Below are 57,671 nucleotides of genomic sequence, written 5' to 3'. Positions count from 1 at the left end.
CCCTGCATTTCAAAAGAATTTCCTTCAGCTCCTGGGAAGAGAGATTCAGTTTCCGCAGATAATCATATGCCCCCAGCTTCATAGCCTCTTTTACCATCTCAAATTCTTCATTACAGCTTATAACAATAACTTTACAGTCCAGATTATTTTTATTTAAATATTCCAGAATCTGCAGTCCGTTCACTTTCGGTATATTCAGGTCAAGAAGCAGAATGTCCGGATGATTATTTTCTATGGATTGGATTGCTTCCTGTCCATCCTTTGCATCCTCCAGCAGAATAAATCCAAGAGCCTCCCAATCAAGGAGCTGATGCAGGCCGACTCTGGCCAATATCTCATCTTCTATGATCAATACCTTATTCTTCATACCCTTTCCTTTCTGCCCGTGAATGTGCCTGAAATTCCGTTTTCTTTGGAATCCGAATCCATATTTCAAATCCCGCTTTTACCTGTTCATTGAATATCAGCCCATAATTGTCCCCGTACAGCATTTTTAAACGGGAGTTCACATTGTAAAGCCCCATACCGGTAAATGTCCTTTGATTCCTGTGCGGACTTTTCAGCATCTCCTCCACCATATCCTTATCTGCAGAATTTCCGTTGTTAAATATGGAAATCAGAAAATCATGCTCATATTCCACTGCTGAGACAATGATCTGCCCCGCCGTCACATCTTTTACGCCGTGCAGAATAGCATTTTCCACAATAGGCTGCATGGTAAATGCAGGGATTTCGTAGAAATATAAATCCGTGGGGATCACATTATAATACTGAAAAGAATTTCCGAATCTGAATTTCATAATATCCACATAGGCCTCTAAAAGCGCTGTCTCCTGTCCCACTGTTGTCATGCCGTTTCTGTTGTCATAGACACCGTGCAGGATCTCCCCCAGGGATTCCAATGCACGGGAGGTCCTCACATCCTGCTCCTCCCTGGCCATGATTCGGATAGAATTCACGGTGTTGAATATAAAATGCGGAGAGATCTGCGACATCAACATCTCATAATGAGCCTTCTCTTTCAGATGGCTTTCTGTCTTCACCTTTTCAATCAGTTCCTCTATCCTCAGTCCCGCCCTGTTGTAGCTTGCAATAAATTTATGTATTTCCAGAAATGACTGTTCCGGCTCCTGAATCTTCAGGATTCCGTTCTCAGAGTTTTCCAGATTCTCCACCAGATTCGTAAGTGGCCTTGACAGTTTCCTGGAAAAATAAATCATGGTGATTATGGTGGCGGCAATTAAAAGCAGAACCATTCCGAGAATATTTCTGGAAATCCTAAGATTTCCCTCCAGATAGACCCTGGCCGGAACGGCGTACACCAAAGTATTCCCGCCGTGCTCCATAGAAACTGCCATGTACTTATAACCATTTTTCAAAACTCCCTGGATAATGGTATCAGCTTCTTTCCTCCACACAGGTTCCTCTTTTATGAGTAACTGCACCAGCCTATCTTTTTCCCCATTATATTCCATCTGCATTTCCCTGCTGCCGTCAAAAATATAAAAAGTCCCCTCGTCCAGGGGCACCATGGCCTGCGTGAATTTCCCCCATATCTTTGTACCGGAGAGCTGAATGAGAAGAACCCCCAGCTTCTCGCCGGAATAATCCAGCACACTTCTGCCGATGTAGAGATAGCGGTATTCCCGTATAGGATATGTGGTCATCTCTGCAAAAAAATCCTGCAGTTCTGTGCAGAAAGTGGTTTTTCGTCCATTGGATACAATCTGCTGATACCAGTCCTGTCCTTCATAATCTACGGAAGTACGGCTCAGATTGTGTGCACCGATCAGATATCCGGAGTTTGTCAAAATGGCAATTTTGCCCCCCACTGCATTCAGAACTGAGCTTTCCATCTCAGACAGCCTTGCTGACAGCTCTGTCTTAGCCCGATACAGATCATAACTGTCCCCGGAACGAGCCATCGTGTGCAGATTCTCCAATACACTTTTGCTGGTCATCATCATACTGGTAGAGTAGTTGGTCACTTCAATCATCTGATCTCCGTTTGCCTTGATCTGAGACAGAAGTGTTGAATCATAACTGGTCATGTTTTCTGTTGTAACCCTCTGTAAATAAATGTTCAGAAACATAAGTGCCAGACACAACGGCAGGACCACAAAACACCCCATGTACACAATGAGCTGTGTCCTGATACTTTTGTTTTTCAGACTGAAATGTCTGCTTCTTTCCCTCTCCATACGGTATCCGCCCTCTTTTATCCTTCATTCTAATATCTTAAATCTTTTTGTCAACTTTTCGCCTTGTATTCCCATTACTTTCCAGTTCGGCCCATCGCGAAGCTTGTCTGAGCTATATGGCTTTCTCCGCAATTCCTGCTCAGCAAAACAGGGCTGCCGCACATTTTGTGCGCCAACCCTTAAATCTACCCCTTCACAGCTCCGGCAGACAGTCCTTCCACAAGGTTCTTCTGCACTAATGCGAAGAACAGCAATATGGGAACAAGGCTGATAACCACTGCTGACATCAATAATCCCCAGTCCACAGAGTATTGTCCGATAAAATCCTGCATTCCCACCTGAATGGTCTTTTTTAGTGTTGTGTTGATGAAAATAGATGCATACATATATTCATCCCAGGATGACATGAAACAGAAAAGCGCTGTCACAAACAGTCCCGGTTTTGCCACGTAAAAGATAACGGAGAAAAAGGAACGTAATCTGCTGCATCCGTCGATCATGGCTGATTCCTCCAGTTCCCACGGAATCGTGGTAAAAAATGCACAGGTATTCCAGATGGCAAAAGGAAGGGTAAAGGAACAGTACATCAGTATCAGCCCCACATAACTGTCAATGAGCTGAAAATGTTTCATGATAATATAATACGGTATACACAGCAGGATTCCCGGAAACATTCTCGTCATCAGCACTGCCATCTTGATTTTCCCGGCGCCCAAAATGTAGTATCTTGTCAGCCCATATGCAGCCATGACAGACAATACCATACAGATAACCGTTGTCACTGCCGTAATAAATATACTGTTCATAAAATATCTGACAAAATTTGATTCAAAAATCACATGGCGGAAATTTTCAAATGTCACATATGTAGGAATGATCTGCTTTGGATCATATATCTGTTCCTGTGTTTTCAGCGCTGTCAGCACAACGTACACAAACGGCGCCACAGCAATAAATACCATCAGAACTGTAAAGATATAAGCACCTGCCATTCTGATATTCTTTTTCTGTTTTTTATTCAGCATTTGCCCCTCCTCTACTCTTTCTCACTTACCATGCGCAGATATATCCCGGAAAATACTGCCATGAAAATAAATAAAATCACAGACGCCGCCGCTGCCGTACCGAAGTTATGGTTAATAAAGGCTTCACGGTAGGCAAAGGTGTAAAGTATCTCCGTACTGTACAGGGGGCCGCCGCCGGTCATCAGCCAGATGGTGTTAAAGCAGGACACAATACCTATAAGATTCAAAATCGTGGCTATTGCCAGCGGCTCCTTGATGATAGGCAGCGTGATTCTCCAAAAGCATTGGAAACGGCTGGCCCCGTCAATTTCAGCGCTCTCATATACATCACCGGGAATGCCCTGCAGCGCAGCCAGAATAAATATCATCTGGAACGGAATCCCCTTCCAGATTGCCACAAGAACCACGCACCAGAAGGCAGAGCCGATATTCCCAAGCCAGGAGATGGATTCCGTGATAGCTCCTAACTTTACGGCAAGTATGTTGATGATTCCCACATTTGCATTATATAAAAAGGTAAATGTCATTGCCGCGATCGCGTGCGGAACAGCCCAGGGCACCAGAATCAAAGTGCGGTATACAGACCTTCCTTTCAGTTTCATATTCAGTGCCAGCGCCAGCAGCATGGCTGCCACAAGCTGTATAACAAGATTCACCAGTGTCCATTTTACTGTATTTCCGATAGACTGCAGAAAAATCTTGTTGGCAAATATATTCTTATAATTTTCCAGTCCTGCAAAGGTATTGAAGATACTGTCCTTTGGACGAACCAGATTGTAATTGACAAAACTAAGATAAATACCGCGGAACAGCGGATAGATCGAGAGGGCCAGGACTGCCGTGACCGCCGGTGCCAGAAGCAGATATCCAGGCCAGTTTTTCTTCAGTTCCAGTCCCGCCCTTTTTTGTTTTCTTCCCATAATCCCACCTCAGGACGGGCAGCTCTCCCCGGCTGCGCCGGAGAGACGATAACCCGCTTTCTTGTCTACTTATAGTTGGATGCAATATTCTCGTTCAGTTTCTGCGTCAGGGACTTAAGCGCTTCCTCTGCCGTTGCCTTTCCGTAATCCACCTCCAGGATCGCATTGGTAATCAGTTCGTCGATGGCCTTTTCATTGATAACGGCCGGACGGGCACAGGTATATGGGAACTCATCTGTAAATACCTTCAGGCGTTCTTTTCCCTCCAGCGCTTTTGCATAATCAAAATCCTTACGTGCGGAAATCTTTCCCTGGACAGCCAGAATCGGATCTCCTTTTTCAGAATTGATGTACTGGATCAAATCATATGCCAGTTCCGGATTCTTGCTGTTAGCGTTGATATTCCAGGTCCAGCCTCCCAGTACGGTTGCCTGTGTCTTTCCTTCCACCATGGTGGTGATCCCATAATCCAGATCAGGATTGATACCGTCAACACCGCTTGCACACCAGTCCCCGCCCAGAAGGAAGGTGGCCTCTCCATTGGCAAAGCTTTCATAAACCTTATCCCATGTTGTAGCCTCTTTAAATGATTCTACCAGTCCTCCGTTTTCAATCATGCCGCAGATATAGTCCCAGGCTTCTTTCCCCTGTTCATTATCAATCACCACAGATGGTGTCTCACTGCTGGTATCAATGACCGGACATTCATTCTGATAGAAGAAGGAATAAAACGCATATGCACTCTGATAGGTGATGATTCCGCCGTATCCGGCCTCCTTCACTTTTTCAAGGGCACCGGAAAGCTCTTCCCAGTTTGTGGGAACTGAAAGTCCCAGTTCATCCAGACGTTCCTTGTTATAGTACAAACCGCAGCAGTCCATGTACCAGGGAACAGAGTAATATTCTCCCTGGAACTTACCGGAATTCAGCGGCCCTTCCTGATACTGGGAAACCAGATCCTCCGGCGTGGCCAGTTCACTCAAAGGATATAGAAGACCCATTGCCGCCAAATCAATGGCATGTCCTGAATTATCCATAATCACAATATCTGCACCGCCGCCTGCCAGGGCCGCTGTCTGAAAAGATTCCTTAATATCCTGCTGGGAAGCTCCCTGCAGCGTAATTTTTGTACCGGGATGTTCCTCCTCATACTGCCTGATAGTCTTTGTAAACTCCCCGCCAAGGTCCGTGGATTCATCAACCCAGTCATTTGTCATAAGAAGTGTAATCTCTGCAGAATCTCCCTTATCACTGTTCTCCCGGCTGTCTTCCTTTTTTTCATTCTCGGTGTTTTCTTCTTTCTTGTTCTCCTGACCGCTGTCGGAACTACCGCACGCTGTGGTCCCTAATATCATTGCTGCCGCCATCAGTACGGCTGTCACTTTTTTTCTTTTCATACCTTCATACCTTCTTTTCCTTACAATTTTTTAACGGTTTACTGTACCCTTCTCTGCATTTTCAAAACGCCGGCTGTTTCGGAATTGCTATAAACACATTAAACCATATCCCTGTTATTTTTAGAATAAATATATTATTTGACTTTTTACCGTTCCTTCTTAAAAAATTTTCAAATTCCTTATCTTTTTTCCACCTGTTGTATTTTTAAGTTTTTTACGGCTTAAAAATAAAATATGTACTGATCCGCAAAAAAACCTGTCTGTTTTTTCGATTATTTCGCTCTGATTCAAAAGTTATCTTCATTCCCTGATACGTGTATCTGGACTAAAATCTTATGTACAGAAGAAAAGGAGGACTTTGAATATGAAAAAATTAAATGTAGCCCTGGTTGGACTGAGCTTTGGCCTGGAATTCGTTGCCATCTACTGCAGGCATCCCGATGTGGATAAGGTCTATGTTGTAGACAAAAATCAAAAACTTCTGGACATTGCCAGAGAACGGTACAGCATCCCCCAAAGCCAGTGCTTCACTGACTTGCAGAATGTTCTGGATATACCCGAGATTGATGCCGTCCATCTGGTGACGCCGCCTTCCACACACGCACCGTTTTCTGTACGGGTGCTGAATGCAGGAAAACACTGCGGCTGCACAATCCCCATGGGCATGAGCCTGGAGGAATTAAAACAGGTTATTGCCGCAAGAAAGGCCGCAGACAAGAATTATATGTTCATGGAAACCACCATCTTCCAGAGGGAATTTCTCTATCTGAAAGAACTGTATGAGAAAGGAGAACTTGGCCGTCTGCAGTACATGACATGCGCCCACTATCAGGATATGGAAGGCTGGCCTGATTACTGGAAAGGTTTTCCTCCCCTTATGCATCCCACCCATGCGGTTGCACCATGTCTGATGCTTGCGGGACATCTGCCGGAAAAAGTATACGCCAGAGGTTCAGGTAAAGTCCGTCGCGAACTGGAAGAACCGTATGGATGTCCTTACGCTTTTGAAGCAGCTTTTATCACCCTTCAGGACAGTGATATCACAATTGAGATGGAGCGCTTTTTATACGGAGTTGCCAGAAGTTATTCTGAGTGTTTCCGTGTATATGGGGAGAATAAAAGCTTTGAGTGGCAGCAGCTTGCAGAGGAAGATCCTGTCATCTACACCAGAACAGGAGCACTGCAGAAAGTGGATATCCTGAATGAAGAAAAAGAAGAATCCAGCAGAGGCGGAGAAATTCTGGAGGAACGGGTCAGGATACCTGATTATGCTCACCTTCTGCCTGATGAGATTGCATCCTTCACCACCAATACGGTTTACAACAATGAAAATACACACCTCTCTTTTAAGCAAGGCGGCGGACACGGTGGTTCTCACCCCCACCTGGTACATGAATTCGTCCGCTCCATCCTGGAAGACCGAAAACCCGCCATCGATGATATCATGGGCGCCTACTGGACCGGCACCGGAATCTGTGCACATGAATCCGCCATGAAAGGCGGGGAAGTGATCACCATTCCCCGGTTTGAACAGCTTTAACCATAACCCAAACCCCTTGTTTTCCAAACAATTTTGTTGAAAACAAGGGGTTTTTATATCTGTTTTTCTGAATTGTCAAGGGCTAAAACTTTATTAAATTTTCCAGGTTGTCGTATATTGTCCGCACCAGGTGAGAATCATTTTACTAGACATTAAAATTTCCAGGAGGATTCTTGCAATGGCACTTAATAAAGTTGAAATATGCGGTGTGAACACTTCCAAACTCCCTGTACTTACCAATGAAGAGAAAGACATTCTGTTCGAGCGGATCAAAAAGGGAGATACGGAAGCCAGAGAATTATATATCAAGGGAAATTTGAGGCTGGTGCTCAGTATCATCAAACGTTTCTCCGCCAGCAACGAAAATGTAGATGATCTCTTCCAGATTGGCTGCATTGGGCTGATGAAGGCCATTGACAATTTCGACACGACACTGAACGTGAAATTTTCTACTTATGCGGTTCCCATGATCATCGGTGAGATCCGCAGGTATCTGCGCGACAACAACTCTATCCGGGTCAGCCGTTCTCTCCGGGATACAGCGTACAAAGCCATCTATGCCAAAGAAAATTACGTCAAGAAAAATCTAAAAGAGCCCACCATCAATGAGATTGCCGAGGAGATCGGCATTGAAAAAGAAGACATTGTCTATGCCCTGGATGCCATCCAAAGCCCGGTCAGCCTCTACGAACCTGTATACACAGAGGGCGGGGATACCCTGTATGTTATGGATCAGATCAGTGATAAAAAGAACAGAGAGGAAAACTGGATTGAGGATCTGTCCCTGAAGGAGGCCATGAAACGCCTGGATGACAGGGAAAAACACATTATCGAAATGCGTTTCTACGAAGGAAAAACCCAGATGGAGGTTGCCCGGGAAATCGGCATCTCCCAGGCTCAGGTCAGCCGTCTGGAAAAGCACGCGCTGAAAAACATGAAAAACTATCTCCGTCCCTGAAAATCCTCACGCTCCTGACTTGACATTCACGCCCATAGATGATATGCTAAACACCAATTCAGAATGTATCCGCAGCCTTTCAACAGGTCTGCCGCTGCATTCTGCCATATGATCCAACGCGTAGACAGGAAGAGTAAAATGTCTATCCATGCAGAGAGGAATGCATACGGTGTGAGCATTCTATGGGGAAACATTTGAAGACCACCCTGGAGCGGCTTTAATAAAGTCCGGCCGACACCGTTATCGTCTGAATGAGTGGTATTTGCAAAAAGGGTGGAACCGCGGTATCTTGTTTATCGTCCCTGAACAGTCTTAGGATTGTTCAGGTTTTTTTTATTTAATCAATTACTCATGGAGGAAAAAAGAATGAAGATCACATTAAAAGACGGCTCCGTAAAAGAATATACGGAATCCAAATCAGTCATTGACATTGCCTTTGACATAAGCGAAGGACTGGCACGGGCTGCCTGCGCAGGCCAGGTGGACGGTCAGATCGTGGATTTAAGAACTGTCATCCACAAGGACTGCAGCCTGAACATTCTCACAGCCAGAGATCCGGAAGGACTTCGTGTTGTCCGCCATACCTGCTCCCATGTACTGGCTGAAGCTGTCAGACATCTGTTTCCCAATGCCAAACTGGCAATCGGGCCGGCAATCGACACCGGCTTCTACTATGACTTTGAGGCAGAACCATTTTCCAGAGAGGACCTTGACCAACTGGAAAAAGAGATGAAACGGATCATCAAGAAAGGAAACAAACTCGAACGCTTCACTCTCCCAAGAGAGGAGGCCATCCGCCTCATGACAGAAAAAGAAGAACCCTACAAAGTGGAACTGATCACAGACCTTCCCGCAGATGCTGAGATTTCCTTCTACTCCCAGGGAGATTTCGTTGATCTGTGCGCAGGACCTCATCTTATGAACACAAAAGGCATCAAAGCGTTTAAACTGACCTCCTCCTCAGGTGCTTACTGGAGAGGGGATTCCAGCAAACCCATGCTGCAGAGAATATACGGCAGCGCCTTTTCCACAAAGGATGAGCTGAACGAATATCTCCAGCACTTGGAAGAGATCAAAAAACGTGACCACAACAAGCTTGGACGTGAAATGGAATTATTCACCACCGTTGATGTGATCGGACAGGGCCTTCCCCTGCTGATGCCAAAAGGCGCTAAGATCATCCAGACACTCCAGAGATGGATCGAGGATGAGGAGGACAACAATTGGGGCTATATCCGTACCAAAACACCCCTCATGGCCAAAAGTGACTTATACAAGATATCCGGTCACTGGGACCACTACAAGGACGGCATGTTTGTTCTGGGAGATGAGGAGACAGACAAAGAAGTGTTTGCTCTGCGCCCCATGACCTGCCCCTTCCAGTATTATGTATATAAATCCAGACAGCGCTCCTACCGCGACCTGCCTCTTCGCTACAGCGAGACCTCCACACTGTTCAGAAACGAGGATTCCGGCGAAATGCACGGCCTGACACGTGTCCGCCAGTTCACCATCTCGGAGGGCCACCTGATCGTCCGCCCGGATCAGATGGTGGAAGAATTCAAAGGCTGTCTGGCGCTTGCCAAGAAATGCCTGACCACACTGGGCCTTCAGGATGATGTGACTTATCATTTATCCAAATGGGACCCGGAAAATACAGAAAAGTATATCGGCGATGCCAAGGTATGGGAACAGACGGAACAGCATATCCGCAGCATTTTAGTGGAACTGGATGTTCCATTTGTGGAGGATGTGGGAGAAGCCGCCTTCTACGGCCCCAAGGTAGATATCAATGCCAAAAATGTATACGGCAAAGAGGATACCATGATCACCATACAGTGGGATGCACTGCTGGCTGAACAGTTTGACATGTACTATATTGACCAGAACGGAGAAAAAGTCCGCCCGTACATTATCCACAGAACCTCCATCGGCTGCTATGAGAGGACTCTGGCATGGCTCATTGAAAAATATGCCGGCATGTTCCCCACCTGGCTCTGCCCGGAACAGGTCCGCATCCTTCCCATCTCTGAAAAATACCAGGATTACGCGGTCAGAGTAGAAAGCGAGTTAAAGAAAAACGGTATCCTCTGCACCATAGACGAGCGTTCCGAAAAGATTGGCTACAAGATCCGTGAGGCAAGGCTCGCAAAAGTTCCTTACATGATCGTTGTGGGCGAAAAGGAAGAAGCAGAAGGAAAAGTGGCAGTCAGAAGCCGTTTCCTTGGTGATGAAGGCCAGAAATCCCTGGATGATTTCATTAATGCTCTCTGCAAGGAAATCCGCACAAAGGAAATCCGCCGCATCGAAACACCAAACAACCAGTAATCTCACGACTCACGACGGGCATCACAGAAAGGAAAAGTATTCATGGATTTTATTGAAATCTTAAAGGCGGTCATTCTCGGTATCATTCAGGGTATCACAGAATGGCTGCCCATCAGCAGCACAGGGCATTTGATCTTGTTTGACAATATCTGGCCCATGACCTCCACACCGGAATTTTTTGAAGTCTTCAAAGTGGTGATCCAGTTCGGCTCCATACTGGCTGTTCTGGTCCTGTTTTTCCACAAGCTGAACCCCCTTTCTCCAAAGAAAAGCGCCGCCGAAAAACAGGAGACCTACACACTGTGGAAAAAGGTGGCTGTGGGATGTATTCCCATCGTGATCGCGGGACTGCCCCTTGATGTGGTTCTGGAGGACTATCTGTCCAGTGTATACATAATCGCTGCAACCCTGATCCTGTACGGTATTGCCTTTCTTGTCATTGAGAGCAGAAAAAAACAGCCGACAATGGATTCTCTGGAGGCACTTACCTATCAGGCAGCCTTTTTCATCGGCTGTTTCCAGGTGCTGGCGGCAATTCCCGGAACCTCCAGAAGCGGCGCAACCATCCTGGGCGCTGTCATTCTGGGCTGCTCCCGTTATGTAGCCAGTGAATTTTCCTTCTTTCTTGCCATACCGGTCATGGCCGGCGCCAGCGGTCTGAAGCTGCTGAAATATTTCCTGAAAACAGGCATGTTTTCCGGTGAAGAATGGATTCTCCTGATAATCGGAACCTTTGTCCCCTTTATCGTATCCATTTTTGCCATCCGCATGCTTCTGGGCTACATCAGAAAACATGACTTTAAAATATTCGGTGTCTACCGTATCATACTCGGCATGATCGTCATCCTCTATTTTGCCTTCCTTGGATGACGCAGACAGGGCGCTTTCCCCATGGAAAACGCCCTGTTTTTCTCTTATTTTACTGCCAGATGCAGCACGCTGCACGCAGGTATGGTAAACGCAATTCCTTTGTCCGTGATCTTCACATCTCTAAACTCTTTCACCTTAACAGTTTCCGGCTCCTCAAAAGTATTCATGGCATGCATCTCTTCCGCCAGGATCTCTCCTCTAACCTCTGTCACAGGTTTTTCCAGGATCAGTGCATCCACATCGTAATCCTCATCCAGGGAAAGGTTTGTGATTGTTATATGCATCACTCCCTCCGCATCCACTGATACGGACTCTGTCAGGTTCGGCACCTGATACTCCGCCTCCGCTCCTATGGTCTTTGTGTCGATACGGCTTTCCAGAAGATCCGCATCCTGATGGTATTTATACATGTGAAATACATGGTAGGTCGGTGTCAGCAGCATCTTCTCCCCTTCTGTCAGGATCACAGACTGGAGAACATTCACAAGCTGGGCCAGATTTGCCATATGGACACGGTCACTGTGTTTGTTGAAAATATTCAGATTGATGCCTGCCACCAGTGCATCCCTCATGGTGTTCTGCTGGTAAAGAAATCCCGGATTTGTGCCGGGCTCCACGGTAAACCAGGTCCCCCACTCATCCACGATCATTCCGATCTTCTTCTCCGGGTCATACTTGTCCATAATGGCACCGTGACGGTTGATCAGCTCTTCCATATAAAGTGTTTTGCTCAGAGTTTTGTACCAGACCTTATCATCAAAATCCGTGGCACTTCCCTTAATGTCCCATCCCTCCGGGTGCGTGTAATAATGCAGGGAAAGGCCATCCATAAATCCGTGCTGGAAAGGCTGGCTGTGGCGGAAACAGGTATGCATCACACCCTCTGTCCACTCATAATCATCCACATTTGCTCCGCAGGCAATTTTGTATATCTTTTTATCCGCCTTATAATCTCTCACATAGGTCTGATAACGGCGGTATTCATTGCCGTAATACTCCGGCGTCATATTTCCGCCGCAGCCCCAGTTTTCATTTCCCACACCGAAGAACGCCACGTCCCAGGACTCCTCATGTCCGTTTTCTTTTCTCAGGTCTGCCATGGGAGAAACACCGTCAAAGGTCATATACTCCACCCACTCTGACATTTCCTGCACAGTTCCGCTCCCCACATTTCCGTTTACATAGGCCTCACAGCCAAGCTGGCGGCACAGTTCAAAAAACTCATGGGTTCCTAAGCTGTTGTCCTCCACAACACCACCCCAGTGGGTATTGATAATTTTCTTCCTGCTCTCTTTCGGCCCGATTCCGTCCTTCCAGTGATACTCATCCGCAAAACATCCCCCCGGCCAGCGCAGCACCGGAATCTTCATTTTCTTCAGGGCTTCCACTACATCCGTCCGCATACCGTTCACATTTGGAATCGGGGAATCCTCTCCCACATACAGCCCCTCATAGATACATCTTCCCAGATGTTCAGAGAAATGTCCGTAAATCTCCTTATGTATTTTACTCTTCTTTACCTTTGGGTTAATCACCAGTTTTGTCATCCTGAATGCTCCTTTTCCTCATAAAGTTCTTACCTATAGAGTATCACTTGTATGCACTTCAATACAATTTGTTTTTTATTCATTTCCGAAAAAAATGACCGCAGTGCGTTTGTTCTTCACACTGCGGTCATCCGCATTATTCTGTCACTACATTATTTACACTGTACCATTTTTCCGTGGGCTGTGAGAATTTTACAATGATCATATCATCCACTTCCCGGATACTGCCCTCCTGCGGCCATGAGGTCATGGATTCCGCCTCCGCTGCGGCTCTTCCGATCATCTCTGCAGATGCCGCTGTCACTGCGTACCCCTGTGTTCGGAGAAAGTCCTTCATTCTGGATACATTTCCCTCATCCCAGGCGAAAATGGAGCCGCCCAGTGTATCCGACTTCTGAACAGGCAGCTCGTCCGGCTGTACCATCCCCACAAAAGCTATGGGCTTTGTATGGTAGTCCATGCCTGCTCTCTGGATGTCATACATGAGCTGGGACGCTGTGGTCACATCCCTCTGATAGGCAATACTTCCATAATAATAGATCATATTCATATTCCTCGCGTTCAGAAACAGCAGATAAGACACAAGCACGATCATGGCCTTCTTTACCACATTTCTCCTGATCGCACTGAATATAAGATAAATCTGCACAGCACCCGCCAGGGGAATTGCCAGAAGCATCCTGCCATGGGTCTTGTAGGTTGCCAAAAGCAGATACATAACAAAGGGTGCAATACAAAGAGCAGCCGTATAGAAAAATACCCCAAGCTTATCCTTTGCCCCTCTGCGCCTAAAAAACAGCCAGACAGCATAGATTACAAAGAGCACTGTCACACAGCGGATCACCTCTCCGCCGTAAATATATTCTCCCTCATAGGGAATGGAAAAAGAGACCCTGCCCACATTGAGAACGGAAGCCGCGAACATTGCCTTCCAGTTCTCACTGAACCAGCCGATATAATTCTCCTCCAGATACCCGGCAGTCCCTGAAAAATGCCAGATGATCATATCAATCCCATAATATACCGCAGCAGCCGCAGCGCAGAGCACCGCACAGGTCACAATAAACCGCAGCAGCCCCTTCTCTTCCCTCTTCACAAATTTCAGAAGACAATAAGCCACCACCCCTGTCACATACACACAGATCAATGCCTGATAAATAGCAAAACTGTACAGCAGCAGCAAAAATGCAAGACCTGCATCCTTTTTCCCCCTGCCCTCCACAAACCGGATACTGTACACAAACCCAAAAGCGACAGCCACCATTGCTGTACACACCTGCAGATTGAACATGGAAAAAGAAAGAATCTCTCCCACCACAAACGGCAGTGACGCATAATAGGCCGTAAAGAAAAACATCTGCCACTCTTTGACCTTTTCCTTACCCAGCAGCGCATAGGCAAATACAACCCCTGAAAAATGCCAGCACACCACCGAAAGGAAATCCCAGAGAAACGGAGCAAAATTCCCTTCCCTTGTAAAAACCAGATCAAACAGCCAGACTGAAAATCTCCCCTGCAAAAGCCACAAAAGCGACGGCTGATTTGCCAGAATCCAAGTTTCCTCATCGATCGTTATGGTAAAATGCGTCAGCATAAACCCAAAACAAACAAGAGAAAACACCAGTGAGAACAGAAACGCTCTCTTATACTTCACCAAAAATCCCTTCATTGGTTCCCCTCCTTATTACTGCCCTCTATCATACTTCAACAGAAAAAGCGTGTCAAGGAACCACCTCCGCGTAAATTCTTATTCTTTCTTTAGAAACTTATCCTCCTTGATCTCCACCAGAATGATATCCTCCCCAATCTGCTTAATACACTGCCATGGAATCACATACTCACTGGCCGGCCCAAACAGTCCGCAAAGCTTCCCCGGCACCGGCACAATGATCGCCGTCAGACACCCCGTCTTAGGATCAAACTCCACATCCAAAGGACACCCCAGACTCTTACAAGTACAGATATTAATAACTTCCTTCTGCCTCAAATCACAAACCCGCATAATCCCACCAAAATTCACCCTTATTACCTATCCTATGCCCCCCACCCCGTCCAATTTCCACTTTTTTCTCCCGAATAACGGTCTCTCTTTTCCTTCCGAACGACGCTCTCTCTTTTCCTTCCAAGTGACGGTCTCTCTTTTCCTCCCAAGCGACGTTCTCTCTTTTCCTCCCGAACGACGCTCTCAGGCCAAAGGGGAAGACCGGCAGGGGCAGCAGGCCCGCAGGGGGTTTTCCGGCTGGTGTTCCGTAGGAGGCGTAGACTTGCTTAGGAAAAAATGAAGCCCCGGACAAGGAGAAATTTCGGTTACCATCCGAAATTTCAGGGCAGTTGAGCAGTTCAGCCATAAAGGCTGGACTGCGGTTCTGCCCGGTGCCTTGTCCGGGGCTTCATTTTTTTCTTAGCAAGACTAGCCGACGAAGGCATCAGCCGGAGAACCCCCTGCGGGCCTGCTGCCCCTGCCGGTCTTCCCCTTTGGGCGTCCCCCTTCGACCATCCTTCGTTTTGTGTCTCCTTTTATGCGTCCCTACATCATCGATCCATTTCCACCTGCGCCCCCATACCCATATGATTCCGAATAATCCGATCAATCTCCTTCAAATCACAAGAAGGCAGATCCCCCGGAATCGTATTCTTCACCGAACTGGTCGCATTCCCATACTGAAGCGCCTTCTGACAGTCAAACTCATGTGCCAGCAGCCCATAAAGCGCTCCGGAAATATAAGCATCCCCACTCCCAATCCTGTCCACAACCTCAATATCCCGATACGGCTCCTCCTCATAGTACCTGTCTTCCTCCGCATTATAGATCACAGACCCAAACGTATGCACCTTAGGACTATGCACAATCCTCTGCGTAGAAGCCACAATAGAAATCGGATATTCCTCCGTAAAACTCTTCATCATAGACTTCACGTCCCCATCTTTCAAAAACGTCAGCCTTGCCGTATCCTCAGAACAGAAGAAAACATCCACATAGGGCAGAATCTTCTCAATACATTCTTTCGCCTCCGCCCCGGTCCAGAGATTTCCCCTAAAATTCACATCAAAAGAAATAATCGCCCCATTCTCCTTAAACTTCCTGATCATCTCCACCGCTGTATTCCTGGTATTCTCCGACAACGCCAGTGTGATCCCGCTGGTATGGAAACACCTGGTGTTTGCAAACATCTCCTGCGGCAGCTCCTCCATCCTGATCTTACAGAAAGACGCATGCCGCCTGTCATAAACCACACTTGGTTTCCTGGGATATGCTCCGTTTTCATAATAATAGATACCCAGCCTTGCATCCGGCTCCTCGTCATACACCAGATAGTCATCACTGACTCCGCAGAAACGAACCCTGTTCTTGGCATAAACACCCAGAGCATTATCCGGCAGCTTGGATATGATTCCTGTCCTGAGGCCCAGAAGAGACGCACCTGACACCACATTTAACTCAGCGCCGCCCACCTGCTTCTGAAATGTCTCACCGCGCACGATTCTCTCATTATCCGGCGGTGACAGCCTCAGTAAAATCTCTCCTAATGAAAGCAAATCAAAATCTTTTTTCATCTTAAAACCCTCCCTGATTCTCTTAATCTATCACTAACCATAAATCTGCTGTCCCATCCAATCTGTTTCAGCAGAGAATACTTTCCAAATGATCTGCTGTTATAAACAATGGGATGCTGTTTTCACAACATCCCATTTTTATTTAAATGTTCACCCATGGCAAAAGGGCTATCATTTATAACTATTTATTCTGTCCTTATCTCTGCACACGTCCTGAACCGTCTCCGCCTGCAAGTTTGGAAACCTCATCCATGGAAACCATGTTGAAGTCACCTTCGATCGAGTGCTTCAGGCAGGAAGCTGCCACTGCGAACTCGATGGTGGCCTGTGCGTCATAGCCGTTTAAGCATGCGCAGATCAATCCGCCGCCAAAGCTGTCGCCGCCGCCTACACGGTCAACGATATGCATTTTATATTTTTTGCTGAAGAAGTAATCATTTCCGTCATATAACATAGCGGACCAGTTATTGTCATTTGCAGACAGGGACTCTCTCAGTGTAATGGCAACCTTTGAGAAACCAAAACGGTCAGCAAGCTGTTTTGCAACATCTTTGTATCCCTCGTGGTTTACAGTACCTGCAGTAACATCTGTGTTGGCTGCTTTGATGCCGAATACATCGGCAGCATCCTCTTCGTTTGCGATGCAGACATCTACATATTTGCAGATCTCACCCATAACCTGTCCTGCTTTTTCCTTGGACCACAGTTTATTTCTGTAGTTTAAGTCACAGGAGATGGTCAGGCCTGCGTCTTTGGCTGCTTTGCAGGCTTCCAGACAGATAGCTGCTACTTCATCATTTAAGGCCGGTGTGATTCCCGTAAAATGGAACCAGTCAGCGCCGTCGAAAATGTGCTTCCAATCGAAGTCAGAGGATTTTGCTGTAGCGATAGAGGAGCCAGCACGGTCATAAATAACCTTAGAGGGTCTCTGGGATGCACCTTTTTCAAGGAAATAAATTCCCACACGGTCGCCGCCGCGTGCGATTTCCGTTGTATCTACACCATATTTTCTTAAAGAATTGATAGCAGCCTGTCCGATTTCATGTTTTGGCAGCTTTGTAACAAATGCTGCGTCGAATCCGTAGTTAGCAAGGGAAACAGCTACGTTAGCCTCTCCTCCGCCGTATGTTGCGCCGAAAGTATCTGCCTGTACAAAACGATAGTATCCTTCCGGAGCCAGTCTTAACATGATTTCACCAAATGTGATCACTCTTTTTGCCATTTTTTTAATTCTCCTTTGAAATAATATATTTCCGTAACTGTCAGGGTAATGGACAGTTACATATCTCCTGTATTTATCTTACTTCCTTTACCAGGGCAACGGCTTCCTCGGTCAGGGATTTAATCTTGTCAAACTCTCCTGCTGCGATCAGATCACCTTTTACCATCCAGCTTCCGCCGCATGCGAAGATTTTGTCGCAGGTCAGGTAATCTTTTACATTCTTAGGGTTGATGCCGCCAGTAGGCATAAATTTGATTCCCACATAGGCTGCTGCCATAGCTTTGATCGTGGATACTCCGCCGTACTGCTCAGCCGGGAAGAATTTCAGAACTTTCAGGCCGCGTTTCACGCCCTGTGCCACTTCAGAAGGAGTTACGCATCCGGGCAGAACCAGAATATCTTTATTCAGGCAGTAGTCCACGATCTCCGGATCAAATCCCGGGCTTACAATGAATTTGGCGCCTGCTGCAACTGCGCGGTCCACCTGCTCTGTGGTCAGGACTGTACCGGCACCTACCAGCATCTCCGGGAATTTCTCTGTCATGGTGCGGATAGATTCCTCGGCTGCTGCGGTACGGAATGTTACCTCTGCACAGGGAAGTCCTCCCTCACATAATGCTTTTGCCAGCGGCTCTGCATCTTTGACCTCGTTTAATACGACTACCGGTACAACACCGAATTTTGAAAGCTGTTCTAAGATTGCGTTCATAACTTCCTCCTTGAAATGAATGATTGATTTTTCGTTTTATGGGCCTTGCTGTGTTTGCCTATTCGTGTTTATTCTTTCCACATTATGAAACTCCGTTTCGTATTGTGGTATCTTTATCTTGAATTATACTCTTCTCGCTCAGATTGTCAAGAGTAAAATGATAAAAAATTCCGGTTGTTTCCTGAATGAGAAAGTGTTACAATAACGCCAAAGCCTATTCGTGAAAAATAACCAAAGGCAGGAATATATTATGGAAGAAAAGAATCCCATCCAGGTGGCTGACAGGCTGTTTCTCGTCCTGGAAACCCTGGCATCTGACGGCCCCATTGCGCTGGCAGACTTAAGCCGGCAGCTTGCGCTCAACAAAAGCACAGTGCACCGTCTGCTCTGCTCCCTTATCTATATGGGATATGTAAAACAGGATACGGACACACAGAAATATGACTTGTCCCTGAAATTATTAAGCCTCTCCAACCGTCTGTTAAGCCGTATGGACATTTTGGAGGTTGTGCGCCCTCATCTGAAAAAGCTCTCCGAAAAGACAGGGGAAACCGTGCATTTTGTCCAGCTTGACGGTGCGGAAGCTGTATATATCTATAAAGAAGAATCCTACCAGAACTCTGTCCGCATGGTATCCAAGGTAGGCAATCGGATCCCCCTCTACTGTTCCGGCGTTGGAAAAGCCATGGCTGCTGATATGGAGGAGGAACAGATACGCCGTTTCTGGGATGCAAGCAGTATTGAGCGCCTGACCCCCCATACAATTACGGAGTATTCCCGTTTTCAGGAAAAAATAGAGGAAGTAAGAAAAAAAGGCTATGCCCTGGACGATGAGGAAAATGAGCTTGGCGTGCGCTGTATCGCGGTGAGTCTCCCTGATTATAAAGGACGTGCCCGCTACGCCTTTTCCATCTCCGCCCCGGCTGCCAGAATGTCCGATGAACGGATTGCCCAGCTCGCAGAGATCATTTTGAAAGAAAAACAGGAGATACAGCAGAATATGTAATTCAGCAGAATCGTTAAATATATGATTTTGATGAACAGCAGTATATATGATTGCAGAAAAACGCATTAAAAATGAACGCAAATAAAACAGCCGTCCCATAACCGGAAGCTGCAGATCCCATTGGATATGCCTCCCCGTGTTACCAGACGGCTGTTTTATATTTTAAAATTTACCCGCTAAATATTTTCCCTCACGGCCTGCCCGCTGCCCGTGACAGTTATAGATTCCCACGTAAGCGCACACTGCTTTTTGTCATGTGCAATGCCTACACACAGGACTTCTCCTGTCAGACCGCTGTAATACTGCTTTTTTAGTATTTGTTTCAATGCAGATTTTTTCAGTGTCTCCACATCACTTCCCTGCTTAAATTCCAAAATGATATGCGGACGTCCCGGTTCCAGAGCCTTCAGCGTAATATCACTGCGTCCATGCCCCTGTTCCAGATTACTGCTCACCTCGTAGATTCCTCTTACACTGATACACATTCCCAGAAACAGCATATGATAGGCATTCTCCCTGGCATCAAAATAGCTGGTACAGGATATGACAATATCCCGATAAATTTTCAGGAATCCCTCCATATCTTTTTCCAGCAGGCAGCGGAACATTCCCTGCAGGTCCATATCGGAAATATTCGCCTGCTCCGCCAGGATTTTACGAAACTCAGCGCACACCTCCTCATTCGGAATGCGGACTTTCATAAAACTTTCGTCCTCCACATCCTCCACGGTCACATATCCTGCGTTTACCAGCAGGCCCCACAGACTGTAATTATCCTGCAGTTCTATAAATGAAGTCTCCAAATTAATTCCAACCCGTACGGTTTTCTTTTCGATCAGCTCATCAAATTCCCTGCGAAACCGTTCATCTGCCTTTTTCACAGCCTCTTTTACCAGATAATTGGTGGAGGTATTCACCCAGAAATTCTCAGCCCTGCCCTTCCTGATATAGCATAACAGGGACCACAGATTATAAATGTCATATCTCCCAAACCGATATCCATCATACTTTTCTTTCACCACTGCAGACAGTTCCATGCCAAAATCACAGAGCAGTTTTTCTGCCTCTCTTTTTGTGATGCCGAATTTGTCAGAATAACATTCATCTATCACTGTATAGATGCTGATATTATTCAGTTTGGAAAATATACTCTCTTTTGCCACTCTCTGGATTCCTGTAAGCAGCGCCTGGTCCATGTACTCATTTCCCTTCAGGGCAGACCCGTAAAAGCTGGAAAAGAAATCTCCCAGTTCCTTTCTGTATCCATTTTCATAGCTGGATAAAACCGGCTGGTCATATTCATCGATCAGCAAAATCGGAGCAGCTCCATAATGATCATGTACCACCCTGATAAGTTCTTCCACATAGGCAGACAACTCTGCAAATGACATGGAACATGAAATTAGTTTTTCAAGATTGTTGTAGAATATCCTTACGTATACATCTCTTTTATCCTGGCTGCCGCTTTCAAAAATGACTGCATACCTCTGATATTCTTTTAGGATTTCCTTCGAGAGACGCACCTTCAGCTCATCCTGTGTCTTACCGCTACAGTCTTTAAAGGAAAAATAAATGACAGGTTTCGTATTTATAAGGGATGCGTATTTTGTATCCATAATGGCAAGCCCCTTAAAAATCTCTCTGCTGTCTCTTGTGATATCAAAAAATTCCCGGAGCATGGTCATATTTAGTGTTTTCCCGAATCTTCTTGGTCTTGTGATCAGGGAAGCCGTATCTCTCAGCTCTAAAAATTCTTTTATAAGAAGTGTTTTGTCAATATAATAATAATCTTTTTCTCTTACTATACGAAACTGGTCATTTCCGATTGGCAGAGTCTTCTGCATCCTCATCACCTCATTATCAACTCTTCGTGTTGTCACTAGTAAGTATAGCCTTAATGAGGTTCCCCAGTCAACCCGGTAATGTGTTATTCGTATCTTACGATCTCTTTTTTCAGTCTCTTCATGATCCGCTTTTCCAGCCTGGATATGTAGGACTGGGAGATTCCAAGAAGGTCAGCGACTTCCTTCTGTGTCTTTTCCCTGCCATCCGGCATATTGATGCCGAACCGCAGCCGCACAATGGTCTGTTCCCTTTTGGTCAGCTTGCCGATCGCCTTCCCCAGAAGGGACCGCTCTACTTCACTTTCGATTCCCCTATAGATCACATCCTCATCCGTCCCCAGAATATCGGATAAAAGCAGTTCATTTCCATCCCAGTCCACGTTCAGCGGCTCGTCAATGGAAACCTCCATCTTAGTCTTGCTGTTGCGCCTGAGATACATAAGAATCTCATTTTCAATACATCTGGATGCGTAGGTTGCCAGCTTGATCTTCTTTGTAGGGTTGAATGTATTGATGGCTTTGATCAGGCCAATGGTTCCAATGGAGATCAAATCCTCCACCCCCACTCCGGTGTTGTCAAATTTCTTGGCAATGTAAACGACCAGGCGCAGGTTATGTTCGATCAGACGTGATTTTGCATCTGCATTGTCCTCTGTCTGTAATTTTCCTATCATTTCCGCCTCTGCTTCTGCGTCCAAAGGCGCCGGAAGGACCTCTGCTCCTCCGATATAATGAATTTCTTCCCCTCTTCTGAATATAATATTGGAAAACCCCGAAAAAACAGGCATCTGTACTTTTCTCTCTGCTGCTGCTTCCATATTCATTTATGCTCCTCCCTAAAACTGTCAAAGCAAATCCTGACTTTTGCTCTGCTGTGTGCCCGGAAATGCAGAATACCATTCTATTCTGCGTTCACAATGCACGGATTGACGATTATCTGAAAGTTTCCGGCAGTGGAAAGCTGGTTCCCTGCAAGCCCTAAAACTGCATGTTTTACCACACTGCCTTCTTCTCCTGCTGATACATATAGTTCATCTACAGTGACGGCAAGCATTAGTCCATTATCCTGCCCCACGCTGCGATAGGAAATATAATGAGGATGAAACTTAAGCACTGATTGGGCACAAATGTCCTCCGTACTCCCGGTTCCGCTTAGAAGTCTCTCAAAAGAAGCCTTTTGGTCCTCGCCAAGAAGCTCCTCAAACCTCCCGTATTCCACAACGCTCACCGGTTTTCTGGTGAGTGTGTCACGCAGCCTGTTGCCAGTATCATACAGTCCTTTGACTTTCACTGATTTGCCGCCCGCGCGAATGATAACTTCGCAAATGGCGGAGCTTTTTCCTTTTAAGTATTCCAAGAGTCGCATTCCTAAGATGAGAATCCAGTAAGTGGCTGTGGTGATGAAACAAAACGTAAGTAAGCCTTCCTTTGTGCCGCCCGGCAGGGCCGTAAGTATCCCTCCTGTGAGAAAGGAAAAACCGTACAGAAGTAAAATCCCTGTAAACAGTTTTCTCCATGACCTGCAGCAGCAGCTCACCCACACCATGAGGATGCCCAGGACGCCGTGTGAAAGCAATACCCTTATGTAGGGGGACGATAAAGGCAGCAGTGTGATCACACAGATACCGACAGCTCCCAGCGCTGCACCTGCCAGAGAACGAAGAGGAGTGGCAGTCCCCTTCAGCACCCGGTTCACCAGACGCAGCAGCAAAAAATCCATTACCAGATTGACTACGAAAAAAACGTCAATGTAAAATTCGTAGTACACAAAACACCCCCTAAACCTTGTATGACTCATTCATGTCAGCAGAAAATCCGCTAAGTGCGTTTTCTGCTGCATACTTATCTGGAATAAGTAATGTTCATTATAGGTGATAGGGGGTGTTTATTTTGTCAAAACCGCTTGGACGAATCAAAAATCTTTTCGACAGTTTTGGTCCCGTTTTTTCTTGTTATGTTATCCTCTTTATGTAAAGCTTTCATGGAGAAGCTGCAGGGTTCTGCGCATCCTTTCCGCTGGGATCTGGCCCGGTGCAGAGGCCTTGATGCCCGCCGCAAATGTGACGGCTGAGCCTGACGCCTCTCCGCAAAGACGGCTCAAAACTCCTGTTTTTCCCATGGACATAGTGATGACCGGTTTCTCTGTTCTGCGCTTCATCATGACGGTTGCTGTCAAAAGAGACATGAGGTCCTCGTCACTTTTTGGCATGACAGCCAGTTTCAGAATATCGGCCCCGAAACGGTCCATGGTCTCCATCCGTTTTACCATCTCTTCTATAGAAGGTGTCCTGTCAAAATGATGGTTGGAAGCAGCCACATAAACGCCGCATTCTTTCAATCTTTTCATCAGAGATTCTGTCCTGTCCGTATCAAAAAAAGCTTCCACGTCAATCAGGTCCACAAAGCCGGTTTTGGCGGCATTTTCCAGAAGATTTACATAATCCTCACAGGTAATGGACTGACTGCCTCCTTCTTTGTCGGTTCTGAAGGTAAAAAGAAGGGGAATCTTGTCTAAAACGCAGTGAATGGTTTTCAACATTTCCAAACTATTTTCGCTGTTCTTTCCCTCCTCATAACAATCTGCGCGCCATTCGACGAAATCCGGTTCCATGTTTTTCACTGTTTCTGCTTCTTTTATGATTTCTTCTCTTGTTTTTCCTGTGAGGGGAATACATATTTTCGGAATTCCCTCCCCGATCTTTATGCCTTTTATCTCTACGGTTTTCATGTTCCTTTTTCCTCCTGGTAAATGTTACTGTTCACTGCGTGCCCAGCAACACGCTTCGTGATGCACGGATATGAAGCATTCTGCTCCATATCGCGCTGGCTGCCTCGGGGTTTTCATGCCTTTGGCCTGAAAACACCCGGCGGGACAGTGGTGTATGAACAGTAACTGATAAATTACTGCCGCTATTATAACACACTTTTTCTCTTGACACCACGAAAGTTTCCTTTTACACTTTAAATTAATGCAGGTGCAGGTTATGGTTCGGTTTTATTGAATCATTACGAGTGGCGGCCTGCGAAAAAAGGCGGCGGACTGCATGGATTCATGTGACAGGCAGAAGACTGTTCAGATTCATGTAACAGAAAGATGGCCGCCAGGTTTCAGAAAGGATGAAAAATCATGATACCAATTACGGGACAAACACAGCTTACCGGACTGCTTGGAAGCCCGGTGAAACACAGTATTTCACCTATGATGCATAATACAGGCTTTCAGGCTCTGGGGCTTGATTTCGTTTATCTTTGTTTCGATGTAAATGAAGGGACTTTAAAAGACGCCGTAAAAGGACTGCGCGCACTGGGTGTAAAGGGATTTAATCTGACTATGCCCAATAAAAATAAGATATTGGACTATCTGGATGACTTGTCCCCCGCTGCAGGTCTGATCGGAGCTGTAAATACTGTGGAGAACAGGGATGGGAAACTGGTCGGGCATAATACGGACGGAATCGGATTTATGCGGGCTGTGAGGGAGCAGGAAATCGATGTAAGAGGAAAGAGTATAACACTTATGGGTATCGGAGGCGCCGCCACGGCTATCTGTACACAGGCGGCGCTTGACGGGGCAGGAAAAATTGATGTGTATGCCAGAATGACGAGCAGGTTTCTGCCTCGGATGAAAGACTTGATCGGGCGGCTGGAAAAGGAAACCGGATGTGCGATCTGTCTCTGTGATAATGAGGATAAGGATGGGCTGAAAAGGAGTCTTGAGGATAGTGTGCTGGTTGTGAATGCCACTTCTGTGGGGATGGCACCGGATGAAGATGGTTGTATTCTGCCGGGAAAGGATTTTCTGCATGAGGGGCTGGCTGTGGGGGATATTGTTTATAATCCATGGGAGACAAAGCTGCTGCGGATGGCGAAGGAGATGGGATGTAAGGGGTTTAATGGGTATGCCATGTTGTTGTATCAGGGGGCGGAGGCCTTTCGGATATGGACGGGGCGGGAGATGCCGATGGAAGTAGTCAGAGAACGGCTGGGGAAATAGGTGGCTTAGCGGACGGGGAAAGAAAGGGCCGGAGGCCGGGATGCCTCTTTCGTCCTGCTCGAGGCTCCGTGCGTCTCAGCTAACCTGCTCCCAGTCACTAGGTTCGTCAGCAATGGCTTCCTCACCAAGTGTCTGGGGCAGGTGGATCTTCGACTCACTCCGCTTAACCTCGCCTGACGAAAGAGGCATCCCGGCCTCCGGCCCTTTCTTTCCCCTGACAGTGGCAGCGGTTATTTTTCTTATTGTTCTGTTGAAATTTACACCCACAGAGCATTGTTAATGATATTGCAGGCGGAAGGTTATATAATTTAAGATGAGCTGTCTCCCGGAAATAGGGGACAGCTCATTTTTAATAAAACTGTTGGTTAGTTTGAATTGTTGTTGGTTATTCGTTTACATCGTAAACGTTGTCGTTGATGAGGATCTGGGTGATGTCTTCCGGGTTTACGATGCGGTTGTAGGTCAGGCGGAATTCGGTGTCTACGCCACAGATGTAGCCTGTGTTGTCGAGTTCGTCCTGATCGTAGATGACGTAGCTGGTGCCGTCTTTGTATTTGAGTTCAATGTATTTGATGCAGTACGGGTCCTGAGCCTCTTCTTCGGAGGCCTGGGCGGACATATTGATGTTCATGGAGATGGGGGAATAGGAACATATCCAGGTATCATCCCGGGACAGGGACTGCATGGAGACGGTTTCGCACTGGGGAAGGTCCACGTAATCTTCTGTCACTTCTATCTGATTTCTCTTTTCCGGATCTGTCTCGTTCATCTCCTGAAGCTCGCCGAAGGTAACGGGATAGGTGTAAATGTGCAGTCTGGGCTGGTTTGAGGTGTTTTCTGCACTGCCCCATATCATGTAATCATAAATGTAGTATTTATCAGGTGTGCTCTTTTCTGTGTCTACATACATGAATTCACCGGCAGGGTTTCCTTCCTGATCTTCAAAACAGAAGAAGAAGTTTGATTCCTGGGAGAAATAGGCACCTTTTGTGCGGTTTGTCTCGTCATCCGCGTACAGTGCAGTGACTCCGCCCTGTCTTTCCAGGGTCATGGACATGAGCATGCCGTTGCCGTCAGTGACAATGTTCTCTATGGTAAGGGTGTGATCACCGATCTCTTTGGTGATGTTCACCTCGGTTATATTGCCGCCTATGAGGGCGTCAGCTTTTTCCTCATCTACCGGAACGTATTCTTTGCCTGGGAGGTCAGCCATCATGCCGTCCTCTTTATCCGGGTCCGCAAGGATCTGGGTGTGTTCCTGGGAAGATTTTGTGGTGTTTCCGAACATGCCCTGGAAGAAATCCGTGTGCTCGGAAAGGTAAGCTGCAGCTGCTGTGCCGCCGGTTACGGTGAGGGTGAGGACTACGGCTGCCGCTGCTGCCGTGATCTTGCGCCAGGACTTTTTGGCATGGTTGGTTCTTGTCTTGTTCTGGCTGCGGATCCGGCTGTAAGTGTCCTGCAGGCGTTCATCCACTTTTTTCGGTATCTCTACTTCCTGTTCCAGGATCTGTTTCATTTCATTTTCTGTATAATTCATAGTGTGCCTCCTTTATTGATGCTGTAAGATATCACTTAACTTCATCCGTCCTCTTCTCAGACGGCTTTTTACTGTATTTTCACTGATGTCGAGAAGTTCTGCTATCTCTCTGGTACAGAAACCTTCCCCATAGTACAGGACAAAAATCATCCGGAAATCCTTCGGAAGCTCCTGTATCAGATCTGTGAATCCACTGTTGCTCTGCATCTCTTCCACCGCTCCTTCTTCAGGCACCTGTTCCACTACGGTGCATCTGCCCTGCTGCCGCAGGATGTCTTTGCAGCAGTTGATCAGGATTCTGGTAAGCCAGGTTTTGAAATACGCGGCGGACTTAAGCTCTGCCAAATGCTCATAGGCAGAAAGCACTGCCTCTGACATGGCGTCGGCAATATCTGCCTCACAGCTCAGATAGCTTCTGGCTACTTTGTACATTGCCTGTTTGTTCTGCTCGATCAGCTCCACAAAAGCATCGGCGTCCCCTCTCTGGGCCTTTTTTACAAGCCACATGCTGTTCTCCTCTCTGTCAGCGTCCTGCCTAAGCATTTCCCTTTTGGGGAGTGGTACACTGGCTGTATATTTTGAACCGGTTCATTGTCTTTTACATACATTAGACGAATCCGAAGGGTATTTGGGTGCACATATGAAATAATTTTAAATTTAAAAAGGGATGTTCTACGGCTGATCCTGGTCTCCGTATCACATCCCTGTCTGTTTTCAAGCTTATTATACCGTTTTGTTCTGCCCGTCTTGCAGATGCCTGTCCTCTATGGTCACGTTCTGGCGCAATTGTGTGCGGTTCCCTGCAGGATATCCAGGCCGTGTTCCAGTTCCGGCAGAATATACTCCAGGCATTCTCTCACTGCCTTCGGGCTCCCCGGAAGATTGATGATCAGTGCCTGTTTTCTGATGCCTGCTGCCTGACGGCTCAGCATGGCCCGTTTCGTGATCTGCATGCTGTATGCCCGCATAGCCTCAGGAATACCCGGTACCTGTCTTTCACAGATGTCCATGGTAGCCTCCGGCATGCAGTCTCTGGGCGAGAAGCCCGTTCCGCCTGTGGTGAGGATCAGATCTGCGATGTTCTCATCTGCCAGCCTTGCCATCTCACGGCTCAGCATGCCCCTCTCATCAGGGAGCAGTATCTTGTATGTAATCTGATAGCCGGCTTTCTCCAGAATCTCACAGATGACAGGCGCACTCATATCCTCTCTCTCTCCTGCATATCCGCTGTCACTCGATGTTATCACTGCTGCTCTTCTCATAAAAATTCCCCCAATCCTTTTGATTGCAATAAAAAGCATGTTTATATGGAATATTTGTCATTTGAAATAAAAATCCCCGCTTTTGCCGCCCTTTTTCTCCACCAGATGAATCCCCGACAGGACCATGCCTTTGTCAATGGCCTTGCACATATCATAGATGGTGAGAAGCGCCACACTGGCTCCTGTGAGAGCTTCCATCTCCACACCGGTCCTTCCTTCCACTTTTGCTGTGCAGATTGCTGTAATGGTCAGGTTTTCCTGGTCTGTCTCAAAGTCCACACTGCATTTGCTGATCAGCAGTGTGTGGCACATGGGAATCAGGGATGACGTCTGTTTCACTGCCATGATGCCGGCCACACGGGCCACACCCAGCACGTCACCTTTTTTTGCTGTGTGGTTCACCACCGCGTCCATGACTTCACGGTTTACATGAATGCTGCCCTTTGCTGTGGCTGTACGGCTTGTCACATCCTTGCCGGACACATCCACCATGATCGCATTTCCTTCCCCGTCAAAATGGGTCAGTCCATTATTATCCATAACTGTTCTCCTCTACTGTATCGTTACGGTCCACGCCATGCCCGAAAGCACCATCTGCGGTGAACAGTACCCTGTATCTGCTCTCCCGATGCAGAAATACAGCTCTTTTGATACACGAAAGGCAGTCCGCAATAATTCCCGGACTGCCCTTTTATCCTGTGTAATTTTAACGCTTATCTTCTGTTTTTCAGGAAATCCGGAATCTGGATATCCTTTTTCGGCACATTGCTTGTGAATGTACCCTGCTGTGTACTTCCGAAGCCCTGCTGCGGCTGGAAGGACGGCATCTTGAATGCCGGCTGCTGCTGAGGCTGGCTGTATGCCGGTGCCTGCTGCTGCGGCTGTACCGGTGTCTGCTGCTGTACCGGTTCTTCCTGTCTCGCTGCTTTCTTATCTCTGCTCACGCTTGGTTTCCTTGCTGTCTCATCATCAAGTCCTGTAGCGATCACAGTGATTCTGACATAATCAGCTTCTTTATCATCATACAGGGCACCGAAGATAATATTGGTATCTTCTCCGGTAAGATCCTGTACATAGCTGGCTGCATCGTTGGCATCCATAAGAGAGATATCTCCGGATACATTGATGATAACATGGGAAGCGCCCTCGATAGTGGTCTCCAGAAGCGGACTGGATACGGCCTGCTGTACAGCTTCCATAGCCTTGTCGTCGCCTTTTCCTTCACCGATACCGATATGTGCAATGCCCTTGTCGATCATGACGGTCTGAACATCCGCAAAGTCGAGGTTGATCAGTGCCGGCAGATTGATCAGGTCAGTGATGCCCTGTACGGCCTGCTGCAGAACCTCATCTGCTTTTCTGAGCGCTTCCGGCATGGTTGTCCGGCGGTCTACGATCTCCAGCAGACGATCATTTGGGATAACGATCAGTGTGTCCACATTCTCTTTTAATTTTTCAATACCTGTCAGTGCGTTTGTCATACGGGTCTTAGCTTCAAAACGGAAAGGTTTTGTGACAACGCCGACGGTCAGGATACCCATTTCTTTTGCCAGGCCTGCCACGATCGGTGCGGCACCTGTTCCGGTTCCGCCGCCCATACCGCAGGTAACGAATACCATATCTGCGCCCTGCAGTACCTGTTTGATCTCTTCGATGCTCTCCTCAGCCGCTTTCTCGCCGATTTCCGGCTTAGCGCCTGCACCAAGACCTTTTGTCAGCTTCTCACCGATCTGCACTACAGTCGGTGCCTTGCATAAGGTCAGGGCCTGTTTATCTGTATTGACTCCGACGAATTCCACTCCGCCGATAGCCTCTTCCACCATTCTGTTGACTGCGTTATTACCAGCTCCACCTACACCAATCACTATAATTTTTGCAGATGATTCAGCTTCGTTTGTCATTATCTCTAACAAAGTACTTCCTCCTTTAGCTTCCCTCGTATGTTGTAAAGCGGGTTGTTGTATCCACTTCGCTGCTTCTTCATGAACACAGATATCTGCATCTTATCCGCATTCGGATACACTGACGTGTATGATTTTCTGTAATCAGGTTTATCTGTCTCTGTTTCTTTTCATGTTCTCATGGGTATTTATGATAAATACCCGAAAACCCAGGTACTTTAATTCTAAGTACCTTTATGATGCATATAGATATATAATATAGTCTTTTGGAAAATTAATCAACTGGTAAATTTATTTTTTCACAAAAAATTTAAAAAAATTATCAAAATTTCCCGATTTGTGTCCCATAAAAAACAAAATTCCTCTGTCATTCTTCCCCGGAACCATCATCTGAACCATAGTCTTCATACCCGGAACCGTCCCCGTAGCCGGAATCTTCCTCGTTATAATCCATATCCCCGTCTCCTGAGTCCTCATATCCGGTGTCATACTCCTCATAACCGCCCTCATCCGAATCCTCATAGCCGGACTCATCATCGGAACCGTCAGAATCCTCATCACCGGTATCCGATTCATCTGTACCATCGCCGCTTTTGTTCTCCTTGTCCTCCAGCGCCTTTTGCTCCGCCTCACTCAGAACCTTGTCAAAGACCACGTTTTTTGAAGTCTCGTCCACATTTTCCAGATGAAGGACACCTTCCATTCCCTCAAGCTGAGGTATGATTCCCATAAGTCTGCTCATTTTTTCGTCCATATTTTTGTCAGAGCCCATGCGGGCTTCCACCTTGCCGTAATAGAGCACAAGCTGTCCTTTTTCATCCAGTACCAGCCTGTCCGGCTTCCTGTCCCCCTTCTCCATCATCTTGGTGACGCTTAAGATCAGGCTCAGACTGCCTTTTTCAAGCCCGGGAATTTTCTCGCCTACCCCTACCTTGTCAAGCGTAAGGCCCTCCACATTCGGTATATTCTCCAGTTCCTCTGTGGTACTCACCTGCACGATACCGTTTCTGTCAAAGTATAAGTTGCCGTCCAGAAATTTCACATAGCCGATCAGTTCTTTTTCCCTGACATGGATCACAAGACTGTGACGGCCTGTCCTCTCCAGCCAGACTTTATTGATAAATTCCTCATCTTTTGTTCTTTCATCAGGATTGAGAAACCGCACCAGCACTGAATTGCCCGAAAGCGGGCCTGACAGCACCATTTTTTTGATTTCATCTTCCGTATAATTCTGATTTCCTTCTACTTTAACACTGGTAATCTGAAAGCAGGTAAAGAATACCGCAATGGCTATTAACACGGCCGCTGCCAGGCAGCCCCAGAATATCCTGTGTTTTTTCCTGTCCATACATGTTCCCCTTTAATCTCTCTCAATTACGGCGCCGAGCTGTGACAGATCACGGCAGATATCCTCATATCCCCGCTCAATGTACTGCCTGTTTCTCACACGGGTCTCCCCCTGCGCCGCCAGCCCTGCAATGACAAGGGCTGCTCCGCCTCTCAGTTCCTGTGCCTCCACAGCCGCGCCCCGAAGCGTCCCGCCGCGGATAACAGCTTTTCTGCCGTCCACCCGGACATAGGCTCCCATGCGCAGAAGCTGTGATGCTGTCTTAAATCTGTCCTCAAAAATCGTTTCCACCAGGCAGCTTTCTCCCGGTATGGTACACAGCACCGCCATGAGCGGCGACTGCAGATCCGTGGGAAATCCCGGATATACCTCCGTACACTGCCTTCTTAACGGAACCTGCACCCATTTGCTGCACAAAGACAGTTTACCACCGATTGCTTCATATTGTCCACCCATTTTCTCGTACACTCTCATGAGGGCTTCCATTTCCTCCAACGGCGCGCCGTCCAGGATAATCTCTCCTCTGGTAGCCGCGCAGGCGCACACATAAGTACCTGCCACGATCCTGTCCGCAGGCACAGTGAACTCTGTCCCATGCAGTTCCTCCACTCCTGTGATGGTCAGGGTATCACTGCCTGTTCCCTCGATCCTGGCACCGCAGGCATTTAAAAAACGGCACAGCCATACCACTTCCGGTTCCCTGGCACATCCCTCCAGGTGTGTGGTTCCTCTTGCAAGCACAGAGGCCAGCACTGCGTTCTGGGTAGCTCCCACACTTACCTTTGGAAAATGAATGGTGCTGCCCACAAGCCCATCTGTCCTGGCAGTGAGAACACCCTCTTTCTCCTCGAATACGGCACCCAGCCGCTCCAGAGCGTACAGATGCAGGTCAATGGGGCGTTCCCCTATGACACAGCCTCCCGGATGAGGCACGGACGCGTTTTTGAATCTGCCCAGCAGACTTCCCAACAGAATGACAGAGGAGCGCATTTTCTGGCCCTCACAGCAGTCAATCTCTGTTTTCTCCACATGGGCAGGGTCCAGCGTCAGGGTATCTCCCTCATGCCGGATCTGCATGCCCAGTTCCCGCAGGATTTCTTCCATAACAAAGACATCTGCGATCTTCGGGCAGTGATGCAGTACACTTTTCCCTTTATGCAAAAGAGCGGCAGCCATCATTGGCAGCGCCGCATTTTTAGAACCTTGTATCCTTACTTCGCCTGTGAGCGGATTTCCGCCTTCTATCCTAATTTCATTCAAGTCTTACCTTTCCTCCCGCCTCCTGGCTATACACTATTGTATGCAGAGAGGCGAAAAAGGTTCAGGGCGAACGCGTCCGGCTCACAGACAGCGCCAGACCCATCTCTCCCATCAGAAACAGTACAGAGGTTCCGCCGTAGCTGACAAAGGGAAGGGTAATTCCCGTGTTAGGTATGGTGTTAGTTACAACCGCTATGTTGAGGATCACCTGGATTGCCATATGCCCCATGATTCCCGCAGCGATCAGAGCACCGCACAGATCTCTGGCATGTGTGGCAATCACCATAAGCCTCCAGATCAGCAGGGCGAAGACCAGGATCAGCAGGCAGGCACCGATAAGACCTGTCTCTTCACAGATAATGGAAAATATCATGTCATTCTGCGCCTCAGGGACAAATCCCAGCTTCTGCAGGCTGCTCCCCAGACCCTTTCCGAAAATGCCGCCGCTTCCAATGGCGTACAGACCCTGGATGGTCTGAAAACCCTTTTCATATTTTTCGGGGTTTCTCCAGATGGCGATACGCTCCAGGCGGTAGCTGGCCATACTCAGGAAAATGCCGATAAAAAGCACCCCCACCCCTCCGATTCCCACAAACGGAAGGTATTTGGGATTGGATACAAAAATCAGAATTACGCCAATGCCCAGAATGATTATGGCAGTGCTTAAGTTGTTGGTCCCCACAAGCCCCACAATAGGGAGGAGCAGGGCCATGGTTCCCGCCATATGCAGAAGACTGTCCTGCCGCTTTTCGGAATTTGTTATCACATAGGTGAGCAGCAGGATGACTGCCACCTTGGCAAACTCCGAGGGCTGGAACGACAAAGGTCCAATAGACAGCCAGCGTTTGGAGCCGTTATATTCATCTCCGAACAGAAGCACTGCCAGGGACAGCCCCATGGATACCACATAGAGAAATGGCGCCATCCTGGTAAGGATATGATAGTCCATACAGGATACCAGATACATGCCCATCATTCCCAGGGAGGTTGCAAAAAGCTGCTTTTTAAAATAATAGGCAGGGTCATGAAACTTCACCCTGCCATTATATGCACTCGTGCTATATAGAAAAATCAGACCGCAGACCACCAGCAGCAGTACGAGAATCAAAAGCGTTCCATCCATGCGTCTTTTCTGCCCGTTTACCTTATCATCCGCAGCACTTGCTGCCGCACCCGCCACGGGATGCTTTTTCAGGTATCTCTTCTCCACACGCATTTCCCTTTCCTTTTTGCTCATACTGCATTATATTGTCTGACGGTTTATATTATTCCTTACGATTTCTCACGTATTCTTTGAACTTATCGCCCCTCTGCTCATAGTTGTCAAACTGGCCCCAGCTTGCGCAGGCCGGTGAGAGAAGGACCGCGTCTCCGTGATTTGCCTTCTCCGCACAGATTTTAACGGCTTCCTCCAGATCCTCCGCCAGTATGGTACTCATAAAGCCGCAGCTGTGGGCAGCTTTTTCAATCTTCTCTTTTGTCTGCCCAATAAGGACCAGGTACCGCACCTTGCCGTCAAATGCCCGGATCCACTCCTCATAGGAGGACTCCTTGTCGTAACCGCCGCCGATCAGCAGAGTGGGCCGGTTCATGGCCTGAATGCCCTTGATGGCCGCATCCGGGTTGGTTCCCTTGGAATCATTATAATAGGCCACACCGTCAATCTCATCCACAAACTCAATCCTGTGGGGCACTGCTGTAAAGCTTTGTATCACCTGCCGGATGGTTTCCATGGGAACACCTGCACAGTAAGCCATAGCAACAGCAGCCATGACATTTTCATGGTTATGGCGTCCCAGCAGCTTAAGCCCACTGGTCTCTGCCACCAAAATCTCCTCCGTCCCGGTGCGCAGGATGATCTGCCCGCCGTCCAGGAAGATTCCATGATCCAGCTTATGTAAGCTTGAGAAGAAGACAGTCTTAGCCGGACATACCTCTGCAAACCGGCGAAGCTCCTCATCCTCATAGTTGAGAACACAGAAATCCTCTTTTGTCTGGTTTCCCGCGATCATCTCCTTCACCCGGATATACTCCTGCATGGTGTGATGGCGGTTTAAATGGTCCTCTGTAATGTTCAGGACAGCAGATACCTTGGGACGAAATGATATGGTGGTCTCAAGCTGAAAGCTGCTGATCTCCGCTACGGTATAACTCTCTTCTGTCATGGAGAGAGCTGCGCCTGTATAGGCATTTCCGATGTTGCCTACCACAAAGACGGATTTGGCATATGCCCGCATGATCTCTCCCAGAAGTGCCGTGGTCGTGGTCTTTCCGTTGGTGCCTGTTATGGCAAGAACCGTGCCCGCTCCCATGCGGTAAGCCAGCTCCACCTCGCCCCATACCGGAATGCCCGCGCGCTTAAGTGCCTCCACAGGTGGAATGTCAAGAGGCACCCCCGGACTCATCACTGCCAGGTCAAGGGTTGACGGCAGGTCTTGGGGCATATCTCCCAGAACAATATCACACAATGAATGTTCCGGCAGGCGTTTCTTAATCTCCTCTTTGTCCAGCTTTTCATTTCCGTCATATAATATCACATCAGCCTGTACTGCCTCCAGCAGGCGCACCGCGCCGATGCCGCTGATTCCCGAACCAAATACAAGCACACGTTTTCCTTTTAACTCTGTTCTGTCCATTTCTCTTTTTCCTTTCTTATAATGCCAGCAGTGCGATCAGGCACAGGATGGCTGTAATAATGGAGAATACGGCAACGACCCTTGTCTCGGACCAGCCGCACAATTCAAAGTGATGGTGGATAGGCGCCATCTTGAAAATTCTTTTGCCGTGGGATATCTTGAAGTACGTCACCTGCATCATGACAGAGAGCACTTCCACCACATAGATCAGTCCCACGATCAGCAGGAATAAGGGCATCTGCAGCATATACGCCGTGCCTGCCACAAATCCGCCCAGGGCCAGGGAACCGGTATCTCCCATAAAAATCTTGGCGGGATAGACATTGAACAGCAGAAATCCCATGAGCGCACCCACTACCGCACAGGTAATGGGTTCAATGCCGCTCTTTGTGCCAATGGCAACCACGGAAAAGAAGGTGGCAACCATGATTGTGACCGAGGAGGCCAGTCCATCCAGACCGTCCGTAAAATTCACACCGTTCACTGTACCGATGACCACAAAAAATAAAAGCGGAACCGTAAGAAATCCCGGATTTATCTCATAGCCTGCCGCAAAAGGCACCTTGATCGTCATGGATACATCCGTGAATTTCATCAGATAAAAGGCAAAGATTCCCGTCACCACAAGCTGGCACAGCATCTTCTGCCAGGCCAGAAGCCCGTCCGACCGCCTAAGGACTACTTTCAAATAGTCATCCCAAAAGCCGATCAGTCCGAATCCCAGCGTCAAAAACAGTACAGGGATGATTTTAGGGTAATCCTTCACATAAAACAGGGATGTGACCACTGTGGAGAGCAGAAAAATAATCCCTCCCATGGTAGGCGTTCCCGCTTTTTTCAGATGAGACTGCACACCGTTTTCCCGCTCAGTCTGTCCCATTTTCAGCTTTCGTAAATAGGGAATGATAATAGGTCCCAGAACCACACTGACTATGAATGCTGCCAGTACAGGCAGCACCATCTTATACTCTGTCATAACACACCTCATTTTTATGTATTTTTGTATCATGCCCGGCAGCCCGGCAAAAGACAGGGCTGCCGCCATATGCCTGTGTCGGCAATACTGGTTATAGTATAAAGCTTTTATAATCAATTATCAACCTTCAATCCCCATGTAAGGGAGGATATTCTCATAGATATCCCGGATGACAGGAGCTGCTATGGTGCCTCCGTAATAGACCCCCTGAGGATCATGGATCAGGCAGATTCCCAGTATCTGTGGCGTCTCAGCCGGTGTAAATCCCAGGAATGAGGAGATATACCGGTTGGCACTTCTCGGCAGTGTCTGGGACGTGGCTGTCTTGCCTCCTATGGTCCTGCCCTCGATCGCCGCGTTTTTGCCGGACCCCTCAGAGACTACCTTTTCCAGGATGTAGCGCACTTCCCCGGACACCTCTTCTGTCACCACCCCTTTCTCCACAGGGTACTGAAGGGTCTCCACCAGATTTCCGTCCTCATCTGTCACCTTCACTCCAAAGTGGGGGGTGATCCGGCTGCCGCCGTTGATGATGGAGCTTACCGTTGTGGCGAGCTGGATGGGGGTGATCTGGAAGGACTGACCGAAGGAAATAGTTGCAAGCTCCACCTGCCCGATGTTTGATTTTTTATGCATGATGGTTGCAGCCTCCCCGGGTAAGTCAATCCCGGTTTTTTTGAGGAGTCCGAATTGCTTGAAATATTTATAGTAATTATCCACGCCAAGCCGCAGCCCCACCTCGATAAACACCGGGTTGCAGGAATTCATCGCTCCCTGTACAAAGTTTTCCGCGCCATGTCCTGTCCTTTTATGACAATGGATCCTACGGTCCTCCACGATTTTAAATCCCGGACAGGAGAAGGTGTCATTCATGCTGACCACTCCCTCGGAAAGCCCTGCCGCCATGGTGATGATCTTAAATGTGGAACCGGGCTCATAAGTATCGTTGATGGTCAGATTTCTCCACATCCGGTTGCAGGCATCCTGTTTCTCCTTATCCGTCATACCGGAAGTATCTGCGTCTGTGTTCAGGGTAAAGGGTTCATTCAGATTGAATTCCGGTACGTTCACGTCCGCGTAAATCTCCCCGTTTTGGGGATTTATGAACAGGATGGAGACGGCATCCGCCTGCTTTTCCTCCATCACCTTCTCCGCGGCCTGCTGAGCGTACATCTGAATGTTTTTATCCAGACTGATGTGCAGGTCATATCCCGCCACCGGCTCCACACGGCTTTCCCCAAGCTCGTCAATCTCCACACCCCTGGCATCCGTGGTGGTGAGAATCTTGCCGTCTATGCCTTTTAAGATATCATCATACCACACCTCCAGCCCGATGATACCCTGGTTGTCTCCACCGGTAAACCCAAGTACCTTGGAGGCCAGTTCATTGCATGGATAATAGCGCTTGAAATCCTCATCCACCTTGACCCCTGCAAGACCGTATTCCCGGATTCTGTCTCCCACCTCCTTCTCCACATTGGTCTTTACCTTTTCAATGGAAGAAACTTTCTCCACTCTTTTTCTGGCAGTCTCCTCGGAAAGCCCCAGCTCTTTTTGGAGCATGGCAATGATCTTATCCGGTTCCTTTACCTGGCTGTGGATCACAGATATGGTACAGACTGCCTTGTTGTCGGCCAGTATCTCCCCTTTTGCGTCGATGATCCTGCCCCTGGCTGCCTTAATGTCACGTTCTCTCTCGTGGAGCTGTTCCGCCTTCTTTGCATAGTAGTCAGACTTTATCACCATGAGATAGACCATACGGCCCATAAGCCCTGCAAGCATCAGCACACAGGCGGCAAATACAATCACGGTTTTCTTCTTGTGGTATGTTCTGTTTTTCTTCATTCCCGGTTCCCCTGCAGCTTATCCTTATAAATATATGCAAAGCCCTGTGGAAAAAAGAAGGGAATGCTGCACAGATTTCTCATCTCTACAGCATTCCCGTTTATTCTTCCATATCATCCTCGTCGAACCCGGCATCCTCATTGGTAATGCCGTCGCTCTCCGCATTGTTGCTGTCAATCCCTTCTTCTTCCGAATCATCCTGGGGCGGTTCCGGCATATCCGGATTCTCTGTGCCGTCAATGACTACACCGGAGGGGCCGTTGCCGTCCTCCCCGTTGACGCTCTCATCCATCCTTGTGGTTCCCGTGAATTCATCCCAGAGCTGAAGCTTCTGGTCTGTCTCCTGGTCCGGATATATGTTCAGATACGGAAAGATTTCTGAGAGGATCGCCTGTGCAATATACTGGGCATATGTGCTGCTTGCCTGTTCCTCCACATTCGGCTCATCCACCACAACATAGATCACAACCTCAGGATTATCAAGAGGGGCAAATCCCACAAAGGATACCAGGTATTTATGATTCCCCCTGGGCACCTTCTCAGCAGTTCCGGTCTTGCCTCCCATGGAGTAACCCGGTATCTTTGCTGTCTGGCTGGTACCGCTCTCCACACTCATTCCCATATATTTTCTGATATCCGCGGAGACCTCCTGGGAAATCACTTCCTTTAAGACATTTCCGCTGATACTCTTTATGGTATTGTTGTCCTGGTCCTTGATCTCTTTCACCAGATGGGGCTGATAATAAGTGCCGCCGTTGATGCAGGCACTGATCGCCGCAACCTCCTGGATCATGGTACAGGTAAATCCCTGTCCAAAGGTGGTGGTTGCAAGTTCTGTGTCAAACATGTTGTCCAGGCTGAACAGGATTCCTGTCCCCTCGCCCGGAAGGTCAATCCCTGTCCTTGTCCCGAAATTAAACTTATCCTGGTAGGAAAGCAAAGTCTCCTTCCCCATTTTCCGGCCGATGGCCATGAGGGCATCATTGCAGGAATTCTGGATGGCCTCCCCCACGGTCTCCGTTCCATGGGAATCCGGATAGACCGCGCAGTTGATATACCGGTCTGCCACCTGTTCCCCGCCGTCACATACAAAGGTGTCCTCCTCTGTGATGCTGCCGGACTCCAGAGCGGATGCCACGGTGATGGGCTTTACCACAGATCCCGGCTCGTAGGCATCTGTTATGCAGTAATTCCTCCACATTTTGTAGAGGGCTTCTTTTGTCTGTTCATCATTCATGGCTTTGAGCTCACTGTCGGAATACCGGGAGGTGAGATCTCTGGGTTCATTCAGGTCATAGGGATCGTTGCTGCCCATAGCCAGGATTTCCCCGTTCTGGGGATTTGCCACGATCACACCTATATTCTTGGCACCGCGGTAATCGGTATTGGGGCCGTCCTTCAGGTTCTCCATAAAAGCCTCAATATATTTGTCCACCACACTCTGGATATTCACATCCAGGGTAGTGACCAGACTGTTTCCGTTGACCGGGTCAATGATGTTCTGTTCCAGGGAAGCGTCATCGTTGAAATAACCGATCTTTCTGCCGTCTGTGCCATTCAGGGTGCTGTTGTAGTAGCCCTCCAGTCCCCAGTCCGCGGTGTTCCCGGAATAAGTAAAACCTATCACATCACAGGCCAGCTCATTGAGGGGATAGGTTCTCTTGTAATCCTCCTCAAACCACACGCCCTGCGTGTTATTCCTGCGGACTGTTTCCTCCTCGGAGAGTGCCTCTGCCTCCTTCTTATCCGCCGGAATTTCTGTCATCTTTTCAAAATTCTTCTTTTCATCCATGGAAATCTGCTTCTTTAAGATCTGGTAAGGGCTCTCTTTTGTCTCCGCGCTGGTGAGCAGATCTTCCACCGTATCCTCATCAATCCCCAGATACTCGGACAGTGCTTTTTTTGTGGGCTCTTTGTAATTCTCATTGGAGTTCACCACCTGGCAGTCCAGGATCACATTGTAGACCTTTATGCTGGTAGCCAGGATATTTCCGCTTCTGTCCAGAATATCTCCCCGTTTGTAGGGGATGGTGGTGCTGTCGTACTGCTGCTGGGACTGGGCCAGCACCTGTTTGGTGTATTTGTCACCACTCTTGGCATTGATAATGGTAATCCCGATAACCAGAAATACGAAAGCCAGCAGAATCAACACAAACAATCCCGCCAGCTTTTTCTTCATGGTGCCTGTCATTTTTCTTTTCTTTGATTCCTGTTTATTCAATCTATCACCTGCTTTGTCCTATGTACCGTCACTTTTCGGGCACATCCTGATACTGTCTCACATAGCTGCTGCCGCCCGGTGTATAATACTTGATCTGATCCTCAGTGGGAAATTTCATTCCCAGCTCTTCAATGGCTTTTTTTCTGATGGCATCCAGGTCCACACTGGAAATGGTCTCACTGTAGTACGCGTCGTTTTCAGCCTTTAACTGGCTGTATTTGAGTTCTTCTGCGGTAAGCTGGCTCTTCTGCTCTGTCAGTTCGGATTTCAGTTTCAGAAAATGTACGCATGCAAACAAGACAGCCACACACATCACTGCCAAAAACATAACATACCCTTTGCTCATCTGCATGTTTCTGGCTCTGTTCTTCTGTGCGGCTGTACTTACCTGCTTTTTTTTACGCTGGGGTACTTCCTCAACACGGCGGACCGTGTTCCCATCCACATAATACCCGGTGCCTCTATTTACTTTTCTGCTGTCATATCCCTCACTCCCGGATACTTTTTTCATGAAATCAACCCCGATTCAGATTTCTCCGCCTATTCATTTCTGGTCCGTTCAAAGACACGCAGCTTTGCGCTCTTGGAACGCTTATTTACAGCAATCTCCTCCTCATCCGGAAGTATTGGTTTCCTGGTTATGACTCTCCCCATCGACGTCTTTCCACAAACACAGACCGGAAAATCCGGCGGACATGTGCATGGGTTCTCATTCCTTCTGAATATAGTCTTCACAATGCGGTCTTCTAAAGAATGGAACGTGATAATGCAGATACGTCCGCCGTCATTTAATAGTTCAATCATATCATCCAGGGAATTTCTCAAGACTTCCAACTCCTGATTCAGCTCGATACGAATTGCCTGAAATGTTTTTTTCGCAGGATGTCCACCCACTGCTCTCATTTTCATGGGAATGGACTGTTTTATAAGTTCAATCAGTTCTCCGGTGGTCTCTATAGGCTTCTCACTCCTGGCCGTACAGATATTTCTGGCGATCTTCTTAGCGAATTTTTCTTCCCCATAGTCCCGGAGTACACGATACAGTTCGTTTTCAGTATAAGTATTTACAATATCTCTTGCGGTACGGCTTCCTCTTCGGTCCATACGCATATCTAAGGGCACGTCCTCCCTGTAGGTAAACCCACGCTCAGCGTTGTCGAGCTGGTAGGACGAAACACCCAGATCCAGCACGATCCCGTCCACAGACGAAATCCCTATTTTCTGCAGTTCTTTTTTCATGTTGCAATAGTTGCTGCGGATAATCGTAACTCTGTCTCCAAATTCCTGTAACCGTTCACCCGCAGCCTCGATTGCAGCTTCGTCTTGATCTATACCTATCAAGCTCCCCTTGGCAGATAATTGCCGGCACACCTCATAGGCGTGGCCGCCGCCTCCTAACGTTCCGTCAACATAAATCCCATCCGGTTTTACCTTCAGATTCCGGATCGTCTCTTCTAACAATACGGATTTGTGTTTAAATTCCATAGTTTCCTCGACCTTCCTGCAATTATATTAAGATACCCATTGCCTGCATCCCTTCTGCGATGGCATCCATATCTTCACAATTGCTGTTCTCCATCCATTTTTCTTTGCTCCAGATTTCAATCCTGGTGAGGTTTCCTGTGAGCACTACGTCCTTCGACAGACCAGCAAACTCCCGCAGCGTTACCGGTACGAGAATTCTCCCCTGCTTGTCCAGTTCACACTGTGTTGCACTGGAAACAAAAAAACGTACGAAGGCCCTTGCATTTTTATCATTAAGCGGTAAAGCTTTCAGCTTTTCTTCGAAATCCTTCCATTCATTGTTTGGGTAGATAGACAGACAACCGTCCAGACCTTTTGTCAGCACAAAATCCTCGCCTAATTCATCGCGGAACTTAGCCGGAATGATCAGCCTTCCTTTTGCGTCGATCGTATGACTATACTCTCCCATGAACATATGAATGTCACCTTCTTTCGTGAAGATGCGAGTCTCCCCTTCGCACCCTCCATGGGACAACGGGCGCTTCTGCCACTAGCTCCCCATTTGCCACCACTTTTCACCACTTTCTACCACTTACATGCCCATTCTATAACACAACCGGGAAAAAAGCAAGGGGAACATATATTCTTTAGAAATATTAAAAGAATCGAAAAATGGCGTAAAATCAAGGATTTTACGCCATTTTGCCGATTCTTTTCAAGAGTTTCCAATATATGGCAGAGGTGGTGGGATCAACCCACAAGTTCTGCGTTTTTCTGGTCTATACAAATATGTTCTTCTATCAAACGGTCCAATACCAGGCTGAGTCCCATAATGGTCTGCATGCCTCGTTTTTCTGTGATTGCTCTGTCCAGTCTCTGCCGTGCGTCTTCTATTCGTATTTCTAACTCTTTATCTCTCATCGCTACACTCCTTGTTCTTTTTGCCTCTTCCTCCTGTTGTGTACGATAAGCATAAGGGAACATACCACGAGAACGGCGGATAACACCTGTGATACCGGAATTCCTATCCCCGGAATCAAAAGCTGATCCGTACGAAGTCCTTCTATCCAAAGCCTTCCGGCTCCGTAGCCTGCCAGGTAGCATAAAAACAGTTCTCCCTGGAATTTTTTCTTTTTCCGGAACCAGAACAGGAACAGCAGGACTCCCAGGTTCCACACTCCCTCATAGAGGAATGTGGGATGGACCTGGATGTATTCCACACCGCCTATCGTTACCAGATGGTCCCACATAGCAGATGTGATCTCACCCTTCCGCACCGCGGAGACCGGCAGCTGCATGGCAAGAAAGCTGTCCGTGTAACCTCCGAAAGCCTCCCTGTTGAAAAAGTTGCCCCACCGTCCGATGATCTGGCCGGCAACAAGCCCCATACATACCGTGTCCGCCACCTGAGGAAAGTTCATCTTCTTTAATCTGCCAAAGACGTAGACCGTAACAGCACCGACTATGATCCCCCCGTAAATTGCCAGTCCGCCGTTTCTGGTATTGAAAATCTGTAACAGGTCGTCTTTATAGTCTTCCCAGCTAAAGATGACATAATAAGCTCTCGCCCCTATTACAGAAGTTACCATGGTAATCATTAGCATATCCAGATAAGTGTCCGGATTTTGTCCTGTGCGCTTCGCCTCTTTCATGGCAATGGAGATCCCAACGATCATAGCCAGTGCGATAACCATTCCGTAATAGGCAATATCAAAGCCAAAGACCGTTATTGTTTTTCCCACATGGGGAAGCGTGATCCCCAGGTGCGGAAAGCGAATGGACATATCCATATTAGTAAGCCTCCTTTAAACGTTAAAGCGGAATAAAATCACATCGCCGTCCTGCACAACGTAGTCTTTTCCTTCCATGCGGACCAGTCCTTTTTCCCTGGCTCCCGCATAGGAACCACAGTCAAGCAGATCCCTGTAATTCACAACCTCAGCTTTGATAAAGCCTCGTTCGAAATCCGTGTGTATTTTTCCTGCCGCCTGCGGCGCTTTTGTTCCTACTTTTATGGTCCATGCTCTCGTCTCATCTTCACCGGATGTGAGGAAGCTAAGAAGTCCAAGCAGCCTGTAGCTGGCTACTATCAGTTTCTCCAACCCTGACTTCTCTATTCCCAGATCCTCCAGGAATTCCTTCTTCTCATCATCATCCAGCTCCGCGATTTCCTGCTCTATCTGAGCGCACAGGGCGAATACTTCACTTCCTGTTTCTTCTGCATATTCCCTTACCTTTTGTACATGAGGATTGGAGACCGCATCGTCTGCCAGGTCATCTTCGGATACATTGGCCGCATAGATAACCGGTTTTCCGGTGAGGAGGTTATACTCTTTCATAAACCCTTCCTCATCCTCGTTATCGGGTTCAAATGTGGAGGCCGGTTTTCCGTCCTCCAGGTGAGCTTTCAGTCTCTTTAAGAGTTCCAGCTCTTTTGCTGCCTCTTTATCCATACGGGCAGACTTTGTTGTTTTAGCAGTCCTTCTCTCCAAGATCTCCAGATCCGAGAATATCAGTTCCAGATTAATGGTTTCAATGTCGCGCAGCGGGTCAATACTTCCGTCAACATGTACTACATTTTCATCTTCAAAGCATCTTACAACGTGTACAATGGCATCCACCTCCCGGATATTGGCAAGGAACTGGTTTCCAAGGCCCTCACCTTTGGAAGCCCCCTTCACAAGTCCTGCGATATCCACAAATTCAATCACCGCCGGCGTCACTTTTTTGGAATGATAAAAATCCCCTAAGAGTTTCAATCGCTCGTCCGGCACAGCCACAATGCCCACATTGGGATCTATAGTACAGAACGGATAGTTTGCTGATTCCGCCCCAGCTTTTGTCAGAGAGTTAAAAAGGGTACTCTTCCCTACATTCGGTAAACCGACAATTCCTAACTTCATTTTTATGTCCTCTTTTCTTCTGTATTCCTTCACATGACCTCATTCTAACACACCTAAAAAGGCGAATCAAGCCTTTGACCCGCCTTGTTATTCGACATCTATTAAAAAAATATCGACTTTTTTCGTTCTTTCTACCTGTCTTTTGACATGACCATCAGCAGAAATCCCTGTCGAAATTCCACTAATGCTGTATCTTCAGCCAGCTCATTGCTCACACCGATTCCGTCGAAATTTGTCATATTATACTCTTTCAGGGGGTATTTAAACCCGGAAAGAGTGATTCCGCGCACTTCATCTCCCATGGAAAAAAAAGAGATATATTTGCCGAAAGCACACTCTTTTTTGATCATTCTGCTGCCGAAAAGCACGGTGATGGCATTCTGCTCATCCAGGATCCAGGCTTCTTTTTCTTCCTTTGCCGGAACGATCAGAGACTGCAGATTCCCCATATAATGGTCCAGGCGGCCGCCGGTAGCTCCAAACATGAAAATCCGATCACTGCCAAGCTCCATTGCCAGTTCCATTCCCATACGGGTATCTGTGGCATCCTTCTCCGGTTTGTATTCCCGGATGGGGATTTCCTTCCGGCTTCTGTACCAGTTGATCACCTCCGGACTGATACTGTCAAAATCGCCCAGGATATACTGGGGAACGATCCGGTTCCTGTAACAGAATTCCAGCCCTCTGTCAATGCCGATGATGCAGTCCGGGCCGATGTTCTCTATGCAGCCGAGTACAAACGCATCATCCATATGCCCGCCGCACAAAAGTATTGTGTCCATATTTCCTGTCCCTCTCTCAGAACGTGTTTATTACTGCCTGTTCCTGAATTCTTCTATATGATTGGTCAGAACCTTGATATTTGCCTCAATATCCCCGCCGAACACGGCTGAGCCGGCTACCAGAATATTGGCGCCTGCCTCCAGGACCCGGTCAATGGTGTTGGCGGAAATGCCTCCGTCCACTTCAATATCCGTATCCAGACCTCTCTCATCCAGCATTCTCCTCAGTCTTCTGATCTTGTCACCGGAGTAGGGAATGTATTTCTGTCCGCCAAACCCAGGATTCACAGTCATAAGAAGGACCATGTCCACCAGCTCCAGCACCTGCTCCACCATCACAAGGGGTGTTGCAGGATTCAGGGCAACACCTGCCTTCATACCAGCCTCCCGGATACAGTTAAGCGTCCTGTCCAGATGAGTACATGCCTCGGCATGTACAGTGAGCATATCTGCACCTGCCTTTTTGAAGTCCTCAATATAACGCTCCGGGTCCTGCACCATCAGATGGACATCAAAGAACATACTGCTCTTTTTTCTGATGGATGTGATGACAGGCATTCCCAGGGAAATACTGGGCACAAAGCTGCCGTCCATCACATCAATGTGCAGCCATTTTACCCCGGCCTGCTCCACCCTGCTTATCTGTTCCCCCAGACACGCAAAATCCGCTGCCAGAATGGACGGTGATAGTTCATATCTCATCTCAATACCTCCTCTTGTCTGCAAGCTCCCGGTAAAGCTCCAGATAACTTTCATATCGTTCTTTCGGGATTTCTCCCGCCTCAAGTGCTGCTTTTACGCTGCATCCGGGTTCATGGGTATGGGTGCAGCCCTGGAACCGGCAGGTTCCCTCGTATTTTATAAATTCCCGGAAATAATGGCGCAGCTCTTCCTTATCCATATCTTCCACATAAAAAGAAGTAAATCCCGGCGTATCCAGAAGGTACGTGTCAGGCTCCACCTCAATGATCTGGGAATGTCTTGTAGTATGGCGTCCTCTTCCCAGCTTTTTACTGATCTCTCCTGTCTCCATCACCACTTCCTGCTGCAGAAGATTGGTGAGAGAGGATTTCCCCACTCCGGAAGGACCCGCCACGGTCGTGGTCTTTCCTCTCAGGATATTTCTGAGCGCCTCCGTGCCTTCCCCCTGGGCGGCACTTGTGAGCAGAACCTGATAACCACAGGAAGTATAGATTTCCTGCATCCTGCCTGCTTCCTCAGCGTCAGCCAGGTCCTGCTTGTTAAAACAGATGACCACGGGAATCTCCTGACGTTCCATAATAACCAAAAAGCGGTCCAGCAAAGAGAAATTGGGTTTCGGCTCCCTGGCGGCAAATATCACCAGCGCCTGATCCACATTGGCAACTGCCGGGCGGATCAACTCATTCTTTCTGGGAAGGATATCCACCACATTTCCCAGCTTTTCCTCTTCATTCAGGACCTCAATCTCCACATTGTCACCCACAAGGGGTTTTATTTTTTCTTTTCGGAATATTCCTTTTGCCTTACATTCATAAATTCCGGATTCTGCTACTTTTACGTAGTAGAATCCGGAAATTCCTTTGATAATCTTTCCCTGCATTAATCTACCTTCTGGAATGTTACATCGTACTGGTCGATGATCTGATAGCTGTCACCAATCCACTCATAGAGGCCTACCGTGCCGGTTGCGATTCCCGGACGTCCCGTCAGGTCGCTGATAGACAGCGGGAACTCCGGATTTTCCACTTCCATGGACTGGTCAGAGTAGGTATTCCCCTGGTCATCTGTCTGGACCAGCTCTATTTTGACTTTACCGCCTTGGTAGCTTGCCGGCTGTCCAAGCGCCTGGCCTTCTGCTTTCCAGGTCCCACCTTCATCTGCAGGTGTTTCACCGGCGGCATCTTGGCTTCTCACATATATGGTGACTGTTGTACCTGAGTCCACTCTTGTTCCCGCAGCAATACTCTGGTCATATACTTCACCTACGTCCACAGTCTGGTCAGAACCGGTCTGTACTACAGGTACGAGACCTGCCTCTGAGATTGCACTTTTAGCATCTTCCTCTGCCCATCCGCGCACATCCGGTACCCTTGCAGCCGTATCCCCTTCACCGGTACTGATGGTCAGGGTGACTGTGGTGCCTGTCTTTACAGATGTTCCTGCAGCGGGATCTGTGGATATGACATTTCCAATGCTCACAGAACTGCTGTTTGCCTTGCTGATCTGTGTCAGCAGTCCCAGTTCCTTTAACGTTGCCTCTGCGGAGGTCTGGGTCTCATTTTCCAGGTCAGGGATTTCCACCTCCTGGGTTCCTGTGCTGATATAGCATACGATTTCTGTATGAGGATCCACTTTTGATCCGGCCTCTGTCTCCTGGCGGACGATCTTACCTGCTTCCACAGTATCGGACGGCTCCTCGCCGCCTTTTTTGTAACCAAGCTTCAGGTTATTGAGGGCTGTCCGCGCCTCATCCGGGGTGCTGCCGGTCAGGTCAGGAACCTCCACTTTTTCGGTGCTTTCTTTATCTGTGCCGCCTGTATTTTCAACTTTTTTATCATTGTCTTTATCTTTATTGTTAAACTTCAGCCCGCCCGATGCGAACACAATGAAGTAAACCAGAATACAGATGATAATAGCTCCCACGATCAGTCCGCCGATGGTCATTGCCTTCTCCAGCTTTGTGCTGATTCCTTTGCCGTTATCATCATCCTCATCCTCGTCATCATCGTCGTCATCATAACCGTAGTCGTCATCATCCTCATCCTCGTCATTGTAGCGGCTGGAATTGGAACCGGACGGCGCATAGGCCGCATTCTTGATCTCTTTCATCTCATCCGGTGAAATGACCACAGTCTGTGCGTGATTGCTCAGAGGCGCCAGATTGACAAAGCTTCCGTTGGGATCGATCAGGGAATGCTTCAGGTCGTTGATCAGCTCCGCAAGGGTGCTGTAACGTCTGTCCGGGCTTTTCTGTGTACATTTCAGAATGATCTCCTCCAGGCTGTGGGGAAGCTCCGGCACAAACTCAGACGGAGGAAGCATCTCATCCTGCAGATGTTTGATGGCGATTGCCACTGTGGTATCCCCGTCAAAGGGAACCTTACCTGTCACCATCTCATACATGGTGATGCCCAGGGAATAGATGTCACTCTTGTAATCACTGTAGCCGCCGCGCACCTGCTCCGGTGAACTGTAATGTACAGAACCCATGGCGTTGGTGCTGATGGTATTGGAGGACGCTGCCCTGGCAATACCAAAGTCTGTGACCTTTACCTTGCCGTCCGTAGAAATAATGATGTTCTGGGGCTTGATATCCCGGTGCACGATATTTCTGTTATGAGCAGCTTCCAGTCCCATTGCCACCTGAATGGCGATGCTGGTTGCCTCTTTTACAGTCAGTTTTCCTTTTTTGGAGATGTATTCTTTTAATGTAATGCCTTCCACCAGTTCCATAACAATGTAGTTAATTCCCTGGTCCTCTCCTACGTCAAATACATTTACAATATTGGGATGGGCGAGACCTGCAGCAGCCTGCGCCTCCCTCTGAAACTTTTTAATGAAGTTCGTGTCAGCGCTGAACTCCGGCTTCAGAACTTTCATGGCCACAAAACGGTTTAATTTATGATCTTTTGCCTTGTAGACATCGGCCATACCGCCGGAGCCTACTCTGCCGGCAATCTCATACCGCTCTCCTACGATAACTCCCACATTTAACATACTTCCACCTCTTTTGTTTCTGGTTCTACCAGAACTACTGCTATATTATCTCTGCCTCCGTTGTCGTTTGCCATGGAAACAAGCCTGCGGCCAGTCTCCTCCAGCGTTTCGCTGGTCCGTATCACCTGCCTGATATCCTCGTCCGGCACCATATTGGAAAGGCCGTCTGAGCACAGCAGCAAAATATCACCCGGAGTAAGACGAATGTCAAAGAAATCCACATCCACATCTCTTCCTGCTCCAAGTGCCCTGGTAATAATATTTTTATCCGGGTGATTTCTTGCATCATCCCTGGATATCTCTCCCATGCGGACCATCTCCTCCACAAGGGAATGGTCTTTGGTAATCTGCGATATCTTATTTTCATCAACCAGATACAGCCTGCTGTCTCCCACGTTGGCCACATATGCATAATGTCCTACAATGGTCACCAGCACCATGGTGGTACCCATACCGCTCATAGTCTCATTGTCCGATGCTTCTCTAAGAAGCTGGGTGTTGGCATTCTCAATAGCAGCCCGTATGATCTTCACCGGATTGCTGTTCTCATCTTCCCGGATGGTAGAGAGCAGAACCTCTACCGCATAACTGGAAGCGAAATCTCCTGCCTTGTGTCCGCCCATGCCGTCCGCAACTACGAAGAGGTTTGGCAGATTGCCCACAGGGGTCTCAGACGTGAATACGAAATCCTGATTCACTGTCCGCTTCTGTCCCACATCCGTGATAGAATATGACTTCATCCTACGAATCCTCTTTCTTATCGATATAACTTTTTCTTAATTGTCCACAGGCCCCATCGATATCCCGGCCCATTTCTCTTCTAATAGTAACATTAATTTGGTATTTTTCAAGTTTATTTTGAAAATTCCCGATAACTTTTTTATCAGAACGGACGTAACTGCGCTCTTTTATGGGGTTCACAGGTATGAGATTCACATGACAGTTCAGGCCTTTGAGCAGCTGTGCCAGGCGCCTTGCATCCTCCTGGGAATCGTTCTCGCCGCCCACCAAAGCGTATTCAAATGTGATGCGCCGCCCGGTCTTTTCATAGTAATTCCTGCAGGCGTTGAGCACCTGTGTGATGGTATATTTTTTAGCGATGGGCATAAGAGCTTCCCGCTTCTCCTGGCTGGACGCGTGGAGCGATAAAGCCAGTGTGATCTGCAGCTTTTCATCTGCCAGCGCCTCCATCTTTGGTACGAGCCCGCAGGTGGAGACTGTAATGTTTCTCTGACTGATATGAAGACCGTTTTCATCGCTTATCATATGTATAAAGCGAAGCAGGGTATCATAATTGTCAAGAGGTTCACCGGTACCCATGACCACCACATTGGACACCCGCTCGCCGCTGGTTTCCTGAATCCGGTATACCTGCTCCAGCATCTCTGCAGGCGTCAGGTTCCTGGTCCATCCGCCTATGGTGGAGGCACAGAATCTGCAGCCCATCTTACACCCCACCTGTGAGGAGATACATACACTGTTCCCATGCTTATACCGCATGAGCACACTTTCCACCACATTGCCGTCATGGAGGGCAAAAAGGTATTTCTGTGTGCCGTCTATCTTAGATGTCTGCACATCCAGAGCCGTAAGCGTGGTGAGAATACAGGACTCCTTTAATTTCCCGCGGAACGTCATGGAAAGGTTTGTCATCTCCTCAAAGCTCTTGGCCAGTTTTACATGCATCCACTCATAGAGCTGTTTTGCCCGGAATGGTTTTTCTCCCAGAGCTTCCACAGTCTTTTTCAATTCTTCCAGGGACTGAGACTTTATATCTGTTGGTTCCATTCTACTCTATCCTTCTAAGCCTTGCCAAAAAGAATCCGTCACACTTATGGACTCCCGGCAGAAGCTGTAAATATCCTTGTTTTGTAGTTTCGCTTCTCAATTCCTCGCAGAGAAAATCATCGATACTCTCCAGTTTATACGGGTACTCCCTGGTAAACCAGAGCACATTTTCCAGATTCTCCTCCCTGCATACTGTGCAGGTGCTGTACAGAAGTATACCGCCGGGTTTTACATAGCAGGCTGCCTGTTCCAGAATCTTCCGCTGAAGCTCCACAAGCTCCTCCTGCTTTCCCGGCGTGATCTTGTACTTGATGTCCGTCTTTTTTCCCATAACACCCAGACCTGAACACGGAACATCTGCCAGGACAAGGTCAGCTTTTTCCACAGACTCATGGTCAAACACGGTAGCGTCGTGTACTGAGACACTGATGTTAGCCATGCCCATACGCTCCACGTTTTCACGGATCAGGTCCGCTTTCTTCTCACTTACATCCCTGGAATCCACCATACCGGTTCCCCGCATTTTATCTGCCACGCAGAGGGACTTTCCTCCAGGAGCTGCACAAAGGTCAATGACAAAACTGCCTTTCTGCGGATTGGCTGCCTCACCGGCCAGCATGGAGCTTACATCCTGCACCTGGATATTTCCCATGCGGAAGGCAGTCAGCGCAGGCAGATAATCATAACCGCTCAAATAATAGGCATTGTCTGCATAGGGCGCTTTCTCCACCTTCACGCCCTCTTTTTTAAGGCTCTGTATCACCTGCTCCCGGTCCGTGAGATATTCTTTTATACGGACGGTCACCGGGCGTTCTTCCATGGAGGCCTGAAGCATTTTCTCCGTATTCTCAAACCCGAACTGGTCCATAAAACGAACGACCAGCCACACAGGCATGGAGTAGGTCACAGAAAGATACTCCACCTTATTCTCCCTGCCCGGAAAGGGGATTTTTTTGTAATCTCTGGCAATTCCCCTGAGAACCCCGTTCACAAATCCTGTCAGATTGTAAAATCCCTTTTTTCTTGCCAGCTTAACCGCCTCGTTGCATACCGCGCTGTCCGGAACGTTGTCCATATAAATAAGCTGGTATACACTGCTTCGCAGAAGCTCCCGGATCAGAGGTTTCATCTTCTCCACCTTCACTTTTGAGAAGTAATTGATGATATAATCAATCCGTATCTGGTTCTCCTGGGTTCCCTCACATACTCTGGTGATGAATGCCCGTTCTGTCTTCTCCAGATACTGGTATTTATCCAGCGTGCCGCGTATGGCAATGTGACTGTACTGCCCCTCTTTGTTTATTTCTAATAGTATTCCTAAGATTAACTCCCTTATATTCACTCTGCCTGTCATTTGTTTTCCTCTTTACTCCCCAAGGATACATCCTTTATCTACTGTATATCCCCGCAGAAAAGCTGCGGTATCCATTCTTTTCTTTCCTTCCAGCTGCAGCTCCTGAATGAGCAGAAGCCCATCTCCTGTTTTTACCAGCAGCCCCTCTTTCCCGGCCTCCAGAATTTCTCCCGGAACGCCATTGCCTGCCTCGTGGACTACAGAAGCGGTCCACAGCTTCAGGTTTTTACCGTTCACGGATGTGTATGCGCTGGGCCATGGATTCAATCCGCGGATGAGCTGCTCAATCTCTTTTGCCGGGCGCTCCCAGTTGATCTTTCCCATCTTCTTGTCAATCATGGAAGCATAAGCCGTGGTACTTTGTTCCGGCTGCTTTTCAAAGACGGCAGTGCCATTTTCCAGTTTTACCAGCACCTCTGCACAGAGTGCGGCACCTGCTTTGCTTAACTTGTCAAACAGACTGCCGCCGGTCTCCTTTTCCTCCAGAGGGACTACCACTTTATCTATCATATCACCGGTGTCCAGGCCTTCACTCATACGCATGATCGTGACGCCTGATTCTTTGTCCCCATTGATGACAGCCCACTGAATAGGCGCTGCCCCCCGGTAAGCGGGTAAAAGAGAGGCATGCACATTGATGCAGCCATATCTGGGCATATCCAGAATTTCCTTTGAGATGATCTGCCCGAAAGCAGCCACCACGATCACATCCGGTGCGATCGTCCTGAGGGTTTCCACAAACTCCGGGTCCCGTACCTTTTTCGGCTGAAATACAGGAATCTGATGGGCAAGGGCTACCTCCTTCACCGGAGTGGGCATCAGGCTTTTTCCTCTGCCCTTGGGCTTATCCGGCTGTGTTACCACGGCTGCCACCTCATGACCGGCTGCAATCAGGGTTTCCAGCGTACCCACGGCAAAATCCGGGGTACCCATAAAGACTACTCTCATTCTTCATCCTCCTCATAGCTGTTCCTGCGAAGCTCGCCCTCCACCAGTTCTGTATACATTTTTCCCTGGAGATGGTCTGTCTCATGGCAGATGGCCCTTGCCAGCAGCTCGGTTCCCTCCAGTTCATATTCTTCCATATCCTCATTGAGCGCTCTCACCTTCACGTAATTGGGGCGTGTCACAGTACCTGACATTCCCGGAAGGCTCAGACAGCCCTCGTCCCCGGTCTGGGTGCCGGATGTCTCAATGATCTCGGGATTGATCAGCACGTGAGGGTCCTCCCCTGTGGTGTCGATCACCACGATCTGTTTCAGCACGCCCACCTGGGGAGCTGCCAGGCCCACTCCATAAGCGTCATACATAGTCTCAAACATATCTTCAATGAGTTCTTTCAGCTTTGGTGTCATAGCCTCCACTTTTCTGCATTTCTTTGTCAGTATACTGTCTCCCTGTGTTCTGATATTTCTCAGTGCCATATCTCTTTTTTCTCCTTTTCATTCTGACTGATCATATATTAAAATCAAACTGGATAAACATTTTGTCAAATCCTTTATTTACCGCAATATACCGTTCCAGACAGTCCTTGATCTGTACCAGAGTCCTGCGGTTTCGGTGTCTCATATAGAGCACCATCTTATACATATCCTGGACCTTTGACACGCTCTCAGGCGCCGGTCCGATGAGGATCAGATCCTCTCCGGGATATATCTTCTCTATATATTTTTTACAATAAGAAAGCCCCTGATACAAAAGATTTTCATCTGCGCAGGCGCCCCGCACAGCCGCCATGGCTCTTGCGGGGGGATAGCCCATGAGCATCCGGTAGGAGATCTCCTCTCTGTAAAATCCGGGATAGTCCTGTCCGGCTGACGCCCGGATACTGTAGTGCTCCGGCTGGTATGTCTGTATCACTGCTTCTCCGGGCTTTCTTCCTCTTCCCGCACGGCCCACAGCCTGGGTCAGGATCTGGAAAGTTCTCTCTCCTGCCCGGAAGTCCTCCCCATTTAGGGAAAGATCCGCTGCAAGAACCCCCACAAGAGTCACATCCGGAAAATCGTGGCCCTTTATGATCATCTGGGTACCCACCAGCACATCTGCCTCTTTTCTGGCAAAAGCGGCCAGTATCTTCTCATGGTCGTCCTTCTTTCTCGTGGTATCCGCATCCATTCTGAGCACCCGGGCCTGTGGGAACAGACGGTGTACCATCTCCTCAATCTGCTGAGTCCCCGCCTTGAAGCCTCCGATAAAAGGAGAACCGCAGGAGGGACATTTCTGCACATCCGGGATGGTGTAGCCGCAGTAATGGCAGATCAATTTTCCGTTTCTGTGGGAAGTCAGTGAGACATCACAGTGAGGGCATTTCATCACGTGCCCGCAGGAACGGCAGCTTACAAAACCGGTGTATCCCCTGCGGTTCAAAAACAGGATCACCTGTTCCTTTTTATCCAGCCTCTCCCTGATCTTTTCCTGGAGAAGTGTGCTGAAGATGGAACGGTTCCCTGCCTTAAGCTCCTCCTTCAGATCCACAGTGTACACTTTTGGCAGCGCCCGGTTTTCATACCTGCTGTCCAGGGTCAGAAGCTGGTAGGAACCGTTCATACCTTTCTCATAGCTCTCCAGAGAAGGGGTGGCGGAACCCATGACGATCCTGGCATTTTCCACCTGTCCTCTTTGGACTGCCACTTCCCTGGCATGGTAGCAGGGTGTCTTCTCACTTTTATAGGAAGACTCATGCTCTTCGTCAATGACAATCAGCCCCAGGTTCGGAAATGGGGTAAACAGGGCCGAGCGCGGCCCCACCACAACAGAAATCTCCCCCTTTCTGGCCAGCTCAAACTGGTCAAAACGCTCTCCGGCTGACAGGCGGGAATGCATAAAAGAGACACCCGAACCGAATCTCCGGCTGAAACGTTCCACCGTCTGATAGGTAAGGGCAATCTCCGGGATAAGGACAATGACCTGCTGTCCTTTTGCAAGGACCTCCTCGATCAGTTCCATATAGACTTCCGTCTTGCCGCTGCCTGTGACACCGTAGAGCAGTGTGGGACGCGGTGTCTCTGATTTCCACTCATCCAGAATCTGATCCACCGCTTCTCTCTGGCAGGCGTTCAACTCTTTTTTGATGATATCCTGCTGTTCTGTATGCACCGGATTTCTCCAGATCCGCTCACTCTCCACGGAAATCATGCCCTTTTCTTCCAGGCCGCGGATCACAGAAGGGGAGGCCTTCCACACACTCACCGCCTGTTCATAGGGCATAGGAGACTGTTCGAGAAGACCTGTCATGAGACGTGCTTTTGCTTTAAAATGCTTTTTTTCACACGCCTCCAAAAACAGTCGTGCCTCCCCGGGGGAAGCCTTCAGTACCAGAAATTTCTTCTCCTGTTTTTTCTTTTTCTCCTTAACCGGAAGCACCGTTTTAAGGGCCTGGTTCATGGTGGAGCCATAGTTTTTGGCGATCCATGATGCCAGGGATATGAGCCGGGATTCAATGGGAATCCCCTGGCTCTCAGGCCCCAGGATCTGTTTCATCCTGGAAGCCTCCACCTTGGGCTGTCCGGTTATGTCTATGACATAGCCGGTAATCTCCCTGCCGCCGTTTCCGAAAGGGACTCTTACCTTGGTTCCTATCTGAATGTCGTCCTGCAGATGTTCCGGAATCTCATACTGAAACGTCCGATCCAGCTTTTCCTGGGAGATATCCACTATGATATCTGCATATAATCTGCTCATATATCCACTCCGTATTCCGGCCGGCCCCTTCAGGCCTGCTCTGCCAGAATATCCCTGATCAAATCCCTCTCATCCATGGGATATTTCTTTCCTTTGATTTCCTGGTAATCCTCATGGCCTTTGCCTGCAAGCACAATGATATCACCCGGCTGTCCGTGACGGATCGCATAGGCAATGGCTTCTTTTCTGTCTGCGATCTCCACATAATGGCCCGCTGTTTTGCTGATCCCGATCTTAATGTCATCTATAATGGCCTGCGGCTCCTCATCCCTTGGGTTATCTGAGGTTATGATGGTCAGGTCAGCCAGACGGCCGGATACTTCCCCCATTTCATAACGACGGAGCTTGGAACGGTTTCCGCCGCATCCGAACAGACATACGAGGCGCGCAGGCTCATACTCCCGCAGGGTGGTCAGCAGGCTCTCCAGACTCATAGCATTATGGGCATAATCAATCATAAGGGTAAAGTCATCGGAGACTTTGACCATCTCAATCCTTCCCTTTACCTTAGCCGCTTTCAGGGCTTTCTGGATATTTTCCACACTGACTCCGAAATGACGGCAGATGGCAATGGCCGTCAGGGAATTGTACACGCTGAATTTGCCGGGAAGGTCAATCTCCACCGGAAAATTCATGAGCCCTTCTGCCTGATAGGCAATGCCCAGCGTGCCCTTTCCTGTGACCAGGTGCAGGTCTTTTGCCCGCAGGTCAGCCTTCTCACTGAATCCAAAGGTTTCCAGACTGCAGGTATGGCCCTCCAGTACCTTTTCCAGATGTTCATCATCCGCATTCACAATGCCGACTCTGCACTGTTTGAACAGCATGCCCTTGCAGTGCATATAATCTTCAAAGTCTTTGTGCTCATTCGGGCCGATGTGGTCCGGTTCAATATTGGTGAAGATTCCCAGGTCAAACAGAAAGCCCGCGGTTCTGTGGAGCATCAGGCCCTGGGAGGAAACTTCCATGACCACGCTGTCGCATCCGGCCTCCACCATCTCTGCAAAATATTGCTGTACCACATAGGATTCCGGAGTCGTATTGGCTGCCGGGATGACTTTGTCACCGATAATGGCTTCAATCGTGCCGATCAGACCCACTTTGTGGCCTGCATTTTCCAGAATGGATTTTACAAGGTAGGTGGTTGTGGTCTTTCCCTTTGTTCCTGTGATGCCGATGACTTTAAGCTTCTCGGCCGGGTGCCCGAACCATGCCGCAGAGATGCAGGCCATGGCATACCGGCTGTCCGGCACTTTGATCACAGTCACGTGCTCCGGTACAGCCACATGGTCCTGTACGACCAGAACAGAGGCGCCCTTTGCAGCAACGTCCTCCGCGTATTTGTGTCCGTCGGACACGGCGCCTTTGATACAAATAAAAAGAGAGTCTTTATCCGCTTTTCTGGAATCAAAGACTACACTCCTCACTTCTGTGTCCAGGCTTCCCTGTACACATATATATTCAAGGTTTTGTAAAAGTTCAGTCAGTCTCATTCTCAATCTGTCCCCTTTCATAATTGTTCAATCAGATCTGCGTAATTTACTGCGCTGATTGTATATAAGAGCAGCCGCAGCAGGTATTTGCCCCATCGCAAAGCGATTTTAGACGGGCTGATATCTGTAATGATTCAGACAGATGAATCGTCTGCCCTTTTCATGGATACCGGAAGCAGGTATGCTGCTGCCGGGAATGGTGAGGTGTACGGGGTGCCCTTTGGAATATAGAATAACATAGGGGTTGTTGTGGAGGCAAGGGTTTTGTGGAAAATGGGTGGGTGGGGGAAGTAAAGTCTTGTGGCTGGGGGGACGGGATGAGGGGAGGGGATGAGGGGACAGATTGAGAATGAGACTGACTGAACTTTTACAAAACCTTGAATATATATGTGTACAGGGAAGCCTGGA

The 57,671-nt window shown here is 48.2% G+C and carries 52 protein-coding genes and 1 other annotated feature (1 of these 53 running past the window's edge); of the genes, 6 read left to right on the top strand and 46 right to left on the bottom strand.

All coding sequences use genetic code 11. The features are described from left to right. The 5 genes from WMO65_RS20650 to WMO65_RS20630 form a co-directional block, all read right to left on the bottom strand. Positions 1 to 367, bottom strand: the beginning of a protein-coding gene (locus WMO65_RS20650; RefSeq protein WP_148393308.1) for a response regulator transcription factor. 1,130 nt of this gene lie to the left of the window's left edge; 367 of the gene's 1,497 nt are visible here — the first part of the coding sequence; the start codon lies at positions 365 to 367; its stop codon lies off the left edge, out of view. After that, on the bottom strand, positions 357 to 2,201 hold the full coding sequence (locus WMO65_RS20645) for a cache domain-containing sensor histidine kinase (RefSeq protein WP_148393309.1): 1,845 nt from the start codon (positions 2,199 to 2,201) through the stop codon (positions 357 to 359). Before WMO65_RS20645 ends, WMO65_RS20650 begins: the two co-directional genes overlap by 11 nt. 185 nt (positions 2,202 to 2,386) lie before the next feature. Next, positions 2,387 to 3,226 (bottom strand): carbohydrate ABC transporter permease, encoded by an 840-nt coding sequence (locus WMO65_RS20640; RefSeq protein ID WP_148393310.1) that lies wholly within the window; start codon positions 3,224 to 3,226, stop codon positions 2,387 to 2,389. 11 nt (positions 3,227 to 3,237) lie between these two features. Next, positions 3,238 to 4,146, bottom strand: coding sequence for a carbohydrate ABC transporter permease (locus WMO65_RS20635; RefSeq protein WP_148393311.1), 909 nt, complete (start codon positions 4,144 to 4,146; stop codon positions 3,238 to 3,240). Positions 4,147 to 4,211: 65 nt separating this feature from the next. Further along, positions 4,212 to 5,543 carry a sugar ABC transporter substrate-binding protein gene (locus WMO65_RS20630; RefSeq protein WP_148393312.1) on the bottom strand — a complete coding sequence of 444 codons (1,332 nt, stop codon included), beginning with the start codon at positions 5,541 to 5,543 and terminating at the stop codon, positions 4,212 to 4,214. A 364-nt stretch (positions 5,544 to 5,907) separates the two neighbouring features. Here WMO65_RS20630 and WMO65_RS20625 point away from each other — a divergent pair, with 364 nt between their 5' ends. From WMO65_RS20625 to WMO65_RS20610, 4 genes are all read left to right on the top strand, one after another. Continuing rightward, on the top strand, positions 5,908 to 7,083 hold the full coding sequence (locus tag WMO65_RS20625) for a Gfo/Idh/MocA family protein (RefSeq protein ID WP_148393313.1): 1,176 nt from the start codon (positions 5,908 to 5,910) through the stop codon (positions 7,081 to 7,083). Between the two features lie 178 nt (positions 7,084 to 7,261). Beyond that, positions 7,262 to 8,041: an RNA polymerase sporulation sigma factor SigG gene (gene sigG, locus WMO65_RS20620; RefSeq protein ID WP_033142663.1), complete on the top strand. Its 780-nt coding sequence runs from the start codon at positions 7,262 to 7,264 to the stop codon at positions 8,039 to 8,041. 112 nt (positions 8,042 to 8,153) lie between these two features. Continuing rightward, positions 8,154 to 8,348 (top strand) — a binding site (T-box leader). Between the two features lie 59 nt (positions 8,349 to 8,407). Next, complete coding sequence (gene thrS, locus WMO65_RS20615; protein ID WP_148393314.1) at positions 8,408 to 10,369, top strand: threonine--tRNA ligase; 1,962 nt, start codon at positions 8,408 to 8,410, stop codon at positions 10,367 to 10,369. Positions 10,370 to 10,411: 42 nt separating this feature from the next. Then, positions 10,412 to 11,239, top strand: a complete 828-nt coding sequence (locus WMO65_RS20610) for an undecaprenyl-diphosphate phosphatase (RefSeq protein WP_148393315.1) — start codon at positions 10,412 to 10,414, stop codon at positions 11,237 to 11,239. A gap of 44 nt (positions 11,240 to 11,283) precedes the next feature. Here WMO65_RS20610 and WMO65_RS20605 read toward each other — a convergent pair whose 3' ends face one another. The 7 genes from WMO65_RS20605 to eda all read right to left on the bottom strand — a co-directional run bounded on the left by WMO65_RS20605 (position 11,284) and on the right by eda (position 18,272). Beyond that, positions 11,284 to 12,786, bottom strand: a complete 1,503-nt coding sequence (locus WMO65_RS20605) for an alpha-N-arabinofuranosidase (RefSeq protein WP_148393316.1) — start codon at positions 12,784 to 12,786, stop codon at positions 11,284 to 11,286. Between the two features lie 136 nt (positions 12,787 to 12,922). Next, entirely contained in the window at positions 12,923 to 14,455 is a 1,533-nt protein-coding gene (locus WMO65_RS20600; RefSeq protein ID WP_148393317.1) for a glucosyltransferase domain-containing protein, read from the bottom strand. Between the two features lie 78 nt (positions 14,456 to 14,533). Then, a complete protein-coding gene (locus WMO65_RS20595) occupies positions 14,534 to 14,788 on the bottom strand; it encodes a YlmC/YmxH family sporulation protein (protein WP_018598391.1) in 255 nt (84 codons plus the stop codon). Continuing rightward, on the bottom strand, positions 14,775 to 15,134 hold the full coding sequence (locus tag WMO65_RS20590) for a hypothetical protein (protein WP_148393318.1): 360 nt from the start codon (positions 15,132 to 15,134) through the stop codon (positions 14,775 to 14,777). The genes WMO65_RS20595 and WMO65_RS20590 overlap by 14 nt, the downstream gene beginning before the upstream one ends. A 184-nt stretch (positions 15,135 to 15,318) precedes the next feature. Continuing rightward, the gene (locus WMO65_RS20585) at positions 15,319 to 16,341 is read right to left on the bottom strand and encodes a sugar kinase (RefSeq protein WP_033139046.1); all 1,023 of its coding nucleotides are present in this window, start codon (positions 16,339 to 16,341) and stop codon (positions 15,319 to 15,321) included. A 196-nt stretch (positions 16,342 to 16,537) separates the two neighbouring features. After that, a complete protein-coding gene (locus WMO65_RS20580; RefSeq protein ID WP_148393319.1) occupies positions 16,538 to 17,563 on the bottom strand; it encodes a sugar kinase in 1,026 nt (341 codons plus the stop codon). Between the two features lie 73 nt (positions 17,564 to 17,636). Beyond that, the gene (gene eda / locus WMO65_RS20575) at positions 17,637 to 18,272 is read right to left on the bottom strand and encodes a bifunctional 4-hydroxy-2-oxoglutarate aldolase/2-dehydro-3-deoxy-phosphogluconate aldolase (RefSeq protein WP_103732364.1); all 636 of its coding nucleotides are present in this window, start codon (positions 18,270 to 18,272) and stop codon (positions 17,637 to 17,639) included. A 250-nt stretch (positions 18,273 to 18,522) separates the two neighbouring features. Here eda and WMO65_RS20570 point away from each other — a divergent pair, with 250 nt between their 5' ends. After that, on the top strand, positions 18,523 to 19,278 hold the full coding sequence (locus tag WMO65_RS20570) for an IclR family transcriptional regulator (protein WP_148393320.1): 756 nt from the start codon (positions 18,523 to 18,525) through the stop codon (positions 19,276 to 19,278). A gap of 176 nt (positions 19,279 to 19,454) precedes the next feature. On the opposite strand, the gene WMO65_RS20565 is transcribed toward WMO65_RS20570, so the two are convergent. The 4 genes from WMO65_RS20565 to aroD all read right to left on the bottom strand — a co-directional run bounded on the left by WMO65_RS20565 (position 19,455) and on the right by aroD (position 23,850). Further along, entirely contained in the window at positions 19,455 to 21,122 is a 1,668-nt protein-coding gene (locus WMO65_RS20565; RefSeq protein ID WP_349064645.1) for an AAA family ATPase, read from the bottom strand. Positions 21,123 to 21,205: 83 nt separating this feature from the next. Next, positions 21,206 to 21,910: an RNA polymerase sporulation sigma factor SigE gene (gene sigE, locus WMO65_RS20560; protein ID WP_225305410.1), complete on the bottom strand. Its 705-nt coding sequence runs from the start codon at positions 21,908 to 21,910 to the stop codon at positions 21,206 to 21,208. A gap of 113 nt (positions 21,911 to 22,023) precedes the next feature. Continuing rightward, on the bottom strand, positions 22,024 to 22,890 hold the full coding sequence (locus WMO65_RS20555; RefSeq protein ID WP_349064644.1) for a sigma-E processing peptidase SpoIIGA: 867 nt from the start codon (positions 22,888 to 22,890) through the stop codon (positions 22,024 to 22,026). A gap of 198 nt (positions 22,891 to 23,088) precedes the next feature. Continuing rightward, complete coding sequence (aroD, locus tag WMO65_RS20550) at positions 23,089 to 23,850, bottom strand: type I 3-dehydroquinate dehydratase (protein WP_148393323.1); 762 nt, start codon at positions 23,848 to 23,850, stop codon at positions 23,089 to 23,091. A gap of 399 nt (positions 23,851 to 24,249) precedes the next feature. Between aroD and WMO65_RS20545 the strand changes: the two genes are divergently transcribed. Beyond that, on the top strand, positions 24,250 to 25,116 hold the full coding sequence (locus WMO65_RS20545) for a shikimate dehydrogenase (protein WP_148393324.1): 867 nt from the start codon (positions 24,250 to 24,252) through the stop codon (positions 25,114 to 25,116). A 385-nt stretch (positions 25,117 to 25,501) separates the two neighbouring features. Here the strand turns inward: WMO65_RS20545 and WMO65_RS20540 are convergent, their stop codons facing one another. The 30 genes from WMO65_RS20540 to WMO65_RS20395 form a co-directional block, all read right to left on the bottom strand. After that, positions 25,502 to 26,653, bottom strand: coding sequence for a DUF4179 domain-containing protein (locus WMO65_RS20540; RefSeq protein WP_148393325.1), 1,152 nt, complete (start codon positions 26,651 to 26,653; stop codon positions 25,502 to 25,504). Positions 26,654 to 26,665: 12 nt separating this feature from the next. Then, complete coding sequence (locus tag WMO65_RS20535; RefSeq protein ID WP_033139055.1) at positions 26,666 to 27,160, bottom strand: RNA polymerase sigma factor; 495 nt, start codon at positions 27,158 to 27,160, stop codon at positions 26,666 to 26,668. 263 nt (positions 27,161 to 27,423) lie between these two features. Continuing rightward, on the bottom strand, positions 27,424 to 27,915 hold the full coding sequence (locus WMO65_RS20530) for a MogA/MoaB family molybdenum cofactor biosynthesis protein (RefSeq protein ID WP_033139056.1): 492 nt from the start codon (positions 27,913 to 27,915) through the stop codon (positions 27,424 to 27,426). A gap of 57 nt (positions 27,916 to 27,972) precedes the next feature. Then, positions 27,973 to 28,455, bottom strand: a complete 483-nt coding sequence (gene moaC / locus WMO65_RS20525; protein ID WP_033139057.1) for a cyclic pyranopterin monophosphate synthase MoaC — start codon at positions 28,453 to 28,455, stop codon at positions 27,973 to 27,975. 173 nt (positions 28,456 to 28,628) lie between these two features. After that, positions 28,629 to 29,816 (bottom strand): cell division protein FtsZ, encoded by a 1,188-nt coding sequence (gene ftsZ / locus WMO65_RS20520; RefSeq protein ID WP_033139078.1) that lies wholly within the window; start codon positions 29,814 to 29,816, stop codon positions 28,629 to 28,631. 367 nt (positions 29,817 to 30,183) lie between these two features. Further along, positions 30,184 to 31,164 carry a cell division protein FtsQ/DivIB gene (locus WMO65_RS20515; protein WP_052098749.1) on the bottom strand — a complete coding sequence of 327 codons (981 nt, stop codon included), beginning with the start codon at positions 31,162 to 31,164 and terminating at the stop codon, positions 30,184 to 30,186. A 12-nt stretch (positions 31,165 to 31,176) separates the two neighbouring features. After that, entirely contained in the window at positions 31,177 to 32,424 is a 1,248-nt protein-coding gene (murA, locus tag WMO65_RS20510; RefSeq protein WP_033139058.1) for a UDP-N-acetylglucosamine 1-carboxyvinyltransferase, read from the bottom strand. Positions 32,425 to 32,485: 61 nt separating this feature from the next. Then, complete coding sequence (locus WMO65_RS20505) at positions 32,486 to 33,547, bottom strand: FtsW/RodA/SpoVE family cell cycle protein (protein WP_052098752.1); 1,062 nt, start codon at positions 33,545 to 33,547, stop codon at positions 32,486 to 32,488. A gap of 142 nt (positions 33,548 to 33,689) precedes the next feature. Continuing rightward, positions 33,690 to 35,060 (bottom strand): UDP-N-acetylmuramoyl-L-alanine--D-glutamate ligase, encoded by a 1,371-nt coding sequence (gene murD / locus WMO65_RS20500; RefSeq protein ID WP_148393326.1) that lies wholly within the window; start codon positions 35,058 to 35,060, stop codon positions 33,690 to 33,692. A gap of 16 nt (positions 35,061 to 35,076) precedes the next feature. Beyond that, complete coding sequence (mraY, locus tag WMO65_RS20495; protein ID WP_033139081.1) at positions 35,077 to 36,036, bottom strand: phospho-N-acetylmuramoyl-pentapeptide-transferase; 960 nt, start codon at positions 36,034 to 36,036, stop codon at positions 35,077 to 35,079. A gap of 120 nt (positions 36,037 to 36,156) precedes the next feature. Then, complete coding sequence (locus WMO65_RS20490) at positions 36,157 to 37,881, bottom strand: peptidoglycan D,D-transpeptidase FtsI family protein (protein WP_033139060.1); 1,725 nt, start codon at positions 37,879 to 37,881, stop codon at positions 36,157 to 36,159. Between the two features lie 100 nt (positions 37,882 to 37,981). Next, positions 37,982 to 40,102: a peptidoglycan D,D-transpeptidase FtsI family protein gene (locus WMO65_RS20485; protein WP_033139061.1), complete on the bottom strand. Its 2,121-nt coding sequence runs from the start codon at positions 40,100 to 40,102 to the stop codon at positions 37,982 to 37,984. Positions 40,103 to 40,130: 28 nt separating this feature from the next. Continuing rightward, positions 40,131 to 40,613 carry a septum formation initiator family protein gene (locus WMO65_RS20480; protein ID WP_033139062.1) on the bottom strand — a complete coding sequence of 161 codons (483 nt, stop codon included), beginning with the start codon at positions 40,611 to 40,613 and terminating at the stop codon, positions 40,131 to 40,133. A gap of 29 nt (positions 40,614 to 40,642) precedes the next feature. Further along, positions 40,643 to 41,587, bottom strand: a complete 945-nt coding sequence (gene rsmH, locus WMO65_RS20475; RefSeq protein WP_033139063.1) for a 16S rRNA (cytosine(1402)-N(4))-methyltransferase RsmH — start codon at positions 41,585 to 41,587, stop codon at positions 40,643 to 40,645. Positions 41,588 to 41,609: 22 nt separating this feature from the next. Next, the gene (mraZ, locus tag WMO65_RS20470) at positions 41,610 to 42,041 is read right to left on the bottom strand and encodes a division/cell wall cluster transcriptional repressor MraZ (RefSeq protein WP_033139064.1); all 432 of its coding nucleotides are present in this window, start codon (positions 42,039 to 42,041) and stop codon (positions 41,610 to 41,612) included. 275 nt (positions 42,042 to 42,316) lie between these two features. After that, positions 42,317 to 42,487, bottom strand: a complete 171-nt coding sequence (locus tag WMO65_RS20465) for a Spo0E family sporulation regulatory protein-aspartic acid phosphatase (RefSeq protein WP_118593809.1) — start codon at positions 42,485 to 42,487, stop codon at positions 42,317 to 42,319. A gap of 2 nt (positions 42,488 to 42,489) precedes the next feature. Then, on the bottom strand, positions 42,490 to 43,356 hold the full coding sequence (lgt, locus tag WMO65_RS20460) for a prolipoprotein diacylglyceryl transferase (RefSeq protein ID WP_033139065.1): 867 nt from the start codon (positions 43,354 to 43,356) through the stop codon (positions 42,490 to 42,492). Positions 43,357 to 43,371: 15 nt separating this feature from the next. Next, positions 43,372 to 44,469, bottom strand: coding sequence for a redox-regulated ATPase YchF (gene ychF / locus WMO65_RS20455; protein WP_033139082.1), 1,098 nt, complete (start codon positions 44,467 to 44,469; stop codon positions 43,372 to 43,374). Positions 44,470 to 44,600: 131 nt separating this feature from the next. Then, a complete protein-coding gene (locus WMO65_RS20450) occupies positions 44,601 to 45,251 on the bottom strand; it encodes a thiamine diphosphokinase (protein ID WP_148393327.1) in 651 nt (216 codons plus the stop codon). A gap of 30 nt (positions 45,252 to 45,281) precedes the next feature. Next, a complete protein-coding gene (gene rpe / locus WMO65_RS20445) occupies positions 45,282 to 45,953 on the bottom strand; it encodes a ribulose-phosphate 3-epimerase (RefSeq protein ID WP_103731676.1) in 672 nt (223 codons plus the stop codon). Between the two features lies 1 nt (position 45,954). Next, positions 45,955 to 46,833 carry a ribosome small subunit-dependent GTPase A gene (gene rsgA / locus WMO65_RS20440; protein ID WP_033139068.1) on the bottom strand — a complete coding sequence of 293 codons (879 nt, stop codon included), beginning with the start codon at positions 46,831 to 46,833 and terminating at the stop codon, positions 45,955 to 45,957. Further along, positions 46,833 to 48,950, bottom strand: coding sequence for a Stk1 family PASTA domain-containing Ser/Thr kinase (pknB, locus tag WMO65_RS20435; RefSeq protein ID WP_148393328.1), 2,118 nt, complete (start codon positions 48,948 to 48,950; stop codon positions 46,833 to 46,835). Before pknB ends, rsgA begins: the two co-directional genes overlap by 1 nt. Next, a complete protein-coding gene (locus WMO65_RS20430) occupies positions 48,944 to 49,690 on the bottom strand; it encodes a Stp1/IreP family PP2C-type Ser/Thr phosphatase (protein WP_033139070.1) in 747 nt (248 codons plus the stop codon). The genes pknB and WMO65_RS20430 overlap by 7 nt, the downstream gene beginning before the upstream one ends. Position 49,691: 1 nt before the next feature. Further along, complete coding sequence (gene rlmN, locus WMO65_RS20425; RefSeq protein ID WP_103731675.1) at positions 49,692 to 50,738, bottom strand: dual-specificity RNA methyltransferase RlmN; 1,047 nt, start codon at positions 50,736 to 50,738, stop codon at positions 49,692 to 49,694. A gap of 1 nt (position 50,739) precedes the next feature. Beyond that, a complete protein-coding gene (gene rsmB, locus WMO65_RS20420) occupies positions 50,740 to 52,092 on the bottom strand; it encodes a 16S rRNA (cytosine(967)-C(5))-methyltransferase RsmB (protein ID WP_033139072.1) in 1,353 nt (450 codons plus the stop codon). A 12-nt stretch (positions 52,093 to 52,104) separates the two neighbouring features. Beyond that, positions 52,105 to 53,040, bottom strand: a complete 936-nt coding sequence (fmt, locus tag WMO65_RS20415; RefSeq protein ID WP_033139073.1) for a methionyl-tRNA formyltransferase — start codon at positions 53,038 to 53,040, stop codon at positions 52,105 to 52,107. Further along, positions 53,037 to 53,516 carry a peptide deformylase gene (def, locus tag WMO65_RS20410; protein WP_033139074.1) on the bottom strand — a complete coding sequence of 160 codons (480 nt, stop codon included), beginning with the start codon at positions 53,514 to 53,516 and terminating at the stop codon, positions 53,037 to 53,039. Before def ends, fmt begins: the two co-directional genes overlap by 4 nt. Positions 53,517 to 53,547: 31 nt before the next feature. Further along, positions 53,548 to 55,773, bottom strand: coding sequence for a replication restart helicase PriA (gene priA, locus WMO65_RS20405; protein WP_148393329.1), 2,226 nt, complete (start codon positions 55,771 to 55,773; stop codon positions 53,548 to 53,550). Between the two features lie 29 nt (positions 55,774 to 55,802). Further along, positions 55,803 to 57,263 (bottom strand): UDP-N-acetylmuramoyl-L-alanyl-D-glutamate--2,6-diaminopimelate ligase, encoded by a 1,461-nt coding sequence (locus WMO65_RS20400; protein ID WP_033139076.1) that lies wholly within the window; start codon positions 57,261 to 57,263, stop codon positions 55,803 to 55,805. Positions 57,264 to 57,397: 134 nt separating this feature from the next. Continuing rightward, the coding region (locus WMO65_RS20395; protein ID WP_349064643.1) for a hypothetical protein at positions 57,398 to 57,671 on the bottom strand (274 nt) is incomplete at its 5' end.

Origin of the sequence: Blautia caccae (assembly GCF_040095955.1) — a bacterium.
Taxonomy (GTDB): domain Bacteria; phylum Bacillota; class Clostridia; order Lachnospirales; family Lachnospiraceae; genus Blautia; species Blautia celeris.
This window is presented reverse-complemented; position numbering and strand designations above follow the sequence as displayed.

Bases quoted from the DNA above. Each gene is read 5' to 3' on its own strand.
- ychF (WP_033139082.1), bottom strand. From the start codon at position 44,469: ATGAAGTTAGGAATTGTCGGTTTACCGAATGTAGGGAAGAGTACCCTT.
- WMO65_RS20450 (WP_148393327.1), bottom strand. From the start codon at position 45,251: ATGGACACAATACTTTTGTGCGGCGGGCATATGGATGATGCGTTTGTA.
- WMO65_RS20595 (WP_018598391.1), bottom strand. From the start codon at position 14,788: ATGCGGGTTTGTGATTTGAGGCAGAAGGAAGTTATTAATATCTGTACT.
- WMO65_RS20540 (WP_148393325.1), bottom strand. From the start codon at position 26,653: ATGAATTATACAGAAAATGAAATGAAACAGATCCTGGAACAGGAAGTA.
- WMO65_RS20465 (WP_118593809.1), bottom strand. From the start codon at position 42,487: ATGAGAGATAAAGAGTTAGAAATACGAATAGAAGACGCACGGCAGAGA.
- WMO65_RS20645 (WP_148393309.1), bottom strand. From the start codon at position 2,201: ATGGAGAGGGAAAGAAGCAGACATTTCAGTCTGAAAAACAAAAGTATC.
- WMO65_RS20640 (WP_148393310.1), bottom strand. From the start codon at position 3,226: ATGCTGAATAAAAAACAGAAAAAGAATATCAGAATGGCAGGTGCTTAT.
- WMO65_RS20430 (WP_033139070.1), bottom strand. From the start codon at position 49,690: ATGAAGTCATATTCTATCACGGATGTGGGACAGAAGCGGACAGTGAAT.
- fmt (WP_033139073.1), bottom strand. From the start codon at position 53,040: ATGAGAGTAGTCTTTATGGGTACCCCGGATTTTGCCGTGGGTACGCTG.
- rlmN (WP_103731675.1), bottom strand. From the start codon at position 50,738: ATGGAACCAACAGATATAAAGTCTCAGTCCCTGGAAGAATTGAAAAAG.
- WMO65_RS20565 (WP_349064645.1), bottom strand. From the start codon at position 21,122: ATGCAGAAGACTCTGCCAATCGGAAATGACCAGTTTCGTATAGTAAGA.
- WMO65_RS20400 (WP_033139076.1), bottom strand. From the start codon at position 57,263: ATGAGACTGACTGAACTTTTACAAAACCTTGAATATATATGTGTACAG.
- WMO65_RS20605 (WP_148393316.1), bottom strand. From the start codon at position 12,786: ATGACAAAACTGGTGATTAACCCAAAGGTAAAGAAGAGTAAAATACAT.
- moaC (WP_033139057.1), bottom strand. From the start codon at position 28,455: ATGGATAATAATGGACTGACCCATTTTGACGGGGAAGGAAATGCGATC.
- WMO65_RS20530 (WP_033139056.1), bottom strand. From the start codon at position 27,915: ATGAGAAGAGCAGCAGTGATAACATCGAGTGACAGCGGATATGCAGGA.
- WMO65_RS20585 (WP_033139046.1), bottom strand. From the start codon at position 16,341: ATGAAAAAAGATTTTGATTTGCTTTCATTAGGAGAGATTTTACTGAGG.
- rsgA (WP_033139068.1), bottom strand. From the start codon at position 46,833: ATGCAGGGAAAGATTATCAAAGGAATTTCCGGATTCTACTACGTAAAA.
- priA (WP_148393329.1), bottom strand. From the start codon at position 55,773: ATGAGCAGATTATATGCAGATATCATAGTGGATATCTCCCAGGAAAAG.
- WMO65_RS20600 (WP_148393317.1), bottom strand. From the start codon at position 14,455: ATGAAGGGATTTTTGGTGAAGTATAAGAGAGCGTTTCTGTTCTCACTG.
- thrS (WP_148393314.1), top strand. From the start codon at position 8,408: ATGAAGATCACATTAAAAGACGGCTCCGTAAAAGAATATACGGAATCC.
- rsmH (WP_033139063.1), bottom strand. From the start codon at position 41,587: ATGGAATTTAAACACAAATCCGTATTGTTAGAAGAGACGATCCGGAAT.
- WMO65_RS20630 (WP_148393312.1), bottom strand. From the start codon at position 5,543: ATGAAAAGAAAAAAAGTGACAGCCGTACTGATGGCGGCAGCAATGATA.
- WMO65_RS20625 (WP_148393313.1), top strand. From the start codon at position 5,908: ATGAAAAAATTAAATGTAGCCCTGGTTGGACTGAGCTTTGGCCTGGAA.
- WMO65_RS20610 (WP_148393315.1), top strand. From the start codon at position 10,412: ATGGATTTTATTGAAATCTTAAAGGCGGTCATTCTCGGTATCATTCAG.
- rpe (WP_103731676.1), bottom strand. From the start codon at position 45,953: ATGAGATATGAACTATCACCGTCCATTCTGGCAGCGGATTTTGCGTGT.
- WMO65_RS20505 (WP_052098752.1), bottom strand. From the start codon at position 33,547: ATGGATGGAACGCTTTTGATTCTCGTACTGCTGCTGGTGGTCTGCGGT.
- def (WP_033139074.1), bottom strand. From the start codon at position 53,516: ATGGCACTGAGAAATATCAGAACACAGGGAGACAGTATACTGACAAAG.
- sigG (WP_033142663.1), top strand. From the start codon at position 7,262: ATGGCACTTAATAAAGTTGAAATATGCGGTGTGAACACTTCCAAACTC.
- WMO65_RS20580 (WP_148393319.1), bottom strand. From the start codon at position 17,563: ATGGCAAAAAGAGTGATCACATTTGGTGAAATCATGTTAAGACTGGCT.
- sigE (WP_225305410.1), bottom strand. From the start codon at position 21,910: ATGCCTGTTTTTTCGGGGTTTTCCAATATTATATTCAGAAGAGGGGAA.
- WMO65_RS20590 (WP_148393318.1), bottom strand. From the start codon at position 15,134: ATGGCTGAACTGCTCAACTGCCCTGAAATTTCGGATGGTAACCGAAAT.
- WMO65_RS20635 (WP_148393311.1), bottom strand. From the start codon at position 4,146: ATGGGAAGAAAACAAAAAAGGGCGGGACTGGAACTGAAGAAAAACTGG.
- murD (WP_148393326.1), bottom strand. From the start codon at position 35,060: ATGGACAGAACAGAGTTAAAAGGAAAACGTGTGCTTGTATTTGGTTCG.
- WMO65_RS20515 (WP_052098749.1), bottom strand. From the start codon at position 31,164: ATGGACAGGAAAAAACACAGGATATTCTGGGGCTGCCTGGCAGCGGCC.
- pknB (WP_148393328.1), bottom strand. From the start codon at position 48,950: ATGTTAAATGTGGGAGTTATCGTAGGAGAGCGGTATGAGATTGCCGGC.
- rsmB (WP_033139072.1), bottom strand. From the start codon at position 52,092: ATGACAGGCAGAGTGAATATAAGGGAGTTAATCTTAGGAATACTATTA.
- aroD (WP_148393323.1), bottom strand. From the start codon at position 23,850: ATGAAAACCGTAGAGATAAAAGGCATAAAGATCGGGGAGGGAATTCCG.
- ftsZ (WP_033139078.1), bottom strand. From the start codon at position 29,816: ATGACAAACGAAGCTGAATCATCTGCAAAAATTATAGTGATTGGTGTA.
- WMO65_RS20490 (WP_033139060.1), bottom strand. From the start codon at position 37,881: ATGAAGAAAAACAGAACATACCACAAGAAGAAAACCGTGATTGTATTT.
- WMO65_RS20535 (WP_033139055.1), bottom strand. From the start codon at position 27,160: ATGTGGCTTGTAAAAAAGGCCCAGAGAGGGGACGCCGATGCTTTTGTG.
- mraZ (WP_033139064.1), bottom strand. From the start codon at position 42,041: ATGTTCATGGGAGAGTATAGTCATACGATCGACGCAAAAGGAAGGCTG.
- lgt (WP_033139065.1), bottom strand. From the start codon at position 43,356: ATGGATATGTCCATTCGCTTTCCGCACCTGGGGATCACGCTTCCCCAT.
- eda (WP_103732364.1), bottom strand. From the start codon at position 18,272: ATGAACGCAATCTTAGAACAGCTTTCAAAATTCGGTGTTGTACCGGTA.
- WMO65_RS20570 (WP_148393320.1), top strand. From the start codon at position 18,523: ATGGAAGAAAAGAATCCCATCCAGGTGGCTGACAGGCTGTTTCTCGTC.
- WMO65_RS20545 (WP_148393324.1), top strand. From the start codon at position 24,250: ATGATACCAATTACGGGACAAACACAGCTTACCGGACTGCTTGGAAGC.
- WMO65_RS20480 (WP_033139062.1), bottom strand. From the start codon at position 40,613: ATGAAAAAAGTATCCGGGAGTGAGGGATATGACAGCAGAAAAGTAAAT.
- mraY (WP_033139081.1), bottom strand. From the start codon at position 36,036: ATGACAGAGTATAAGATGGTGCTGCCTGTACTGGCAGCATTCATAGTC.